The 57,671-nt window shown below is 61.8% G+C and carries 58 protein-coding genes and 1 tRNA gene (2 of these 59 running past the window's edge); 28 read left to right on the forward strand and 31 right to left on the reverse strand.

What is annotated here, in order from left to right; genetic code table 11:
* The 4 genes from AAFP29_RS16130 to AAFP29_RS16145 all read left to right on the forward strand — a co-directional run.
* Window positions 1-635, forward strand: the 3' portion of a protein-coding gene (locus AAFP29_RS16130) for a methionine ABC transporter ATP-binding protein (protein WP_419218407.1). 376 nt of this gene lie to the left of the window's left edge; 635 of the gene's 1,011 nt are visible here — the last part of the coding sequence; the start codon falls outside the window, past its left edge; it ends in the stop codon at window positions 633-635.
* Window positions 632-1,357 (forward strand): methionine ABC transporter permease, encoded by a 726-nt coding sequence (locus AAFP29_RS16135; protein WP_419218408.1) that lies wholly within the window; start codon window positions 632-634, stop codon window positions 1,355-1,357. Before AAFP29_RS16130 ends, AAFP29_RS16135 begins: the two co-directional genes overlap by 4 nt.
* A gap of 51 nt (window positions 1,358-1,408) precedes the next feature.
* Window positions 1,409-2,326 (forward strand): MetQ/NlpA family ABC transporter substrate-binding protein, encoded by a 918-nt coding sequence (locus AAFP29_RS16140; protein WP_419218409.1) that lies wholly within the window; start codon window positions 1,409-1,411, stop codon window positions 2,324-2,326.
* Window positions 2,327-2,489: 163 nt separating this feature from the next.
* Window positions 2,490-3,824: a YibE/F family protein gene (locus AAFP29_RS16145; protein WP_419218755.1), complete on the forward strand. Its 1,335-nt coding sequence runs from the start codon at window positions 2,490-2,492 to the stop codon at window positions 3,822-3,824.
* Here AAFP29_RS16145 and AAFP29_RS16150 read toward each other — a convergent pair.
* Together AAFP29_RS16150 and AAFP29_RS16155 are read right to left on the reverse strand one after the other, a co-directional pair.
* Window positions 3,754-4,653 carry a hypothetical protein gene (locus AAFP29_RS16150; protein ID WP_419218410.1) on the reverse strand — a complete coding sequence of 300 codons (900 nt, stop codon included), beginning with the start codon at window positions 4,651-4,653 and terminating at the stop codon, window positions 3,754-3,756. The genes AAFP29_RS16145 and AAFP29_RS16150 overlap by 71 nt on opposite strands.
* Window positions 4,654-4,827: 174 nt before the next feature.
* On the reverse strand, window positions 4,828-5,472 hold the full coding sequence (locus AAFP29_RS16155) for an N-acetylmuramoyl-L-alanine amidase (RefSeq protein WP_419218411.1): 645 nt from the start codon (window positions 5,470-5,472) through the stop codon (window positions 4,828-4,830).
* Between the two features lie 10 nt (window positions 5,473-5,482).
* Here AAFP29_RS16155 and AAFP29_RS16160 point away from each other — a divergent pair, with 10 nt between their 5' ends.
* The gene (locus AAFP29_RS16160; RefSeq protein ID WP_419218412.1) at window positions 5,483-5,713 is read left to right on the forward strand and encodes a hypothetical protein; all 231 of its coding nucleotides are present in this window, start codon (window positions 5,483-5,485) and stop codon (window positions 5,711-5,713) included.
* Between the two features lie 14 nt (window positions 5,714-5,727).
* Here AAFP29_RS16160 and AAFP29_RS16165 read toward each other — a convergent pair whose 3' ends face one another.
* The 3 genes from AAFP29_RS16165 to AAFP29_RS16175 all read right to left on the reverse strand — a co-directional run bounded on the left by AAFP29_RS16165 (window position 5,728) and on the right by AAFP29_RS16175 (window position 8,956).
* Window positions 5,728-6,627: a hypothetical protein gene (locus AAFP29_RS16165; RefSeq protein ID WP_419218413.1), complete on the reverse strand. Its 900-nt coding sequence runs from the start codon at window positions 6,625-6,627 to the stop codon at window positions 5,728-5,730.
* 30 nt (window positions 6,628-6,657) lie between these two features.
* On the reverse strand, window positions 6,658-8,238 hold the full coding sequence (locus AAFP29_RS16170; protein WP_419218414.1) for a protein kinase domain-containing protein: 1,581 nt from the start codon (window positions 8,236-8,238) through the stop codon (window positions 6,658-6,660).
* Window positions 8,239-8,323: 85 nt separating this feature from the next.
* The gene (locus tag AAFP29_RS16175; RefSeq protein ID WP_419218756.1) at window positions 8,324-8,956 is read right to left on the reverse strand and encodes a TetR family transcriptional regulator; all 633 of its coding nucleotides are present in this window, start codon (window positions 8,954-8,956) and stop codon (window positions 8,324-8,326) included.
* Window positions 8,957-9,150: 194 nt separating this feature from the next.
* Between AAFP29_RS16175 and AAFP29_RS16180 the strand changes: the two genes are divergently transcribed.
* The 4 genes from AAFP29_RS16180 to AAFP29_RS16195 all read left to right on the forward strand — a co-directional run bounded on the left by AAFP29_RS16180 (window position 9,151) and on the right by AAFP29_RS16195 (window position 12,469).
* A complete protein-coding gene (locus tag AAFP29_RS16180; RefSeq protein ID WP_419218416.1) occupies window positions 9,151-10,251 on the forward strand; it encodes a ferredoxin reductase in 1,101 nt (366 codons plus the stop codon).
* A gap of 5 nt (window positions 10,252-10,256) precedes the next feature.
* Window positions 10,257-11,438, forward strand: coding sequence for a fatty acid desaturase family protein (locus AAFP29_RS16185; RefSeq protein ID WP_419218417.1), 1,182 nt, complete (start codon window positions 10,257-10,259; stop codon window positions 11,436-11,438).
* Between the two features lie 91 nt (window positions 11,439-11,529).
* A complete protein-coding gene (locus AAFP29_RS16190) occupies window positions 11,530-11,871 on the forward strand; it encodes a hypothetical protein (protein ID WP_419218418.1) in 342 nt (113 codons plus the stop codon).
* Between the two features lie 91 nt (window positions 11,872-11,962).
* Window positions 11,963-12,469: a DUF4395 domain-containing protein gene (locus tag AAFP29_RS16195; RefSeq protein WP_419218419.1), complete on the forward strand. Its 507-nt coding sequence runs from the start codon at window positions 11,963-11,965 to the stop codon at window positions 12,467-12,469.
* 37 nt (window positions 12,470-12,506) lie between these two features.
* On the opposite strand, the gene AAFP29_RS16200 is transcribed toward AAFP29_RS16195, so the two are convergent.
* The 5 genes from AAFP29_RS16200 to AAFP29_RS16220 all read right to left on the reverse strand — a co-directional run bounded on the left by AAFP29_RS16200 (window position 12,507) and on the right by AAFP29_RS16220 (window position 16,872).
* Entirely contained in the window at window positions 12,507-13,475 is a 969-nt protein-coding gene (locus AAFP29_RS16200; protein WP_419218420.1) for an exopolyphosphatase, read from the reverse strand.
* A complete protein-coding gene (locus tag AAFP29_RS16205; RefSeq protein WP_419218421.1) occupies window positions 13,472-13,990 on the reverse strand; it encodes a DUF501 domain-containing protein in 519 nt (172 codons plus the stop codon). Before AAFP29_RS16205 ends, AAFP29_RS16200 begins: the two co-directional genes overlap by 4 nt.
* A gap of 32 nt (window positions 13,991-14,022) precedes the next feature.
* Entirely contained in the window at window positions 14,023-14,715 is a 693-nt protein-coding gene (locus tag AAFP29_RS16210; protein WP_419218422.1) for an FtsB family cell division protein, read from the reverse strand.
* Between the two features lie 13 nt (window positions 14,716-14,728).
* Complete coding sequence (eno, locus tag AAFP29_RS16215; RefSeq protein WP_419218757.1) at window positions 14,729-16,015, reverse strand: phosphopyruvate hydratase; 1,287 nt, start codon at window positions 16,013-16,015, stop codon at window positions 14,729-14,731.
* Window positions 16,016-16,110: 95 nt separating this feature from the next.
* Window positions 16,111-16,872, reverse strand: coding sequence for a lytic transglycosylase domain-containing protein (locus tag AAFP29_RS16220; protein ID WP_419218758.1), 762 nt, complete (start codon window positions 16,870-16,872; stop codon window positions 16,111-16,113).
* A gap of 193 nt (window positions 16,873-17,065) precedes the next feature.
* Here AAFP29_RS16220 and efeU point away from each other — a divergent pair, with 193 nt between their 5' ends.
* Genes efeU through efeB form a run of 3 tightly spaced genes read left to right on the forward strand, consistent with a single transcriptional unit; the run spans window position 17,066 to window position 20,569 of the window.
* Window positions 17,066-18,025, forward strand: a complete 960-nt coding sequence (gene efeU, locus AAFP29_RS16225) for an iron uptake transporter permease EfeU (RefSeq protein ID WP_419218423.1) — start codon at window positions 17,066-17,068, stop codon at window positions 18,023-18,025.
* Entirely contained in the window at window positions 18,022-19,230 is a 1,209-nt protein-coding gene (gene efeO / locus AAFP29_RS16230; protein WP_419218424.1) for an iron uptake system protein EfeO, read from the forward strand. The genes efeU and efeO overlap by 4 nt, the downstream gene beginning before the upstream one ends.
* 28 nt (window positions 19,231-19,258) lie before the next feature.
* The gene (gene efeB, locus AAFP29_RS16235) at window positions 19,259-20,569 is read left to right on the forward strand and encodes an iron uptake transporter deferrochelatase/peroxidase subunit (RefSeq protein WP_419218425.1); all 1,311 of its coding nucleotides are present in this window, start codon (window positions 19,259-19,261) and stop codon (window positions 20,567-20,569) included.
* A 28-nt stretch (window positions 20,570-20,597) separates the two neighbouring features.
* Here efeB and AAFP29_RS16240 read toward each other — a convergent pair whose 3' ends face one another.
* Both AAFP29_RS16240 and mfd read right to left on the reverse strand, forming a co-directional pair.
* Window positions 20,598-21,920, reverse strand: a complete 1,323-nt coding sequence (locus tag AAFP29_RS16240; RefSeq protein WP_419218426.1) for a MazG family protein — start codon at window positions 21,918-21,920, stop codon at window positions 20,598-20,600.
* A gap of 125 nt (window positions 21,921-22,045) precedes the next feature.
* Window positions 22,046-25,750 (reverse strand): transcription-repair coupling factor, encoded by a 3,705-nt coding sequence (gene mfd / locus AAFP29_RS16245; RefSeq protein WP_419218427.1) that lies wholly within the window; start codon window positions 25,748-25,750, stop codon window positions 22,046-22,048.
* Window positions 25,751-25,843: 93 nt separating this feature from the next.
* Between mfd and AAFP29_RS16250 the strand changes: the two genes are divergently transcribed.
* A complete protein-coding gene (locus tag AAFP29_RS16250; protein WP_419218428.1) occupies window positions 25,844-26,365 on the forward strand; it encodes an N-acetyltransferase family protein in 522 nt (173 codons plus the stop codon).
* Between the two features lie 42 nt (window positions 26,366-26,407).
* Window positions 26,408-27,190 (forward strand): dioxygenase, encoded by a 783-nt coding sequence (locus AAFP29_RS16255; protein WP_419218429.1) that lies wholly within the window; start codon window positions 26,408-26,410, stop codon window positions 27,188-27,190.
* Window positions 27,191-27,198: 8 nt separating this feature from the next.
* On the opposite strand, the gene AAFP29_RS16260 is transcribed toward AAFP29_RS16255, so the two are convergent.
* Together AAFP29_RS16260 and AAFP29_RS16265 are read right to left on the reverse strand one after the other, a co-directional pair.
* Window positions 27,199-27,939, reverse strand: a complete 741-nt coding sequence (locus AAFP29_RS16260) for a TetR family transcriptional regulator (protein ID WP_419218430.1) — start codon at window positions 27,937-27,939, stop codon at window positions 27,199-27,201.
* 41 nt (window positions 27,940-27,980) lie between these two features.
* Window positions 27,981-28,553 (reverse strand): hypothetical protein, encoded by a 573-nt coding sequence (locus AAFP29_RS16265; protein WP_419218432.1) that lies wholly within the window; start codon window positions 28,551-28,553, stop codon window positions 27,981-27,983.
* A gap of 149 nt (window positions 28,554-28,702) precedes the next feature.
* Here AAFP29_RS16265 and AAFP29_RS16270 point away from each other — a divergent pair, with 149 nt between their 5' ends.
* Window positions 28,703-29,119, forward strand: coding sequence for a nuclear transport factor 2 family protein (locus AAFP29_RS16270; RefSeq protein ID WP_419218433.1), 417 nt, complete (start codon window positions 28,703-28,705; stop codon window positions 29,117-29,119).
* 5 nt (window positions 29,120-29,124) lie between these two features.
* Here the strand turns inward: AAFP29_RS16270 and AAFP29_RS16275 are convergent, their stop codons facing one another.
* Complete coding sequence (locus AAFP29_RS16275) at window positions 29,125-29,316, reverse strand: hypothetical protein (protein WP_419218434.1); 192 nt, start codon at window positions 29,314-29,316, stop codon at window positions 29,125-29,127.
* On the reverse strand, window positions 29,316-30,452 hold the full coding sequence (locus AAFP29_RS16280; RefSeq protein ID WP_419218435.1) for an LLM class flavin-dependent oxidoreductase: 1,137 nt from the start codon (window positions 30,450-30,452) through the stop codon (window positions 29,316-29,318). The genes AAFP29_RS16275 and AAFP29_RS16280 overlap by 1 nt, the downstream gene beginning before the upstream one ends.
* Window positions 30,453-30,645: 193 nt before the next feature.
* Between AAFP29_RS16280 and AAFP29_RS16285 the strand changes: the two genes are divergently transcribed.
* The 4 genes from AAFP29_RS16285 to AAFP29_RS16300 all read left to right on the forward strand — a co-directional run bounded on the left by AAFP29_RS16285 (window position 30,646) and on the right by AAFP29_RS16300 (window position 36,390).
* Window positions 30,646-31,833, forward strand: coding sequence for an LLM class flavin-dependent oxidoreductase (locus tag AAFP29_RS16285; RefSeq protein WP_419218436.1), 1,188 nt, complete (start codon window positions 30,646-30,648; stop codon window positions 31,831-31,833).
* Complete coding sequence (locus AAFP29_RS16290) at window positions 31,830-33,164, forward strand: NtaA/DmoA family FMN-dependent monooxygenase (RefSeq protein ID WP_419218437.1); 1,335 nt, start codon at window positions 31,830-31,832, stop codon at window positions 33,162-33,164. Before AAFP29_RS16285 ends, AAFP29_RS16290 begins: the two co-directional genes overlap by 4 nt.
* Before the next feature lie 209 nt (window positions 33,165-33,373).
* On the forward strand, window positions 33,374-34,936 hold the full coding sequence (locus tag AAFP29_RS16295; protein WP_419218438.1) for a flavin-containing monooxygenase: 1,563 nt from the start codon (window positions 33,374-33,376) through the stop codon (window positions 34,934-34,936).
* Between the two features lie 29 nt (window positions 34,937-34,965).
* The gene (locus AAFP29_RS16300) at window positions 34,966-36,390 is read left to right on the forward strand and encodes an ABC1 kinase family protein (protein WP_419218439.1); all 1,425 of its coding nucleotides are present in this window, start codon (window positions 34,966-34,968) and stop codon (window positions 36,388-36,390) included.
* Between the two features lie 16 nt (window positions 36,391-36,406).
* Here AAFP29_RS16300 and AAFP29_RS16305 read toward each other — a convergent pair whose 3' ends face one another.
* From AAFP29_RS16305 to AAFP29_RS16350, 10 genes are all read right to left on the reverse strand, one after another.
* A complete protein-coding gene (locus AAFP29_RS16305) occupies window positions 36,407-36,754 on the reverse strand; it encodes a hypothetical protein (RefSeq protein ID WP_419218441.1) in 348 nt (115 codons plus the stop codon).
* A 77-nt stretch (window positions 36,755-36,831) separates the two neighbouring features.
* Entirely contained in the window at window positions 36,832-37,674 is an 843-nt protein-coding gene (locus AAFP29_RS16310; protein ID WP_419218442.1) for an MlaE family ABC transporter permease, read from the reverse strand.
* A gap of 2 nt (window positions 37,675-37,676) precedes the next feature.
* Window positions 37,677-38,393 carry a hypothetical protein gene (locus tag AAFP29_RS16315; RefSeq protein WP_419218443.1) on the reverse strand — a complete coding sequence of 239 codons (717 nt, stop codon included), beginning with the start codon at window positions 38,391-38,393 and terminating at the stop codon, window positions 37,677-37,679.
* Window positions 38,394-38,417: 24 nt separating this feature from the next.
* On the reverse strand, window positions 38,418-39,386 hold the full coding sequence (locus AAFP29_RS16320) for an MlaD family protein (protein ID WP_419218444.1): 969 nt from the start codon (window positions 39,384-39,386) through the stop codon (window positions 38,418-38,420).
* Window positions 39,386-40,441 (reverse strand): MlaD family protein, encoded by a 1,056-nt coding sequence (locus AAFP29_RS16325; protein ID WP_419218445.1) that lies wholly within the window; start codon window positions 40,439-40,441, stop codon window positions 39,386-39,388. The genes AAFP29_RS16320 and AAFP29_RS16325 overlap by 1 nt, the downstream gene beginning before the upstream one ends.
* A complete protein-coding gene (locus tag AAFP29_RS16330) occupies window positions 40,438-41,466 on the reverse strand; it encodes an MlaD family protein (protein ID WP_419218446.1) in 1,029 nt (342 codons plus the stop codon). Before AAFP29_RS16330 ends, AAFP29_RS16325 begins: the two co-directional genes overlap by 4 nt.
* Window positions 41,467-41,554: 88 nt before the next feature.
* A complete protein-coding gene (locus AAFP29_RS16335) occupies window positions 41,555-42,607 on the reverse strand; it encodes an MCE family protein (protein WP_419218447.1) in 1,053 nt (350 codons plus the stop codon).
* The gene (locus AAFP29_RS16340; RefSeq protein WP_419218448.1) at window positions 42,595-43,617 is read right to left on the reverse strand and encodes an MlaD family protein; all 1,023 of its coding nucleotides are present in this window, start codon (window positions 43,615-43,617) and stop codon (window positions 42,595-42,597) included. The genes AAFP29_RS16335 and AAFP29_RS16340 overlap by 13 nt, the downstream gene beginning before the upstream one ends.
* Window positions 43,614-44,654: an MlaD family protein gene (locus AAFP29_RS16345; RefSeq protein WP_419218449.1), complete on the reverse strand. Its 1,041-nt coding sequence runs from the start codon at window positions 44,652-44,654 to the stop codon at window positions 43,614-43,616. The genes AAFP29_RS16340 and AAFP29_RS16345 overlap by 4 nt, the downstream gene beginning before the upstream one ends.
* A gap of 5 nt (window positions 44,655-44,659) precedes the next feature.
* Window positions 44,660-45,517, reverse strand: a complete 858-nt coding sequence (locus AAFP29_RS16350) for an MlaE family ABC transporter permease (RefSeq protein ID WP_419218450.1) — start codon at window positions 45,515-45,517, stop codon at window positions 44,660-44,662.
* Window positions 45,518-45,848: 331 nt separating this feature from the next.
* Here AAFP29_RS16350 and AAFP29_RS16355 point away from each other — a divergent pair, with 331 nt between their 5' ends.
* Window positions 45,849-46,487, forward strand: a complete 639-nt coding sequence (locus AAFP29_RS16355) for a TetR/AcrR family transcriptional regulator (protein WP_419218451.1) — start codon at window positions 45,849-45,851, stop codon at window positions 46,485-46,487.
* 16 nt (window positions 46,488-46,503) lie between these two features.
* Here AAFP29_RS16355 and murJ read toward each other — a convergent pair whose 3' ends face one another.
* Window positions 46,504-48,105 (reverse strand): murein biosynthesis integral membrane protein MurJ, encoded by a 1,602-nt coding sequence (gene murJ / locus AAFP29_RS16360; protein WP_419218452.1) that lies wholly within the window; start codon window positions 48,103-48,105, stop codon window positions 46,504-46,506.
* Window positions 48,106-48,215: 110 nt separating this feature from the next.
* Between murJ and AAFP29_RS16365 the strand changes: the two genes are divergently transcribed.
* Window positions 48,216-48,986 carry a potassium channel family protein gene (locus AAFP29_RS16365; RefSeq protein WP_419218453.1) on the forward strand — a complete coding sequence of 257 codons (771 nt, stop codon included), beginning with the start codon at window positions 48,216-48,218 and terminating at the stop codon, window positions 48,984-48,986.
* Between the two features lie 24 nt (window positions 48,987-49,010).
* Here AAFP29_RS16365 and AAFP29_RS16370 read toward each other — a convergent pair.
* Window positions 49,011-49,082 (reverse strand) — tRNA-Gln (locus tag AAFP29_RS16370).
* Window positions 49,083-49,348: 266 nt separating this feature from the next.
* Between AAFP29_RS16370 and AAFP29_RS16375 the strand changes: the two genes are divergently transcribed.
* Window positions 49,349-50,761, forward strand: a complete 1,413-nt coding sequence (locus tag AAFP29_RS16375) for a DUF222 domain-containing protein (RefSeq protein WP_419218454.1) — start codon at window positions 49,349-49,351, stop codon at window positions 50,759-50,761.
* 65 nt (window positions 50,762-50,826) lie between these two features.
* Here the strand turns inward: AAFP29_RS16375 and AAFP29_RS16380 are convergent, their stop codons facing one another.
* Complete coding sequence (locus tag AAFP29_RS16380) at window positions 50,827-51,582, reverse strand: SDR family oxidoreductase (protein ID WP_419218455.1); 756 nt, start codon at window positions 51,580-51,582, stop codon at window positions 50,827-50,829.
* Between the two features lie 209 nt (window positions 51,583-51,791).
* Here AAFP29_RS16380 and glmU point away from each other — a divergent pair, with 209 nt between their 5' ends.
* Window positions 51,792-53,276 carry a bifunctional UDP-N-acetylglucosamine diphosphorylase/glucosamine-1-phosphate N-acetyltransferase GlmU gene (gene glmU, locus AAFP29_RS16385; protein WP_419218456.1) on the forward strand — a complete coding sequence of 495 codons (1,485 nt, stop codon included), beginning with the start codon at window positions 51,792-51,794 and terminating at the stop codon, window positions 53,274-53,276.
* Between the two features lie 43 nt (window positions 53,277-53,319).
* Window positions 53,320-54,297, forward strand: a complete 978-nt coding sequence (locus AAFP29_RS16390) for a ribose-phosphate diphosphokinase (RefSeq protein ID WP_419218457.1) — start codon at window positions 53,320-53,322, stop codon at window positions 54,295-54,297.
* 49 nt (window positions 54,298-54,346) lie between these two features.
* Here the strand turns inward: AAFP29_RS16390 and AAFP29_RS16395 are convergent, their stop codons facing one another.
* A complete protein-coding gene (locus AAFP29_RS16395; protein ID WP_419218458.1) occupies window positions 54,347-54,907 on the reverse strand; it encodes a hypothetical protein in 561 nt (186 codons plus the stop codon).
* 41 nt (window positions 54,908-54,948) lie between these two features.
* Between AAFP29_RS16395 and arsC the strand changes: the two genes are divergently transcribed.
* Entirely contained in the window at window positions 54,949-55,290 is a 342-nt protein-coding gene (gene arsC, locus AAFP29_RS16400; RefSeq protein WP_419218459.1) for an arsenate reductase (glutaredoxin), read from the forward strand.
* 70 nt (window positions 55,291-55,360) lie between these two features.
* Here the strand turns inward: arsC and AAFP29_RS16405 are convergent, their stop codons facing one another.
* Window positions 55,361-55,789, reverse strand: coding sequence for a limonene-1,2-epoxide hydrolase family protein (locus AAFP29_RS16405; RefSeq protein WP_419218460.1), 429 nt, complete (start codon window positions 55,787-55,789; stop codon window positions 55,361-55,363).
* Between the two features lie 216 nt (window positions 55,790-56,005).
* Here AAFP29_RS16405 and AAFP29_RS16410 point away from each other — a divergent pair, with 216 nt between their 5' ends.
* The 3 genes in view from AAFP29_RS16410 to AAFP29_RS16420 are tightly spaced (at most 41 nt apart) and all read left to right on the forward strand, a layout consistent with a single transcriptional unit that may run on beyond the window.
* Window positions 56,006-56,623, forward strand: coding sequence for a 50S ribosomal protein L25/general stress protein Ctc (locus AAFP29_RS16410; RefSeq protein ID WP_419218461.1), 618 nt, complete (start codon window positions 56,006-56,008; stop codon window positions 56,621-56,623).
* A gap of 21 nt (window positions 56,624-56,644) precedes the next feature.
* Window positions 56,645-57,211, forward strand: coding sequence for an aminoacyl-tRNA hydrolase (gene pth, locus AAFP29_RS16415; RefSeq protein WP_419218462.1), 567 nt, complete (start codon window positions 56,645-56,647; stop codon window positions 57,209-57,211).
* Between the two features lie 41 nt (window positions 57,212-57,252).
* On the forward strand, window positions 57,253-57,671 hold the beginning of the coding sequence (locus AAFP29_RS16420; protein ID WP_419218463.1) for a beta-ketoacyl-ACP synthase 3. 640 nt of this gene lie beyond the right edge of the window; 419 of the gene's 1,059 nt are visible here — the first part of the coding sequence; its start codon is at window positions 57,253-57,255; its stop codon lies off the right edge, out of view.

The following is a 57,671-nucleotide window of genomic DNA, read 5'->3' on the forward strand; positions in this document are numbered from 1 at the left end:
TCGAGCGCGTCGGATTGGGCGACAAGGCCGACCTCTATCCGCATCAATTGTCCGGCGGACAACGTCAACGGGTCGGCATCGCACGGGCATTGGCGCTGAAACCGTCTGTTCTGTTGAGCGACGAGGCAACCTCCGGGCTCGATCACGCGGCGACCGATAGTTACCTCTCGCTCCTCGCCGAACTGCGAACCGAACTCGACCTCGCGGTGGTCTTCATTACCCACGAAATGGAAACGATTGTGAAGATCGCCGATCGCGTCGGGCGGCTCGACCATGGCACGCTGATCGAGCAAGGTGACCTCGTCGATATTGCCCTGGACGCGCAGTCTGCCCTTGGTGCGCAACTCCGTTCGCCCGGGCGGGCCACCGTAGCCGCACAGAACACCGTTGCAGTCTCGGTGACCTACGCGTCGCCGGTCGTGCCTGCTGACTGGATCAGCCGTCTGTCGGCCGAATTGTCAACTCCGATCGCGATTCTCGGTGCCAATGTGAAATCCGTGAACGGAGTTGCCGTCGGGGATATTACCGTCGGCGTCGCGGCCGACCGCGCGGCCGACTTCGCGAGATCGGCGAAATCCCTTGGGTTAGAACCACAGTCGGAACCATCGACCACACTGACAAAGGTATCCGCATGAGCATCCCGACACCCGTCGCCGCACCGGAGATTCTCGCGGTGTCGGTGCCCGTCAACGAGATACCCGACCTCCTGATACCAGCCTTCTTCGACACGGTGATCATGGTCGGCATCGTGATGGCGTTGGTACTGGTTGTCGGACTTCCGCTCGGCGCTCTTGTTCACAACTTGGCTCCCGGCGGACTCTTCGAGAACCGCACCTTGCACACTCCGCTGTCTTGGGTGATCAGTATCGGACGTTCGCTGCCATTCTTGGTGCTGATGACCGCCATAATCCCGTTCACCAGGCTGTTGACCGGCACCAATATCGGCATCGCCGCGGCGGTAGTCCCAATGTCCATCGCCGGCATCGCGTTCTTTACGCGAATCGTCGAGAACTCGTTGCGGTCAGTACCGACCGAGGTGATCGATGTCGCGAAGGCATCGGGCGGTTCGCCCTATCAAGTCATCACCGCAGCCCAGATTCCCGAGGCGTTGCCGAATATCATCGGCGGACTCACCATTAACACCATCGCGATGATCGAGTACTCGACGATCGCAGGCACCATCGGTGCCGGCGGACTCGGCTACATCGCCGTCACCTACGGCTATCAGCGCTTCGATCACGGAGTGATGATCGCGACGATCATCGCGCTCGTGATTACCGTCGCGGCGATTCAGGTCGCGGGCGATGCGCTGGTCCGCCGACTCACCCCGCAGCGTCCGGCTTTCGCGCGACGCTGAGCCAATCACCCGCCCGCCACCTCTGTCATTTCAACATCAAGGAGCACCGTCATGTCCACCACAACTGATTCCGACCGGGATACCGGTGATTCGGCACCGGCAAGCGGCATCGAACTGAAGTCCAGGCGCCGATGGCCCATCATCGCCGGGATCGCCGTCGTCGCCATCGTCGTAGCCGCACTGATCGGATGGCGAATATCTGGTTCAGATAGCCAGTCCCCCAACGAGATTGCCGGATCGACGCTCACCATTGTGACCGCCGAGGGTAACGCGGCCGAGCAGGCTCTGGTCAATTTCATCGCCAAAGATGTAGCACCTCGACACGGAATCAAGATCGCGTTCAAGGGCCTTGCCGATTCGACGACGCTCAACCGCGCGGTTAGCGATGGCGAAGTCGCCGGCACCGTGTATCAGCACAAACTGTGGCTATCGCAGGTCCTCGCCGCGAATCCAGACTTCAAAGAGGTCGCGGCGACCCCCGTGTTCCGCTGGGGCTTCGGCATCTGGTCGGACAAGTACCAGAGTGTCGCCCAACTCCCCACTGGCGCAACCGTTTCGCTCTACTCCGATCCGGCAAACGAAGCTCAGGGGCTGTGGCTTCTCGAGCGCGCCGGTCTAATCACACTCAAACCCGGCGTCGATCGATGGAAAGCCACCCAGGACGATATCGCCAGCAATCCCCGCAACCTGAAGTTCCGGCTGCTCGACTTCGCCGCGCAGTCGCGGGCACTACCCGACCTCGACGCAGCCGTCGGATACACCGAGTACTACCTCGCCGCCAACATCGACATCGCCAAGCAGATCTTCGCGCCGCCGGCACCCGACGAGTTCGCCGGTCAACTGACAATCGGCACGAAGTGGCAGGACACCGACAATATTCGCAAACTCGTTGCGGCATTCAAGGATCCGGCGGTCCAAAACTTCCTGCGGACTGATCCATCGGTGCGGAACATCCTGCTACCGCTCTAGGTCCCTGGTTCGCCTGCGGCGCGCGGCTAGGCTGACAGGCGTGACTCAATCAGGTTCTGGCCGGCACCGCGCGCCAGCCGACCCAGCCGAGCAGTCCGCTGCGGAGTCGGCTGGCGCCCCCGCATCTGCTGCGGATCGGTCATCTCATCCGCACAGCCACGGGCTGGGATCGGGCCCCGCACCGCTGTCCGGCGCGGCCCGTATGACGGTGATCGTCATCCTCGGACTTATCGCGGTAGCGGTCGCCGCCGGGCTGGCGGTGTTATGGCCGTCGTCGGCAGATCATCCGATCCCCATGCAGTTCCGCTCGGCTGACGGCGGACCGATCCGTACCGTCAACGGGACCGTAATTACACAAACCCGCGCCGCCTGCCAAAACCAGCTCGTCGGTGTCGCCATCGACGCGGACTCGATTCCCGTCACCTCGACGGCCGATGGTCCGTGTATCGACTCAACGGTTCGCCTCGACACCGGGGACGACGCGGGGAAACTGGTGCTGATCCAAGTCCCGACCAATAAGGCACAGTCGGGAACCGGTCCGGACACCCCAAAGCCCAATCCGGCGACGGCGGACGAACCTCAGCCCGGCCAACCGACCCTGCGTATCGACGATTCGATTCGGCTCAGTGCGAGCCCCGGCTACGACGGAACGTCACGGTACAACTTCTACGATTTCGCGCGCGGGCGGTCAATCCTGGTGTGGGCCATACTATTTGTCCTAGCGATCGTCCTGGTGGCCGCGTGGCGCGGGCTTCGCTCGGTTATCGGACTAGCCTTCGCTTTTGCCGTCCTTGGCGTGTTCACCCTGCCGGCCATTCTCGCCGGCAATTCTCCAGTCGCTGTCGCGGTCGTGTCCTCGGCGCTGATCCTGTTCGTCGTCCTCTATTTGGCGCACGGCATCAGCATGCGTACGAGTTCAGCACTATTGGGCACGCTGGTCTCGCTCGGGCTGGCCGGGTTGCTGAGCTGGCTGGCGATCAAGACAACGAGTATCACCGGCCTGTCTGGCGATCAGACGATGAGTATCCAGCTGTATCAGGGCACCATCTCGGTGTCGGGGCTACTTCTCGCCGGTTTCATCATCGGCACCCTCGGCGTGCTCAACGACGTCACCATCACCCAGGCGTCGGCCGCCTTCGAACTTGCTGGGGCCGGCGAACACTCACGTATCGCGACCTTTCGCGCGGCGATGCGGATCGGGCGCGATCACATCGCCAGTACCGTATACACCCTGGTATTCGCCTATGCCGGTAGTGCATTGCCGCTGCTGTTGCTTTTTTCCGTTGCGTCACAACCATTCGGCTCGCTGCTGACCACCGATCAGGTCGCCATCGAATTGGTCAGGGCGTTTGTCGGAGGCATCGCTATCGCGTTGTCGGTGCCGCTGACCACCGCGATAGCTGTTGCGCTGGTGCGACTTCCGGCTGCTACACCGGCGGGCACTGACCGAATGGCAGGGACGCCATATTCTTCGACAGCCAGCCACCAATCTGAGTGAGCATCCGTTTGCCGTCGTCGAACGACCCACTACGCGGAATCGCCGCCATCGATACGGCAACCTGCCCGCGAGTGGTGTTGATCAATGCGATCTGACGCACGATATAGCCCTGCCGGGTATCACTCACCGGCCCCCAGCCACCCTTGACGGCAGTGGTCGCCCCCTGCGAGCGCCCTACCTTGGCGACCCCCCACTGTTGGTTGGGCGCAACCGAACTCATCAGTCGGACAATATGTTCGGCACCCGACATACAGGGCAGGTGGGCTCCGAACCTGGCCTGATCGATCAGCGCCCACTGCGTATAGCCGGGGTAGGACTTCGGCAGATCCAGTTCGGACGAGACCCGGGTCACCGCATCATGGCCTTCACGCAGAATCCCGGTAACCGCATCGACCGCCTGCCTGCTGCCACCCAGCGATCCCCAGAGATCCGACGCCGCGTCGTTGTCCGACAACATGATCGCTTTGGCCTCCGCACCGGCGACCGCGACACCGTTGCGGCGTTGCGACGCGAGCGATACCGGGACTTTGAAGGTCGACCACGCACGGCCCGCCTTGAGCGGGCCGAACGACAGTCCGTTGTCTCCCCCGACGGGCACCAGGGCCACGCCGATCTGACCGGCTGTCGGCTTGCGCTTGGCCATCGTCTTTCGAAGCGAGGAGAAGCTCGACGTTAGCTTCTGCTGCGCTGTCGGGGGCAACCTCAGCGCGGGAAAGATCTGTTCCAACGATGGTAGGAGCGGCCTCGCCGACGCCACTGACCCGCCAGCGAAGACGATGCTGATCACAACGAGTACGACGATCGCCGCCGTCCGAAAGTTCTTAGCCACAACTGCCCCTTTAGTCACACAAGTAACAGGAGCCTATGTTGACGGCTCGGCGTCGGCCAGGTCCCGACGCCAACCGCAATGGTCGCGTGAGCGGGGCGTTATCGATCCGGTGCATTCATAGCGCGGAATTCGGTCAATATCCATATATCGCCGGGACCCATTGCCGATGCCAGATCAGCACCGACGGGGCAGCGCCTGCTGAACACCCGCAGCGATCCCCTTCGCATATGCGCGTAAGGCGGTCGGCTCCACCGCTATCGAACCTCCGGTGGTGCCGGAACTGAATTCGTTATATACCCACGGGGTGCTCTGAGCAATCAGCGAAATGATCGGGATATTTCCCGACCACAGTGGCGCACGACCGCTGAAATCGTTGTCCTGCACTGTGACCGGATGCCACTCCGAGCGGCTGCGGGCCGCCGCGACCTTCGTCGCATATCGTTGACTGGCCGCGGCCGTCCGCTCGGCACGGAAAGTCACGCGCACGGTGGCACCGTCGACACCAGAACCTTCCCGGAACAGCCCCACCCGCTGCGCGAATACCGCGTTGACCCCCGGGCTGGTGTGAATGCTGATCCCTATCTGCGCGCCGACAGCCTCCGCGCGATCTACCCGCTGGCGATAGCTGACGTTCTCGTTCGGCGAACGTTTCAGCAGGACAACCCGGTAGCCCCGTGCGCGCAGGATCTCAGCCACCTGACTCGCAACAGAGAAGGCATCACCGTCTTCGGCACCATTGGGATAATCAATCTGCGCCGCACCGGTTTTCGGATCGAAGGATTCGATACGCACCGGGTTGTGACCGGGATCCAGCGCCACAATCGGGGAAGTGCACTTGACGGCGTGCGAGGCGACCAGCGACGATTCGACCGACTTTCGGCTCTCCTGGGCAACCGCGTCGGCGGTCCTGGGCAAAGTTGACCTCTCGGGACCCGACGGCGAGGCGCACGCGCACAACGCCGATAACACCACGCACACGGCCAGTAGTGCCCAATTCGGGGGCATCCGCCTAGCTGATGACGAAGTCATCAGCATTCTCGCAGCCTTTGCGCTTCGGTAGCGGTGGGCCGATGACTATCGCGCGCATACGCCGCGCGGAAGTCGCTCGACCTTGGTATTCAACCACCGCGCAACCTGATTGAGCGCCGACGTACCGCTTTCCAACGAACCGCCCGCGGCCACCGTAGTCATGGCGACGGCAGTTTTGGAACCGTCGGCAAACGTGAGTACCCCGATTTGCCTGACCACATATCCCGACGTCGGACTCGGTCCCCAGCCGCCCTTGACCGCCGTCGCTTTCGGGGCGGCCATGATCTCAACGCCCCACCGCTGATTGCCCGCGACACCGCCCATATACCCGAGTACGCGTTTCGCATCGGGCAGGCAGGGAAGACTTGCGGCGAAGGTCGCGGCATCGGGCGTCGGCCACGGCGTTTGACCGAAAACTGTGAAACCTGCGAGGAGCCGCTGGCTCGGCACTTGCGCGCCTGATCCCGCTTGACGCAATACGGTCATCACCGATTTCGACGCCTGCACGCCGCCTCCGAGCGACGACCACAGCTCCTCGGCAGACGCATTGTCGGACTGCGTGATCGCCGCGGCAGTGGCAGTCATCGAACCGTGCTCTCGTTCCGCCGCGATCGCGAGGGGCACCTTGATCGTCGACCAGGCGACCTGGGTGGGCAACGTACCCAGATCAATTCGCTGCGACGCCGACGTGCCAACCCCGACGATCGAGACTGATACCGGCTGAGACAGACTGCGCGACAACGCTTTCCATCCTCTACGCAACTCGGCGGCACCCGCGACCGGACGAGTAGGCACCGACACCCCACTCGATGTCGTCGAACTCGGCGGTGCCACTACCGTTTCGGTTACCGTTGTGGGCCCGCCATCGGAGGCTTGGCCACACGCACTCACCGCCACAACTGCACATGCCAGCGTGACCGCACCGTTCAACCACCTGTTGGCCACCGCACCTCGCCCCTCACTTGTTGTGAACACTCAGTAGATGACCACGACGGCGTTATTTCCACCGCGACACGCCACAACGTCGCCCTCCGGTGTGCAATCCATCAGGTAGCTCATGCCGGTGGTCGGACTGTAGGCGGTGATTTGTCTGGCCTGTCCTTTCGTACCAGTCCGCAAATACTCATCGCGCACCGCGAATGCGAACGCGCAACTGGTCACGTCGGTACCAATACCGACCGTCGTGTCACACTGCGTCGACAGCGGCGCAGGCAAGGTCGGCGTCTGCGAGGCCGTGTCCTGCATCGACGTCACTGTTTGCGTCACCGTCGAATCGTCCGAGACGGAAGCACCATCATTTCGGGAGGACAGTACGAAGAAGATGGCGCCACCCAACACGATCAATAAGACCAGCGCGATTGCCGCGAGAATCGGCACAACTGAGCGCCGGGGCGGATACGGCGTGGGGTACGCCGGCGCGGTCCCATACGTACCCGGCATGCTGACCGGCTGCGGGAAATAGGCGGGCTGGGGTTGCGACACATAACCCGGATGCGGTCCGGAGACGAATCCCGATGCTGGTGCCGACCGATCGCCCGGACCCAGCGGCACCGGACCGGACGGCCGTATAACAGTCGGCGAATACGCCGGCACCCGATGCTGAGTTTCGTCGTAGGCGCCTGGGGCTGCCGATTCGACGACCTCGGTGACAGTCCCAGCTGCGGGAATCAGCGGATCGTCGGGTTTGCGCAGGGAAATTGTCTTCTCCGACGCCGCGAAGCCATCAGTGTCGAAGCCGATCGCGGCGCGGGCGGCCGCTGCGAATTCCGCTGCCGAGGCATACCGCTGTTCGGGACTCTTCGCCAGACCGCGGGCGATAACAGGCTCCAACGCCGCGGGCAACTGCTCGTTAAGAGACCGCAGCGTTGGCGTCGGGTCGAGTACGGCGGCCTTGATCGCTTTCGACACCGTGGCGGCGGGGTGCGGAACTTGGCCAGTGAGGCATTCGAAGAGAACCGCAGCCAAGGCGTAGATATCGCTGGCCGGGGACGCTGCCTCGTTGTCGAACTGCTCAGGTGCCATATAGGCGAACGAGCCGATCGTCGACCCGGCCTGCGTCAGATGTGTCGACGAATCAGCTTGTGCGATACCGAAATCCACGAGGTAGGCGAAGTCGTTGTCGGTGACGAGGATGTTCTCCGGCTTGACGTCGCGGTGCACCAAGCCATCGGCATGTGCGGCATCAAGGGCCTGTGCGATCTGCACGACGATTGCCACCGCCCGATCCGGCGGCAACGCGCCGGTATCGGTGAGGACCCGACGTAGATCCGGCCCGGCGACCAGCCGCATGTCGAGGTAGAGCACGCCGTCCAGGTCACCGAAATCATGGATGGGGATGATATGCGGCTCGCCGAGGCGCGCGACCGCGCGCGATTCACGGCGGAACCGCTCCTGATAGATCTGATCGTCAACGAGGGACGGATTGAGGAGTTTGAGCCCTACTTCGCGATCCTTGTCGATGTCGTAGGCACGATAGACCTCCCCCATGCCGCCACGACCGAGGAGTTCGTCGAGACGGTATGGGCCGAACTGAGTGCCGACACGGCTTTCGGACATGAGGTGAAGTCTATGCGGGCGCGGTTCGAGTCGCGGGCATCCTGCACTGTTCGGCGGACGAGGAGGGGGTCTCAACCGCCGCAGATCAGCTGCTACGCCACTGCGTCATTCCCAGAAACACCATTACCAACTGCCGCTCGGTGCGGATCACGATCTCGCGTTCGGCCGCCGCACCGCGATAGTCGCCGTCGAGCAGGTCAGCCACCGCGGTCATCATGATGGTGACGATGAGTTCGGCTGCCAGTTCCAGATCCTCCGGAGACCACGCGGCAAGGGAGGGCAGACGGGACAGATCGATCGCGAGTTCCTTTGCGAACAGCCGCAATTCCATATCTATGGCCCGGCGCACTTCAACCACACCGCCGTGCCGCTCGCGGATCAGGAACCGGAACTGGGATTCGTTGTTGCGGACATGCTCCAGCAGGATGGCCAGCGAGTTCTTGGCCGTCGGCATCGCTTGACGGGCGGCGAGATCACGACGTCCCTCGCGCAAGGCTCGACGCAGTACCCGCATCGAATCCTCGACCAGGGTGACGCCCAGATCCTCCATCGAGGCGAAATGCCGATAGAACGCTGTCGGCACTATTCCGGCACCACGAGCGACTTCACGCAGACTGAGGCCGCCGAAACTCCGCTCGTCGACCAGCGCCATCGTCGTATCCAATAGGGCCTGGCGCGTGCGTTCCTTCTTTTCCGCGCGACTCTCCGAGTCGGCCACACCGCTCGAGCCACTCGGCCGCGCACGGCGCGTAGTACGCGCGTTCTCCGATCGACTCACAGTTCTCCAGCTTAGAGCGTGCCGACCGTCACACGAACTTTCGCTTGACGGGCACCGCCAATCATATGTCACACTTGTTTGTGTACAGATGTACACTCAAACTTCGCAGCCCACCCAGGAACGGATACCAGCCAATGAGTCTGAGACTTCCCTCCGCACCGCGTTCCGGCTTTCTGGCCGGAATCATCGAGGCAGCCCTCGCCCCGCATCCGGTCGATCGGTACCTCGAGTTGATTGATCCGATGATGACGTGGCGCGACATGCGTGCCAAAGTAGTCGGCATCGAGCGTCGCACCGATCGCACAGTTACCCTCACCCTGCAGCCAACCCATCAGTGGAGCGGCCACCAGGCAGGTCAGTTTATCCAGCTCAGCACCGTAATCGATGGTGTGCGTCAGAGCCGCTGCTTCTCGCCGGCCAACGCCGCCGATGCCGGGGCCGGACCGATCGAACTGACTGTCACCGCCCACCCCGACGGCTTCGTGTCGCAGCACTTGCGCGAACACACCGCGATCGGTGACGTACTGGGTCTATCGGCCGCCGACGGCGACTTCACGCTGCCCGACGACCTCGGCGCGAACGCGGTCTTCATCAGCGGCGGCAGCGGCATTACACCCGTACTCTCAATGATGCGTACACTCATCGCGAACGGGTACACCGGAACCATTACATTCGTGCACTATGCGCGGACCCCCGACGACGTGCCATACGGCGTCGAACTCGAAACCTTCGCCACCGCGTACGACAACCTCGACCTCCGAGTGCGGTACACCGACGTTCCCGGCGGCGAGTTCTTCTCGCCCGCACATCTCGACGACATCGCCGGACTTGAGGCGGACGGCGACGCGCAGATCTTCCTCTGCGGCCCCGCGCCGCTGATGGACGACGTGAAGGCGTATTGCGCGGACCGCGACATAGCTGATCGCCTCCATTTCGAGGCTTTTACCCTGTCCACCCCGACCGTCGATCCCAACGAGCCGATCACCGGCGAATTGACGTTCAGCCGGTCGGTGACCAGCGCCGCGAATGACGGTCGCACCATTCTCGAGCAGGCCGAGTCCGCCGGCCTATCCCCGGAGAGCGGATGCCGCATGGGTATCTGCTTCTCCTGCACCGCAATAAAGAAATCCGGCTGCACCCGCAACGTGCTGACCGGCGAAACCGACATCGAAGCCGACCAGCACATTCAACTGTGCATCAACCAGCCGGTCGGCGACGTAGAAATCGAGGTGTAAGAACAATGGCTATCCAAATCAGCGACTTTTACCGCGCCGCACAAGCGAAGAGTTCCACCAAATCCGACACCATCAACGTCGACCTCAGCTATGAGCAGGTTGAGCAGCTCGGGCGTGATCTCGATGCCCTGCGGGCTCGCGTCGTCGCCGATCTCGGCGACTCCGATCGTGAATACATCTACTCAATCATCAAGGCGCAGCGCGGATTCGAAGTCGCCGGGCGTGCTCTGATGTACCTCGGATTCTTCCCGCCGGCTTGGCTCGCGGCCGTCGGCGCGTTGAGCGTCTCGAAGATTCTCGACAATATGGAGATCGGCCACAACGTCATGCACGGCCAGTACGACTGGATGCGTGAAGACACCTACAACTCACGCGAGTTCGAGTGGGACACCGTGTGCCCGGCCGACCAGTGGCGTCACAGCCACAACTACATGCACCACACATTCACGAATGTGCTCGGCGAGGACCGCGACATCGGCTACGGCATCTTGCGGATGGACCGCGACCAGAAGTGGAACCCCTACTACCTGGGCAACCTCTTCTACGCGACCGCGCTGATGGCGTTCTTCGAATGGGGCGTCATGCTCCACGACCTTGAGGTCGAGCGCATCGTCGCAGGCGAGCGTAAATGGTCCGATGTCAAGGGCCTGGTGAAGGGCATGTGGCGTAAGGCCAGCAGGCAGGTCTTGAAGGATTACGTTGTGTTCCCGGTCCTGTCCGGCCCAATGTTCATCACCACCCTCGCGGGCAATGTCACCGCGAACTTCGTTCGCAACCTGTGGACTTACTCGATCATCTTCTGCGGCCACTTCCCCAGCGGTGCACAGACTTTCACCGCCGAAGAGTGCGTGAATGAGACCAAGGGCCAGTGGTACCTGCGACAGATGCTCGGATCGGCGAATATCGAAGGCAGCGAGCTGTTCCACATCATGAGCGGCAACCTGTCGCATCAGATCGAACATCACCTGTTCCCCGACGTCCCCGCTAACCGCTACCCGGAGATGTCTGCCGAGGTACGCGAGATCTGCGAACGTTACGGATTGCCGTACAACACCGGCAACCTACGCAGCCAGCTCGGTTCGACCTGGAAGAAGATCGCCAAGCTGTCGCTGCCGAACTCGTGGACCCGCGACGACAACAACATCGTCGTCAACATCGAGCGCGCGCCGGCGAAGATCGCGGGTTAACTCTGCGCTACTCGCTCCGTCCCCTACCCGCCGCGGCCATCCGCGGCGGGTAGGGTCGGCTGCTATACGAGATCGTCGAGAAAGGTTGGTCATGGGCGACGAATTGGAACGCAAACTCGAGCGCAATAAGGACATCGCCCAGGAGGTCGTTGAGACCACCGCCCACCGGGTCGGACGGATCGCGACGATCATCACCAGCGCGGTAGCCGAAGTTGCTCGTGAGATCGGCGACCTGGTCACCGACGGATTCGAGATGCGGGACGCCGCGCGTCGGGCGAAGGCCGACAGTGAGCGACGATTGTCCGCCGACGATATCGACGATTCCGACGACATCGAGGATCCCGAAGACGATCAGCAAGCACTGCCATCAGGGGAGACAGATCGAGATCTCGACATTATCGACGCCGAGGTCGATACCGACGAGACCAAATAGTCGGCTTTGAACCCGCGCTGAGCGCAATTATTGGCGCCACGTACCCCTTGCTCTAGCCTCGGAGGACAAGTGCTCGCATGGAGGTCAACAAGTGTCAGTACGTGAGGCATTCGCCTTTCCCAACCCGGTCAACGATTACGCGGCGCGTTCGACGGCCGGTCTGGTCGTCGTGCTGGCAGTCGTGACCATCGCGGTCAATCAGTGGTGGCTGTACGCCCTACTCGCTATCGGCTTCGCACTTCGCGTGGCCGGCGGCCCGAAATACTCCCCCTTCGGTCGGCTAGCCGTGCACGTCATCGTGCCGAAGATCTGGAAAAAGGAAAAGCTGGTTCCCGGCCCACCGAAGCGATTCGCGCAGACCATCGGTCTCGCCCTGTCCACGGTGGCATTGGTGCTGAGCCTTCTCGGCTTCGGGCTCGCCGCGCAGATCGCGATCGCATTCCTCATCGTCGCGGCCACCTTGGAGTCGGTATTCGGCTTCTGCCTCGGCTGCACGATCTTCGGCTTCCTGCAACGTGCGGGTGTCATCCCGGACACCGTGTGCGAGGCATGCAACAACATCTGGGCACGCGATACGACGTCGGCTAACGCAGCCTGACCGTTACCGCCTGCCGAACAGACGCGCGGATCGAGCGTTAAGCCAGCAGGCCCAGCGCTATGCCGTCCAGGATGTCATGCTCGGATACCACCAGGCTGTCGATGCCGGCGCCTTCGGCCAGCAGCGCGGCCAGTTCCACGGTCACCAATGAGCCGCCGCCGATGACGTCGACGCGACCGGGATGCATCGGACCCAACGTGGCCCGCTCGGCCCTTGTCATCCCGATCAGTGACCGGCACACCTGATCCAGACGGTTGAATCCTATGCGCGACAAGTGAATTCGCTCGGCGTCGTATTCTTCGAGTCCCAGGCCCAGTGCGGCCAGGGTCGTCATAGTGCCGGCCACGCCGACCCAGGTGACAGTCTGATCGATTGGCACGGCGGCGAGTGCGGGTCCGAGCCGTTCGGTGATGAATTCGCGGCCAGCGACGATCTCACCGTCAGTCGGCGGATCAGAATGTAAGCAGCGCTCAGTCAGTCGGACACAGCCGATATTCGCCGAATACGCGGCATCGACGACAGCATCGGAATGCGGCCCGGCACCATGTCCGAGCACTAGTTCCGTTGAGCCGCCGCCCAAGTCGGTGACCAGGAACGGTCCGTCGGCGGGATCCAACTCGCCGACGGCGCCAAGGAAGGAGAGGCGGGCTTCCTCATCGCCGGTGATGACTTCGGCGACCGCACCGGACACTACCTGTCCGAGCAGTTCGGCGGTCATCGCGAAGAATTCATCGCGGTTGGCCGCATCTCGCGTCGCCGATGTCGCGACCATCCGTACTCGTTGTACCCCAAGGGTTTTCATCGTCTTGACATAGTCGGCCAACGCCACAGCGGTGCGCTCGATCGCCTCGGCGGCGAACAGCCCGGTGGCATCGACGCCCTGCCCCAGCCGCACCACCCGCATCTCACGATGGATATCGACCAGCCCCGGCCCGTCGGTCGCCGGGTCCGCCACGAGCAGCCGGATCGAGTTCGTGCCACAGTCGACCGCCGCGACGCGAGTCACTCGCTGGCTCGCGCGGTCGGCAACTGCGGCCAATCAGCGGGGATCGCGGTGCCACGCAACCCATTCGCCGCAGCCAATGAGACGGCTTCATCACCGAGCGGATTGACTCCCGGCCCTTTCGCCAGGGAATGAGCGATGAGCACGTGCAGACATTTCACCCGATCGGGCATTCCCCCACCGGAGAAGTCGGTGCCGAGGGACTCAATCGCGTTACGCTCGGCGAGGAAGCTCTCGTGGGCACGCCGATACCCTTGTGCCAGTTCCGGATCGGTCGCGAGTCGATCCGTCATGTCACGCATCACCCCCGCCGACTCGAGCCTGCTCGCCTCAGCGGTGAGGCGCGGATCGGTGAGGTAATACAGCGTCGGGAAGGGAGTACCGTCGGGCAACCGAGGGGTCGTCTTGACGACCGCCGGGCGACCATCCGGCGTGTGATAGCTGACCTCGATGACTCCGCGCGGCTCTCTACCAAGTTGCGCCGCAACAGCTTTCAGATCTTCGTCGGAAACACTCACAAATCCACTACCCGTTGGTTGAACTTCAAGAATTATTTCGCGGCTGCCGGAGTGGCAACCGAATCCCACAGGTTTCCATACCAGGGATTGCGCGCCTTCGCGGCCGCGCGATCTTCTTCTGCCTTTCGCTGCGCCTGCCCCGGGAATGTCAACACCAGGACCGTCTCACCGGGGCGGGCGTACTGCAGACGAGCTCGTGCCTTCGCCTCGGTGTACGCCGGGTCACCCTGCTCGTTGACTTTCTGCTGATAGTCGGCGACTTCTTTGTGCAACTGCGCATTTGACTCGCGCAACTGGTCAAATTCCGACTGCTGCGAGAAGTAGGTGCGCATCGGCATCGCGAGGGTCAAGATCACGAAGGCCAGTACAACCGCCATGATCACCGCGTGCCTCGGATTGACTCCGCGCATCCGATGCAACGCATTTTGCGTGAACCCCGGACGCGGAGTGTTGGTGCGAGCGCCGCGAGCAGAGCGCACCCGAGCCGCTGGTGCGGCCTCCTCGACCTCGATGTCGTCAGCATTGGACGGCATATCGACATCGGCATCAATGTCCTGGGCCACTTGGTCGTTCGGTTCGACGGCGTCGTCGTCCGTTATCGGGTTGGGTCCAGTGTCACCAGACGTCCGACGGAGACCACCGGGGCGGGTCGATCGAATGCGATCGACCCGGCCGCGACGACTCCGACGGGAGCCGTCGCCGCGCTCACCCGGTCGTTCAGCCATACCTTCTAGCTAATCACGAACCAACGGCGAAGCGTGGGAAGGCAAGGTCGCCGGCATAGCGTGCCGCATCGCCAAGCCCCTCTTCGATCCGCAGCAACTGGTTGTACTTGGCGACGCGCTCGCTACGAGCCGGAGCACCGGACTTGATCTGACCGCTGCTACACGCGACAGCCAAATCAGCGATGGTGGTGTCCTCGGTCTCGCCCGAACGGTGACTCATCATCGACTTGTAGCCATTGTTATGCGCGAGCGATACGGCGTCGAGAGTCTCGGTCAACGTGCCGATCTGATTGACCTTGACCAGCAACGCATTTGCGGCGCCTTCGCTGATGCCGCGTTCGAGACGCTCGGGGTTGGTGACGAACAGGTCGTCACCGACGAGTTGTACCTTGTCGCCGATAGCCTCGGTCAGTGCGACCCAGCCTTCCCAGTCGTCTTCCGACAGCGGGTCTTCGATGGAGACCAGCGGGAAGTCGGCGACCAGTTTCTCGTAGAACGGAATCATGTCAGCCGCGCTGCGGGTCTCGCCCTCGAATGCATAACCAGTGCCCTCGGTGTAGAACTCGGTCGCCGCGACATCGAGAGCCAGGGCGATATCCGACCCCATTGTGAAACCGGCTTTGCCGATGGCTTCTTCGATGATCTTCAGCGCCTCGCTGGTGCCGGCCACGTTGGGGGCGAAGCCACCTTCGTCGCCGAGTCCGGTCGACAGGCCCTTGGACTTGAGCACCGACTTGAGCGAGTGGTACACCTCAGCACCCCAGCGCAGCGACTCCTTGAAGGTCGAAGCGCCGATCGGGGCGATCATGAATTCCTGCACGTCGACACCCGAATCCGCATGGGCGCCACCGTTGATGATGTTCATCATCGGCACCGGCAGAATGTGTGCGTTGGGTCCGCCGATGTAGCGGAACAGCGGCAGGCCAGCGGATTCCGCAGCTCCCTTCGCCACCGCGAGCGAGACGCCGAGCAGCGCGTTGGCGCCCAGGCGCGACTTGGCCGGAGTGCCGTCGAGGTCGAGGAGGACCTGGTCGACAACTCGCTGGTCGTCGGCGTCGATACTGATGATTGCCGGCGCGATCTCGTCGAGGACCGCCTCGACAGCTTTGGTCACACCCTTACCGAGGTAACGGGCGTCACCGTCGCGAAGCTCGACGGCCTCATGCTCACCGGTCGATGCGCCGGAGGGCACGGCCGCGCGACTGAATGTGCCGTCGTCGAGCACGACCTCGACCTCGACGGTCGGGTTACCTCGGGAGTCGAGAATCTCTCGTGCGCCAACCTGTTCGATAATTGCCACGGCCACAGCCCCAATCATTTGGTCTAGGTCGGCGACTCCAGGGCGCGCCGCCTACATCAGTCGGTGAGAATTACGTCTCTGAGCCTACTGGTCGGCTAGTAGTTCACGCCGATCGAGTAGGCGTTGGCCCGATCCCGCACTTCGAGCAGATAGCTGCGCGAGTTGTTGTAGGTGAGAACCGCCTTTTCCCAGCCCCGCGCCTCGGTCATGTCGCCGCCGGCCGAAACGCACAGATACCTTGCCGCCGACAACGCCGCGTCGTCGAGATTGTCTGGATCGGCCTTGCCGTCGCCGTTGGCGTCCACCCCGTATCGCGTCCACGTCTCGGGCAGAAATTGAAACGGTCCCATCGCGCGCACATAATTGGGCTGGTCGGCGGTTCCCGGGTCGTCGGCGTCGACGATACGCATATTGCCGTTGGTGCCGTCGAGTTCGGGGCCACGAATCTTCGGCGAGGTATCCCCATTGGCGGCGATGCTGCTGCCGCGATGCTTGCCATGTTTGCTCTCCGTGCCTGCGATCCCAGCGATCGTGGTCCACGCGATTCCGCATTCAGGATGCTGTTGACGCTGGATCTCGGCGGCGTTGCCATAGGACTCCAGCGCGATCCGCGGGATCCCCGACTCGCTGAGCGAGTCCGCCCACGCGCCCAGCTTCGACGCTGTTCGGCCAGGTGCGTTGATATCGATATAGGGAACGGCTTTGCCCGGCCCCGGCGGAATGCCCTGCGGAATGTCGGGCCGGTTGACCGACGGAATGTCCAGGCATCCGGTCGCCAGGACCGCGGTCAGCGCGAACGCCGCCGACAGACCCACTCGACGCCGCGACGACGATTTTCCGCACTGCACCACTTGTATTTCCTCACAAACATCAGACCGGATTCACAATCTACCGTGTGTAACTTCCACGAATGCCGTTCGGTTCCTGCCAAAACGGACAATCCGCTCAGCATTCAACGATCTGACCAGACGCGTTGTAATCTCGCTTGGTTAGCCTTGCCGAAGCAGAGTGACTGCGACGCGCTGGCGCTGCTGGATCGAAGGAAGATTGATGGAAACGCTGGCTGCGGCAACTAGCCCGACGGTATTCGCGCAGATGTTCGGAAGTGCGCTGATCGGAGTCCGCGAAGGACTCGAAACCGGAATCGTCGTGATGATCTTGATCGCGTTCCTCGTCAAGTCGGGTCGCCGCGATGCACTCAAATGGGTATGGCTCGGCGTCGGACTCGCACTGGCAATGGTGATCGCCACGTTCGCCATCATCCACTTCGGCACCTCGACGATTGACGGCCTGACCGCTGAACTCATCGCCGGACTCGCTTCCCTGGTCGCGGTAGTCATTGTGACCTTCATGGTGTTGTGGATGGGTAAGGCGTCGTCACATATCTCGGCGGACCTCAAAGAGGGCATGTCCAAGGCACTAGTCGCCGGAACACCCGCGGTCCTGGCACTGTCCTTCCTCGCCGTCGGGCGAGAGGGTTTCGAGACCGCGCTGCTGATGGTCGGTTACGCCGAGAGCGTCTCCGGCGGACTGTGGCCGTTACTTGGGTTGCTCATCGGCGTGGTCATCGCGGTTGGGCTGACTATCGCCCTCTACTTCGGCGCTGTGCGGATCAACTTCGCGAAGTTCTTCCGGTACACCGGCATCTTCCTGATTTTCGTCGCCGCTGGCATTCTCGGCTACGGCGTGCGCGCTCTGCAGACCTACGGCTGGCTCCCCGGTATCAACAATGCCGCCTTCGACTGGTCGAACTGGTACGACCTCTCGTCCTGGTACGGCACATTGTTGGGCGGCATTTTCAATATTCGTCCCAATCCGACCTGGCTTCAGCTCGTCGCCTGGGCGGCCTATCTGGTCGTCGTACTGACGTTGTTCTTGCTGCGCACCAAACCGTCCACGCCGAAAGCCGGCGCTTCCCCGCGCGGATCGATTCCCGCACAACCGAATTCATTATCAGCGCCGACGCCGACCGTCGATGCTGCCAAGGGAAAGGAAACCCCAACACCGTGAAACACACACTCAAGACGACGGTCGCCGTCGGAGCGATTGCCATCGGAGCTCCGCTCGCGCTGGCCGGCTGTACGTCGAAAACCGACTCAACCGATGCCATCGCAGTGACGTCGACGAACGATGCCTGCGACCTGTCGACCTCCGACGCCCAGACCGGCGAGGTCAACTTCAAAATCACCAACTCAGGCTCTAAAGTCACCGAGTTCTACGTCTACGGAAACAACAGTCGCGTACTCGGCGAGGTCGAGAACATCGGGCCTGGCCTGTCGGGAAATCTCAAGGTCGAAATCACCGACCCGGGCACCTACCAGGTCGCGTGCAAACCGGGCATGGTCGGCCTCGGTGTTCGCCAAGAGATCAAGGTGACCGGCGAGAAGAAGGAAAAGTCCGAAGTCCCGGCTGACGTCAATGCCGCCAAGGCGCGTTACCTGGATTATGTACGCGGCCAGACCGCCGCGCTCAGTTCGCAGGTCGCCACCTTCGTGAACAACGTCAAGAGCAACAACCTCGACGCCGCGCGGGACCAGTTCGGGCAGGTGCGCACGTCATACGAGCGCATCGAGCCGGTCGCCGAATCCTTCCAGGACCTCGACCCCAAAATCGACATGCGCTGGGATGACACCGCCGACGGCAAGGAGCCGTTCAGCGGCTTCCACCGGATCGAACGCTTCCTGTGGCCACCGCAGCCAGCCGAGATCGGCGACGCGGAAGGCCAGATCGCACCGGCAGACGCTGCCAACGCCAAGACCGCCGACACTCCGGCCGCGATCGCCAAGGTGGCCGATCAGCTGCTGACCGACGTCAACTCGCTGAAGACCGAGGTCGACAAGAAGGATTTCGTCTTCGAGACACAATCGTTTGTTCAAGGCCCCAAGGCCCTGATCGACGAGGTCGCGGCGACTAAAGTCAATGGTGAGGAAGACCGCTATTCGCATACGGACCTGTGGGATTTCGCAGCCAATGTCGAAGGCTCACAACAGCTGATCGGTGAACTACAGCCGATCATCGAAGCAAAGAACAAAACCCTGATGAACCAGATCACCGCCGCGTTCACCGCGGTCTCCAACAGTATCGACAAGTACCGCGAGGGCGACGGCTACGTTTCCTACGACAAGGTGACCGCCGAACAGCGCAAGGCCCTCTCGAATCAGATCGACGCTCTCTCGGCGGTTCTGTCGCAGGTGCCCGGCGTGGTGTTGGGCTGATCGCGGTTACGAAGGAAGTTATTTGATCATGGTTGACACACCGACTCCCGACGAGTCCGGGCGATCCGGCCCGAAACTCTCTCGGCGCACATTGCTGGGTGCGACGGGAGTCGGTGTGGTTGCCGCCGCGGCCGGTGGTGCGGCGATTGGCCGCGCCACCGCCGCGCAGGAGCCGGCACCGACGGACGTGGTGCCATTTCGTGGCGACCGCCAGGCTGGCATCATCACCGCAGCCCAGGACCGGCTGCACTTTTGCGCCTTCGACGTCGTCACCGACGACAAAGCGGCGCTGGTGGCATTGCTCAAGCGATGGACCATTGCCGCTGAGCGAATGACCGCGGGCCAGGAGACCACCCCGGACGGTGCGACCGGCCTGGGTGATTTCACCCCTCCAGCAGATACCGGTGAGGCACTTGGCCTTTCATCGTCGAAGCTCACGCTCACAATCGGCTTCGGGCCGGGGCTGTTCGGCCCGACACCGGCCTTCCCTACTGCTCGCGACCGGTTTGGCATCGCCGACCGGCGACCGGCGGCTTTGAGTCAACTCCCCGCGTTTCCCGCCGAACGTCTTGATCCGGCGAAGAGCTTCGGCGACATCTGCGTACAAGCCTGCGCCGACGACCCACAAGTCGCGGTGCATGCCATCCGCAACTTGGCCCGGATGGGCTTCGGTGTGGTATCGGTTCGGTGGTCTCAGCTGGGTTTCGGTCGCACCTCGTCGACGACGAAATCTCAAGACACTCCGCGAAACATGTTCGGGTTCAAGGACGGAACCAACAATGTGCGCGCCGAGGACACCGACCTTCTCGACAACTGGGTGTGGGTGGAAAAAGACGACAACCCCGGCGCGGCACAGTGGATGACCGGCGGCACCTATCTGGTGGCCCGCCGCATCCGGATGGACATCGAGCCGTGGGATCGCGCGAATCTCCTTGAGCAGGAACAGATCATCGGACGGATGAAAGGAAGCGGTGCTCCACTCGGCCAGGAAAAAGAGTTCGACACACCGGATTTCAACATCACGTCCAAGGGATCACCACTCATCCCGCTCACCGCTCATGTCCGGCTCGCCCATCCCAACCAGAACGGCGGCGTTCGCCTCTTGCGTCGCGGCTACAATTTCACCGACGGCTCTGACGGTTTCGGTCACCTCGATGCGGGACTGTTCTTTCTGGCGTTCTGCCGCGACGTCGGGAAACAATTCGTACCGATGCAGAACACGCTGTCGACTCAGGACGCCCTGACCGAATACCTGATTCCCAACGGTGCCGCCGTATTCGCCATCCCACCTGGCCTCCGCGACGGCGAATGGTGGGGACAGCAGCTATTCGAGGGATAGCCCGAGGATGGTGCGCGCTAGCGGACCCTCAGTCTTCTCGCGGTGAGCGAGGCACCACATTCGGCGCGTCAGGTGCACGGGTCTGGGTGTCATTGCCCTCGGCACCCGCCTCTGCCGTCGTCTCGTCGATCGATTCCGAACCGTAGTAGTCGTCAAGGCTGACATCGTCGTCGGCGGCGGCGAGATCTGTTTGCGCCGTGACACTTTCCTCGCTCGCGGACTCTTCGAACACATCGGCAGCGGGGATGGAACCGTCGTCTCGGGCCGACTCCTCGGATAATGCTTCCGAGGCGGCCGGTGACGACGCATCTTCTGGAAGCGGGTCTTCGGTCGGCGTCAGTTCGGGAGTCGCGGCTTCGGAAGTCGCAGCCGGACTATCCGATGATGCAGGCAGTGCGCTCGACTGCGGCACCTCGTCCCCATCCGAATCCTCCTGCGCCACATAGCCGTCCGCGACACCCAGATGTTCCAGCCAGTCCTGAGGCGTGCTCAACACCACGCCGGCGGCCTGGGCCGAAGCCTCGGCGGCATATACCCGATCCATCAGATCCAACACGCGCTGACGAGTGATGTCCTCAGTGCTCCGGCCACCAACATCGACTGTCACCGATAGCAATTCGTGATCAACCTCAGGTTTGGGGAATCCCGCCGCGGCCAACCGCTCGAGGACCTTCTGCGCCAGCGCCAATGCAGGCGCGGTAGTGGCGATACCGTCGAGAATCGACCCACGGGCCTTCTCCGCGGCCTTGCGTTCTTCCCACTCGCGGATCTGGGTCTCCAGATCGCTGTGTTCACCGGACAAAATACCCGGCGTACGGTGGGACACCTTGGCCACGAAAGACCTTGCGACATCGTCGATATCGAAAGGCGCGGTCGGATCATCGGCGGCGATCCGGGAGTGGAAGAGAACCTGCAGCAACAGATCACCGAGTTCTTCGCGCAGATCGTCCTGGGTGCCGACGTCGATAGCGTCGAGAAGTTCGTAGACCTCCTCGAGCAGATACCGCCGCAACGAATCATGAGTCTGCTGCGATTCCCACGGACCGTTGCGGCGCAGGGTGTCCATCAAGGCGACAGCCTCGATCAGGGAGTCGCCGGAGTGCCGCTGCACAGCGATTACCACTTCACCCCGCTCGGTGCGCGCCCGAACCAACGGATGGGTGCGGTCGGTACTGATCAACACCGTTAGCGGATCACCATCGTCATGGACCGGCGCGGCAGTCGCGTTTTGCAGCGCCCACAGCGTTGTCGGATGAACGTCCTCGGTCACCAGCACCGGCCCTACGACGAATTTCATCGCAGCCAGCGGCAGAACCTCGGGACGTAACGGATCAAGCAGGATCACCGTCATGTCGACGTCTACCTCCGACTTCTAGACTTCATGCGAGGAGCAATTACTTTTCGATCTCAAACAATAGTCTCATCCTGAGGTGGACGGTGCGCGTTGCACCCGCCCGGTCGCCCTGGCCGGCGCCCCTAGATCGTGTCAATCGGCTTAATCTGCTTGAGAAATGTGATCAGATACTCGATCAATTCCTCATCGCGCAGGCGCGGCGACCCAACACCACCGGTACGCGGAATCGGCAGCGTAACAACCGACGTCGTCGCACGATAACCGGCTGACGAATACAGCCGTTTGAGGCGGACCTGCTCGGAATCGAGAAGCGACATCGGCGAAATCTTGATCTGCGTGCCAGCCCCACCGATCTCAGCAATTCCCCGCTCGCGAGCACGCAGCCGCAAACCCGCGATGGCGGCGAGGCGTCGAGTCTCGACCGGCGGCTCACCATATCGATCGGCGAGTTCGGTGAGAACTGCGGTGATGTCGTCGTCGGTCGCCGCGGCAGCAAGTTTGCGATAGCCCTCCAACCGCAGACGGTCGGAATCGACGTATTCGACCGGAATATGCGCGTCGACAGGAAGATCGATCCGAACCTCGAAGGTTTCGGTCGACTCGACCGTCTTTCCATCCGCGGCAGCTCGATACGCTTCGACTGCCTCGCCGACCAGACGTACGTAAAGGTCGAAGCCCACCCCCGCGACATGCCCGGACTGCTCGGCGCCCAGTACATTTCCCGCGCCGCGCAATTCCAGATCCTTCAGCGCGACAGCCATCCCGGCACCCAGCTCGTTGTTCTGCGCGATAGTGGCCAGCCGGTCGTAGGCCGTTTCGGTCAGCGGTTTCTCCGGACTGTAGAGCAGGTATGCGTACCCACGTTCGCGACTGCGTCCCACCCGACCGCGTAACTGATGCAGCTGGGATAGCCCGAAATTCTCGGCACGGTCGACGATGAGGGTGTTGGCATTGGAGATGTCGAGCCCGGTCTCGATGATGGTCGTGCAGACCAGTACGTCGTATTCACGGTTCCAGAACCCGTTGACGGTACGTTCTAGCTGGTCCTCCCCCATCTGCCCGTGCGCGACGACAACCCTGGCCTCGGGCACCATCGACGAGATTTCCCGAGCCATCTTGTCGATACTCGACACTCGATTGTGCACGAAGAACACCTGGCCGTCACGCAATAGTTCTCGTCGGATCGCGGCCGCGACCTGCTTGCCGCTGTACCCGCCGACATAGGTCAGTACGGGATGCCGCTCCTCGGGAGGAGTGAGGATGGTCGACATTTCCCGAATGCCCGCCATCGACATCTCCAGCGTGCGCGGGATGGGCGTCGCCGACATCGTCAACACGTCGACGTGGGTGCGCAACGACTTAATGTGCTCTTTGTGTTCGACGCCGAATCGCTGCTCTTCGTCGACGATGACCAGGCCGAGATCCTTCCAGGACACCCCCGTCTGCAGCAGGCGATGGGTGCCGATCACGATGTCGACCTCGCCAGTCCGCATCGCCTCGATGGTCGCGCGCGATTCGGCCGCGTCGGTGAAGCGTGAAAGCCCTTTGATCCGCACCGGGAAGCCGGCCATGCGTTCAGCGAATGTCTGCAAATGTTGTTGCGCCAGAATGGTCGTCGGCACCAACACGGTGACCTGCTTGCCATCCTGTACCGCTTTGAAAGCCGCGCGCACGGCGATCTCAGTCTTGCCGTAACCCACATCGCCGACGATGACCCGGTCCATCGGCACCGGTCGCTCCATGTCGGATTTCACCTCGGAGATCACCGTCAGTTGGTCCACCGTCTCGGTGAAGTCGAAGGCGTCCTCCATCTCCCGCTGCCAAGGAGTATCGATGCTGAACGCGAAACCAGGAGCGGCGTGTCGGGCGGCATACAGCTGCACCAACTCCCCCGCGATCTCGCGAACAGCCTTGCGCGCCTTACGTTTTGTGTTCTGCCAATCCGATCCGCCGAGTTTCGACAAGGAAGGCTGCTCGCCGCCGACGTAGCGACTCAACTGATCGAGCGCGTCCATCGGCACGTACAACCGGTCGCCGGGCTGACCACGTTTACTCGCCGCGTATTCGATGACCAGATACTCACGGCGGGCACCGGAAATGGTGCGCTCGATCATTTCGACGAATTTGCCGATGCCGTGCTGGTCGTGCACCACCATATCGCCCGAAGCCAGGGCGAGTGGATCAACCTGGTTGCGGCGCTTGGCCGGAAGCTTGCGCCCCTCTTTGGCTCCGACGGTCCTGGTACCGGTGATATCGGCCTCGGAAACGATCACCAGACCGCTCCCGGCGCCGGTCACATTCGGCCCGCTCGCTCCGCTCCCGGCGCCGGTCACATTCGGCCCGCTCGCTCCGCTCCCGGCGCCGGCCAGCACTAGGCCATGCCGCAGCGTCCCGTGATACACCCACACCGTCCCCGGCGCCGGTTCGGTTCCAGCGTCGGCGACCGCCGAGGGCACGCCCGCGTCGGCGAGGCGTTCGTGGTATCGCTGCGCGGTTCCCTTGCCCGCCACCACAATTGCCGCACGACCGTCGGTTGCCACATGCGCCCGCAGCATCGCGAACGTGGCCGCGATCTCCGCCTCGTCGCCACGCGGCGCGGGACCGGGCGCGAGGTCGATAGCCAACTCGTCATCGTCGCCAGCCGATAGTGGACTGATCGTCCACCACGACCGTCCCGCCTCTAAGGTCGCGGCCTCAACCTCGTCCATGGCGCGATATGCACTGGCCTGCAAGTCAATTCCGACGCCGCTACCCGACGACAGCGGCGCCTGCGCACCGAGCGCCGCCGCGGACCACGCCGCCTCGAGGAATTCCGCACCCGTCTTGGACAGGTCCGCGGCCCGAGTCCGGATCTTCTCCGGATCGAGCAGAACCACCCGCGTGCCACTCGGCACAATCTCGGTCAGCAACTCCATCTGCCCGTCGACCAACGCCGGGATAAGTGCTTCCATCCCTTCAACCGGAATGCCTTCGGAGATCTTGGTGAACATCTCCGCGAGTGCTGGATCGTCGGCATGTTCGCTCGCCAGATCACCGGCCCGAACCCGTACCGCCTCGGTGAGGATGAGTTCTCGACACGGGAAGATCTGGACAGCCGCGACGTCGATCTCTTCCTGGGTACGCTGATCGGCCACTGAGAATGCCCGCAAATCGGTGATCTCGTCACCCCAGAACTCCACGCGCACAGGGAATTCCGCCGTCGTCGGAAATACGTCGAGGATACCGCCGCGGACCGCGAACTCGCCGCGCCGACCCACCATGTCGACACGTTCGTAGGCCATCGCTACCAGATCGGTGATGAGGTCGTCGAAGTCAACCTCGCCCCCCTCAGCAAGGGTCACCGTTCGCAACGTCCCGAGACCGGGTGCCATCGGCTGCACCAGGGAACGAACCGTGGTCACGATGACCCGCAAGCCATTCGCAGCCGGATCGGCCAGGCGATGCAATACCTGCAAACGCTGCCCGACGGTGTCTGCACTCGGCGACATACGCTCATGCGGCAACGTTTCCCAAGACGGGAATTGCGCCACCGCCGCCGGGTCGTCCAGCATTTCGGAGAGTTCGGCGGTGAGGTCGTCGGCTTCTCGACCATTGGCCGAGACCACCAACAACGGAGCATCGTCGATACCGTCGATCGCAGCTACGACGAAGGGGCGAGCGGCGTCGGGAGCGGTAATCGTCAGAAGGGTCGACTCATGCCGTGCGGCGACCGCCGCGAATGCGGGGTACGCGCGGGCGATGCGAGATAGTCCGGAAAGGGCAGGGCGCGGCGACGGCGAATCAGCAGACGGCGAATCAGCGGACGAGGAATCAAGCGGTGGGACCACTCGGAGCATTCTATGCTCCGACACCGACAACCAAATATTCGCCGTGAACCCATCGATGTGGCTACCGGCGTCGGTGTTCTAATGTCTGAGTCCATGACCGCATCGATTTCCCCCTCCGTCGCGATTCGCCCGGCTGTCGTCGACGATCTGGCGGCTATTCGGGAAATCTATCGACACTATGTCGAGAACACCGTCGCCACCTTCGACTACGAGACACCGTCGCTCGATGACTGGCGAGCGAAGCTGGCGGCGATCACCGAAGCCGGGCGTCCGTTCTTGGTAGCCGACAGTGTCGACGACGGTGTCGTCGGCTTCGCCTACCTGGGAGAATTCCGCGCGAAAGCCGCATACGCTAAGACGACCGAGGACACCATCTACGTACGTCAGGGCCTCGGCGGCCGCGGACTGGGCAGCTCCTTGCTAAGCGCCGTCGTCGAGCAGGCAGATCCGGACAACGTCACGCAGATCGTGGCTGTTATCGCAGCGGAGAGCGGCGACGGTTCGATCGCCCTGCACCGGCGATACGGCTTCGCCGAGGTGGGGAGGCTAGCCAAGGTCGGCCGAAAGTTCGACCGCTGGATCGACGTCGTATACCTACAACGCGAAATCAACTGACCACACGGGAATGCGAACGGCCCGTGATACGTTTTGGTAACCATGACAACCAATTTGTCTCCAGCCCTGTTTCTCTCGCATGGCGCTCCGCCGTTGATCGATAGCGAGCTGTGGGTATCTCAGTTGCGCGCGCTGGCGGACGATCTGCCGCGCCCGACCGCGATCCTCGTCGTATCGGCGCATTGGGAAGAAGCGCCGCTGACCATCGGCTCAACCGACCCGACCGTCGCACTGACCTACGACTTCTGGGGATTCCCGCAGCGCTACTACCAAACCACCTACTGGTCCCCCGGCGCCGTCGACCTTGCCGCGCGTATCGAGGCGCTGATGCCCTACGGCGAGCCGGTAGCCCATGATCAGACTCGACGCCTCGACCACGGCGCCTATGTGCCACTGACCGTGATGTATCCCGACGCCGACGTTCCGGTCTTGCAGATTTCGCTACCAACCCTCGATCCGCTGCGACTACTCGAATTGGGCAATCGCCTCGCCCCGCTGCGCGCCGAGGGTGTCTTGATCATCGGATCTGGATTCACCACACACGGTTTGCCGTTTCTCACCGACCCACGCCCCGACGCCACGCCGCCGGCCTGGTCGGCGGAATTCGACACCTGGGCGCACGAGCGATTCGCCGCGGGCGATGTGGAATCTCTGTTAGATTTCCGCCACCGCGCACCGGGCATGCCATACGCACACCCGACGATCGAGCATTTCGCGCCACTGTTCGTAACGCTCGGCGCCAGTGGCAATCCCGAGCAAAAACCCGAACAAGTCATCGATGGCTTCTGGATGGGATTGGCCAAACGCAGCCTGGTGTTGAGTTAGCGGATCGACTAGTTGCCGGCGTCGTCGTCCCCGTCACTCGAAACCCGTTGGCGCAGTTGCGGATGCACGGTTGCCGGCGTCGCCTCGTGATAATCGGCGTCGACCAGGACCGGCTCGGGCTCTAGTCGAGTCAAGCCGTTCCAGCACAGATTCACCAGATGCGCCGCGACAACTTCCTTGGGCGGTTCCCGGACGTCGAGCCACCACTGTGCCGTCACCGAAACCATCCCGACTAGCGCCTGCGCATAGAGCGGTGCGAGGTTCGGGTCGAATCCGCGGCGTTCAAAGTCGCCGGCGAGAATATGTTCCACCTGGCTGATCGCGTCGTTGAGAAGGCTGGAGAATGTCGCGGTCTCGCTATTGGATGTCCGGTCGCCGCGAACCAAAATGCGGAACCCGTCGGTGCGTTCCTCCATATAGGTGAGTAAGGCCAATGCGACCTGCTGGACGCGATAGCGAGATCGATTGTCCGACAACGATGATGTGACCATCGACAGCAGAGTCTCCATCTCGCGGTCGACGACCACGGCGTAGAGGCCCTCTTTCCCGCCGAAATGCTCGTACACGATCGGCTTGGATACGCCTGCCCGCTGGGCGACTTCCTCGATCGACGTACCTTCGTATCCACGCTCGGCGAACAACCCGCGCGCGACTTCGATGAGCTGGGCCCGACGCTGGGGGCCGGTCATCCGGGATCGCGGGGCGCTGCGTGCTTTATCGGACTTATCGGTCGGCCGAGTAACTGCCATACGGGGAGTTTATCCGCCGACCGCTTCGCGACGCGGAGCCGCTACGCCGTGGGGGCGGCGGGCGTCGGCGCCTGGGTTGGTTCGGTTGTTTGTTGCTGACCGGGCGCTTGTTGCTGGCCCGGCGCTTGCTGTTGACCGGGCGCCTGCCGTTGACCGGGCATCTGCTGCTGGCCCGAACCGCCGCGTTGCCAGTTGCCGGGGCCGCCGGGGAACCCGCCCGGCCCCTGCTGACCGTGGCCAAAACCGGGCCCGCGGCCCGGACCAAACTCGTCCCCGCCCCGATCAAACTTGTGGTGGTGGTGATGTCCGTGATGACGGTCGATGCTGCCAATGGCCGCGATCCCAGCTCCGAACCCAAGTCCGAAGATCAACAACACACCGATGACGTAGACCAACACTCGCAGCGCGGGGGTGGTCGACCAGGTCTTCGCGATCCCGATGCGTGTCGGCGTCTGTGTCTGCGCCGGAGCGGTTGTCGACGTTACGGCCGTCGACTCGGTGGGTGTATCGGTCGAATCGGTGATCGGGCTCGTCGGCGTCTCGTCGGGCTTACCCGCCGCCGTCGCATCCCCATCATTCGGCGTCGTGTCCGGGTTCGACTTATCGTCACTCATCTATCGCTCATTTCCTGTATTGACCACGTAAGTTGTCCGCGAGTATATGCACCTAAACTGGCATATAAGACCGATCATCGTGTGAATCTGCTGTGAGATCTAGGATCGGTTATCGCCCCATGTCAGCGCATAGATGTCAGACTCAACGCGTGACTCTTTCACTGAGAGATATCTCAGATCGCCTGGAGATACAGGACGCTCTCACCGCGTACTCGACAGCTGTCGACGGCGGTCGATTCGACGACCTGCGTACGGTGTTCACCACAGACGCCCACATCGACTACTCCGCAACCGGCGGAATCACCGGAACACTCGACGAATGCATCGCCTGGTTGGGCGAGGTACTGCCGGCATTCAGCGCCTACTGCCACTTCCTCGGGAATGTGGACATCCGCATCGACGGCGGTACGGCGACCTCGCGGACGCTGTGCCTCAATCCCATGCAAACACCGGACAGTTCGGCCTTTCTACTCGGCATCTACTACGACGACGACTGGGCACGCACAGTCGACGGCTGGCGGATCACCACGCGAACGTTAGTCACCAAGTTCCACAAGCAGCTATAGCCGCTCTATTCGCCCGAACGCGAACGAGCCGGATAGCCCTCCCCGTCGTGTGGGAGCCAGCCAGGATCGGCGCAGTGTGACGCCATTGCCGACGGTGCCTCCGGATGGGTACACGCGGCGAGAGCCAGCGTCCGAGGCGACAAGTCGAGATGCCCTCGGATCAGGGCGACCACCGCCGCAAGGGAGCGTGCCGCCATCAGCTCAATCCCCATTCCCGCGCCAGCAGTTCATGAGAACTCAGCCGGTGATCGAAGTCGTGAGTGACGCTGGTGATCACGAGTTCGTCGGCACCGGTGACCCGCGCCAGCGTTCGGAGGCGGTCGGCGACGACATCCGGCGCGCCGACGAACTGGGTGCGAGTCCGGTCGAGGACCAATTTCTGCTTCTCGTCGTCAAGCGGATCAGCGGTGTCCGGATCGAGGTACGGTGCCGCCCCCGCACCGCTACGAATACTGTGAACCCAATGACCATAAGTCGACGCGCGATGCTGGGCAGTCTGATCATCCTGCGCTACAACAACATCCGCCGATACAACCAGGTACGGCCGCGACAATGCCGCCGACGGGACGAAAGCCGAGCGATAGGCTTCGACTGCCTCTAATACCGTCGCGGGGCTCACGTGGTAGTTCGCCACGAACGGCAGCCCACGTGCACCGGCCACCTGGGCGCTCTGTCCCTTACTGCTGCCGAAGATCCACACCTGAACATCTGCGCCCGCCCCGGGGACCGCCTCCAGCGTCACATCGTCAACTGCGAACGATCCACCCAACAGCGACTGAATGTCATCCACAGCGTCGGCGAAGTCCGGCGGTTGCGCTCCGGCGAATTGCGCTGCGTCGAAGCCTGCCGCCAACCGCGGTGCGATGTACAGTTTTTCGACCGGGAACGGCTCTGGAATCAGCAGTCCGTCGACAATTTGGTCGGGTTGCGGTTCGCCGCGCGAGGTCGTAGCGGCATCCCGGGCACCCACCGAACGGGTGAAATCCGTCCGACGCTGCGCCGAGCGACCCAATCCGAGATCGAGCCGCCCCGGATGGAGAGCATCAATGGTGCCAAACGCCTCGACCACCGACGAAGGCGTATGCAAGCCGATCTGGATGGCAGCCGAACCTACCCGGATGCGCTCGGTCGCGGCGGCGACGAGAGCGATCAGCGTCGTCGTCGAAGAACTGGCGACTGCCACGAAATGATGTTCGGCTAGCCAGAAGCGCTTGTAGCCCAACGATTCCACCTGCTTGGCTAGCTGAACACTGCGCTTGATCGAGGTAGTTGCGTCGGAGCCGTCGATGATCGGTGCCAGGTCCAACACCGACAACGGAATATCGCCTGGCATCGGTCCTCCTGGTGGCCTCGCTGAGATGAGGGCATGGCTACCCACCCAGTTAGCGCTACGCGGCGCAGCACTGCCAGGTTTGCGGTCAGCGTGATCAGAACGGCTCAACCGGGATTTGCCACGGTGGCGAGCGGGTTATTCGAATCGAAAGGGCTAATCGCCGAGACTCACTCACTGCTGCGCGGAGGATGCCATGTCCGATCGACCCGACCAGATCCATTTGGCGGTTGCCCTGGACGGCGCGGGCGCGCACCCTGGTGCCTGGCGGGCCGACAATGCGCGGGCAGATGAACTGCTGACGGCCCGATACTGGGCGGACGTAGTCGGGCAGGCAGAGGCCGGACTTCTCGACTTCATCACCCTCGACGATTCATTCCTCTTGCGGAATTCCGATGTCGGGACCATCCGGACCGATCGGGTTGCCGGCCGGCTCGACTCGACGCTGATCGCCGCACGGGTAGCGCCGTTGACCAGGCGTATCGGGCTCATCCCCACCGCACAGGTGACGCACACCGAACCATTTCATTTGGCGAAAGCCATTGCCACGCTGGACTATGTGAGCGACGGCCGGGCGGGGATCGGATTGTCGACGTCACTCGACGCCGACGAGGCCGCTCTATTCGGACGTCGGCGAGCGAGCGAGCTGAGCGCCGAAGCCGCCGCCGATGAGGCCGCCGAATATGCGAATGTTATTCGGCTGCTGTGGGATTCATGGGAAGACGACGCGGAGATCCGAGACATCTCGACCGGCCGCTTCGTCGACCGCGAGAAGTTGCACTACACCGATTTCGTCGGCGAACATTTCTCGGTGCGCGGACCGTCGATCACTCCTCGCCCGCCCCAGGGACAGCCCCTCATCGCCATCGCGGTGGACGATGACAGGTCCGCGGAGTTGGCCGGCCAGGTGGCGGACGTGGGATTCATCGCACCAGCCACCAGCGCCGAAGCCGCGAACAGAGCGGCCGATCTGGACCGGTTCCACGACGCCGCAGGACGTTCCGACGAAGATCGGGTACACGTCTTCGTCGACCTCACTGTGGTCCTCGGCGACTCGACAAGTCACGCCATCCACCGCAAACATCAGTTAGATGAGCTCGACGGGATCGAATACTCCAGCGCAACAAGTCTTTTCGTGGGCTCTACGGATGAGTTGGCAGATGCTATCGCTGACTGGCACTCAGTCGGCGGCGTGAGTGGCGTGCGACTGCATCCGGCGACTCACGCCTTCGATCTCCCCAGAATCGCGGCCCAAGTGGTGCCGGAGTTGCAGCGCCGCAAGCTATTCCGAACCGCCTACGAGGAGACGACCCTACGAAGTCACCTCGGATTGACACGCCCGGAGAATACTTTCGCGTCGCGACAGAAAGTGCCATTCGCATGACAAAGCAGGTTCATCTGGCCGCCCATTTTCCAGGGGTCAACAACACGACGGTGTGGAGCGATCCCGCCGCGGGCAGTCATATCGAGTTCAGTTCCTTTGTGCACCTTGCCCAGACGGCGGAACGAGGTCTGTTCGACTTCTTCTTCCTCGCCGAAGGGTTACGACTGCGGGAACAGAACGGGCAGATCTATGATCTCGACGTCGTCGGGCGCCCCGATACCTTCACGGTTCTCTCAGCAATCGCCGCAGTGACAACACACCTCGGCTTAACCGGCACCATCAACTCGACATTCAACGAACCCTACGAAGTGGCAAGGCAATTCGCATCGCTGGATCACCTCTCCGACGGTCGGTCGGCGTGGAATGTCGTAACGTCATGGGACGAGTTCACCGGCGAGAACTTCCGCCGGGGTGGGTACCTCCCGCAAGACCAACGGTATGCGCGGGCCAAGCAATTCCTCGATGTCGCGACGAAATTATGGGATTCGTGGAATGCCGACGACGTACTGGCCGACGTCGCGTCGGGACACTATCTGGCACGACCCGACGTCGGGTCATTTGTACATCGCGATTCCCAGTTCGACATCCGGGGCCAATTCAACGTGCCACGACCGCCGCAGGGACGGCCGGTGATCTTCCAGGCCGGCGACTCCGACGATGGCCGGGAATTCGCCGCTGCCAAGGCCGATGCGATCTTCTCTCGGCATGCGAAATACGCCGAGGGACGCGAGTTCTACGCCGACGTGAAGCGCCGCCTGCCAGCCTACGGACGACGTCGGGAGGATCTCCTGGTACTGCCGGCGGCGACATTCGTGTTGGGCGATACCGACGCCGACGCCGCCGAAATCGCACGCGAGGTCCGGCTGCAACAAGTGAGTGGACAGACCGCGATCAAGTTTCTGGAGCAACTGTGGAATCGGGATCTATCCGATCACGACCCCGATGGTCCACTGCCACAGGTCGATCCGGTCCCCGGAGAGAATACCGTCGCCAAGGGGCGGGCCAGCGTGCGAATACATCGCGATCCCCGCGACGTCGCGCGGGAATGGCGGGAACTGGCCTCGTCGCGCAAACTCACCACCCGCGAGCTGATCGTCGAGGTGACCGGACGGCAGTCGTTCATCGGCTCACCCGCGACGGTCGCGGGCGCGATCAATGACTTCGTTCAGGCCGATGTCGCGGATGGGTTCATTCTCGTCCCGCACATCACGCCGGGCGGGCTGGACCGATTCGTCGAAGACGTGGTGCCACTGCTCCAAGAACTCGGTGTCTACCGGACGGAGTATCCGGGGCAGACTCTTCGCGAGAACCTGGGCTTGGCACGGGTGTAACCCGGCTCCGCCTGGCATTTGGGCGCTCATATCTGCGCCGACACCGCCCCCGAGGGAACATGCACCCCAGCAGACCCAGCCTCGCAGACTCCATCCAGCATCCTGGTTCGAATAGATTGACGCGCTATTCAGATATGGATACTATCCAGGAAAGCCGGGAGCCTCGCTACGCCGAGGCCGCGTCTCGCTCACCGTCAGGAAGTCACCAAATGATCACCCCAGACCATGAAGTAGTCATCATTGGCGCAGGGTTCGGCGGTATCGGTGCCGGTATCGAACTCGACCGCGCGGGCATTTCCGACTACGTCATCATCGACAAGAACGACGGCATCGGCGGTACCTGGTGGGCGAATACGTATCCCGGTGTGGCCGTTGATATTCCGTCGATCTACTACAGTTTCTCCTACGCACCGCCGAAGAAATGGAGTCGGGTGTTCGCGCCGGGCGCGGAAGTTCAGCAGTACGCTGAACACGTCGTCGACAGGTTCGGATTGCGCGATCGGATCCGCCTCGGCGTCGGCGCGGTAGCTGGCAACTGGGACGAGGACAACCACCTCTGGCATATCCAGCTCACCGACGGCGACACACTCACCTGCCGGTACGCGATCGGCGCCGTCGGCGCACTCGAACAACCTCAGATGCCCGATATACCCGGCATCGAAAAATACGCCGGCAAAGTGGTGCACACCTCACGCTGGGACCACGACTTCGACTATTCGAGCAAACGCGTCGCGGTTATCGGTACCGGTGCCACGGCCTTGCAGCTGATCCCAGAACTGTCCGACGTGGCCGCGCATCTGTCGGTATTCCAGCGCACACCGATTTGGGTCGCGCCTAAACCGGACGCGCGCATACCGGCCGCGGTTGCCGGCACGCTCTTGCGGGTCCCAGTCATTCGACGATCGATTCGCGCGGCGGTCACCGTCGGGATCGACTTCGGCATCACCGGCATCGGCGTGTTCCACAACCGAGTGCCATTCCTCGTTTCCGGGCTGGCCAAGGGCGGGGCACTCGGATACCGGACATGGCTGCGCGGCGAACCGGAACTCGCGAAGAAACTGACACCGACCTATGCGCCGGGCTGCAAACGGCCGTCAGTCTCCAACCGTTATTTGAAGACCTTCACCCTCCCCCACGTCGACCTGGTCACTTCCCCGATCACCGAGATCACCGAAACCGGCATTCGCACCGCCGATGGCCGGAATCATGAAATCGATGTGCTGGTCTGCGCCACCGGATTCAAGGTGATGGCCAAGGGCGCGACTCCCCCGTTCCCATTGGAGGGGGTCGACGGTCTCGATCTCAATCAGTTCTGGGATGAACATCGATTCCAGGCCTACCAGGGCGTATCGGTGCCCAAATTCCCCAATTCATTTCTCATCACCGGCCCTTACGGGTTCGCGGCCGGTTCCTATATCGCGATGATCGAATGCACTAGCCGCCATGCGGCGCGTGCCATCGCCGAATCCCGACGTCGCGGTGCGACTCGCGTCGAGATCCGTCAGGAACCGCATGACGCCTACTACCGTAAGTATCTGGCGCGGGCACAAAAGACGATGTGGCTCTCGGAAGCGTGCGAAGGATCCAACACCTACTACGTCAATTACCAGGGCGATCCCGCCGCGATCCGGCCGAGTACGCATATCGAAATGTGGTGGGGCAATAAGCATTTCCCACTAGACGACTACAGTTACACAACGCTGGCCGACGCCGACGACGACCCGGCGAGAGCAACAGCCCAACACGCCACGGAGGTCACTGGCGTGTCGTGAGTCCCGGCCCCGGCAGGAGAGGAAGTGCTATGTCGAAGGAGTCGACACCTCCCCCGCCAAGAAGTTCCCGAATGGCGAGTGGCCGAATGCGGCGCGGGGCGACTCTCGGAAGACTCGCCGCCCGGCAAGCCGCCCGCGGCGCAGGAACGCGACTATCAATGATCGGGCGATCGGACGAAGCACGCGCAATACTCGCTCAGCGATCAACTCTGCGCGCCGCCGAGCAGCTGGTGGCAGTCCTGGGCAACCTCAAGGGTGCCGCGATGAAGGCCGGCCAGATGTTCGCGCTCATCGACCTGGATCTGCTCCCGGAATCGCATCGAGCGGATTTCCAGGCGAAGTTGGCTGCGCTGTTCGACAGCGCACCACAAGTCGCCTTCGATGAGATGCGTGAAGTGATCGAATCCGACCTCGGGCCGCTCGCTTCCGCGTTCGCGGAATTCGACACCAATCCGATCGGCGCAGCCTCGATCGGCCAGGTGTACCGCGCCCGGTTGCACGACGGCCGAAGAGTCGCGGTAAAGGTCAAGTATCCTGGGGTCGACCGTGCGGTTCGGTCCGATATGCGCAACCTCGCCCTGTTCGGCAAGCTGTTCACAACTCAGTGGCCGACGATAAAAAACGGTGCACTGGTCGAAGAATTCACCTCCAATCTCGAACGAGAACTCGACTATGTCGGAGAAAGTCGTACCCAGCGGGCGGTGGCACGCGAATTCGTCGGCCATCCGCATATCGTCATACCCGATGTCGTCGAGGAGATGTGTACCGACCATGTTCTGGTCTCCGAGTTATTCGACGGAGAATCCTTCGAGTCACTGCGTCAGCTCCCACCGGAAGCGCGTAATCACTATGGAGAATTGATCTATCGCTTCTATGTGGGTTCGCTGTTCGAGCGAAACGAATTCTGCGGCGACCCGCATCCGGGCAATATTCTCATCGGCGGCGACGGAAAGATTTGCTTTCTGGATTTCGGTTTATACCATCGGATGACACCCGATCGCGTCGAAGAAGAACGTCAAATGCTTCGCGCGGCGGCCAGCGGGGATTCCGGAAAAATTCGGCGTCTGATGGTCGCGGCGGGGGTCTTCGACGAGTCCGCACCGGTAACCGCGAATGAGTGCCTTTCCTACATCTGGGGTGCCGCGGAATGGCATCTGGCCGACGAGGAGATCGCCATCGACCCAACCTTGGCCACCGGAACGGTATTGCTCGCACTCGACCCCCGCTCACGCGAACACCAGAACATTCGGCGACAGAATCTTCCACCCGAGCATATGTTCTCGCGCCGCACAGACTTCCTGACCTTCGGAGTGCTGGGCCAACTGAGGGTCTCGAACAATTGGCATCGAATAGCGCGAGAATGGCTATTCAACGAACTACCCGCCACGGATATCGGAAACGATATCGCGCTTTGGCGCGAGTCACGATCAACGAAGTCCGAGCCGGTCGACTGACTGCGCGACCTACTCGTCAGACCTCTTTGATATTGCCGACGGTTGGATTGCCGGCTGGCGCGGGCCTGAGCGCTGACCAGGCATTACTCGCAAGGTATGTCCCGTAGACGCCAAGAGCGACACATCCGGCCATGCGGGTCTGCCGGAACGCGATGGCGGAACCGATTGCGGTCTCCGCTGCACCGTTGACCTTGACCGACCGTTCCGGATCTTCGGGAAAGGCCACCGCGGTAACCGTACGAAACAGTCCCGGAGTAGTGAAATGCGCGACTCCGGTTCCAGCGATGCTAAGCCCCGCCAATCGGAATGCGACATCGGCTGATCGTCCGGCAACCTTCACCAAAGCCCCTACCGCGTGTGCCATACTCTCTCTCCTTCTCTTGATGTTTAGAAACTTGGTTGACTATTTCTCCGATAGTGATATCGGCTATCTTGGTGCGGTCACCCTAGCTGCAATGGGAAATAGATGGTGTAGATGAGCGTCAACACCATATTGACCACGATGATGGCGACTGTCGAGATCACAACAGTCGCGTTCACACCGTCGGCGACACCGCGAGGACCGCCACGCGCCTCCAACCCTCGTTGACATCCGATAACCGCGATCATGAAGCCAAAGATGATGGCTTTGACCATCGCCATCAGCAGATCCCGGATCGATGCGAATGCGCCGAAGGATTGCCAGTAACTTCCCGGACCGACGCCCTGCAGGGTGACCGAAAGGTAAAAAGCTGAGATCACGCCAACCAGGACAATGAAGAGGGCCAGCAACGGCGCCACCACGACTGCCGCGATTATGCGTGGCACCACAAGTCGTTGTATCGGGTCAATGCCCATGACTCGAAGCGCATCAATTTCCTCGCGCACACTGCGCGCACCGAGATCAGCCGCGATCGCCGACGCACCGGCTCCACCGAGGAGCATTCCCGATGCCAGCGGAGCCGCCTGCTGAATTACCGCGAAACCCGACCCGGCACCCAACAGCGATTGAGCACCGAGTTGGTTGATGATATTGCCGATCTGCACGGTGACGATCACACCGAACGGGATAGCCATCAGGAAGGCGGGAATGGCGGTCACGCTGATCATGTACCACGCCTGCAGGACCGCCTCGCGCATCTTTACCCGCCACCGAAAGACATCGACGATGAACATCGCCGCCGCGGTCACACCGAGACTGAATGTCCGTCCCAGTGTTTCCACCGGCCCCAACGCATTGTCGCGCAGATTATCCCGCAGTACGGCCTTGGTCGACGGACCGCGCGTCATCGTTGCCGAGACCATCCTCAACCTCCTGCCGGCGTCGACGGCGCTGCGGGCGCGGGCGACGACGTGGATGGTGTCGGTGTGGCGGGTGTCGGGTTGGCACCGCCGAGCGCCTGCGGAATCGCCGACGTGGGATCGCCGACCGAGGTGATCATCCAGTCCTTCGATCGATCCAGGGTCAGCGTGTAGGTCGCAGTCGTGTTGCCGCCATTCGGCGTCTGAACGGTTTTCGTATTCACATCCACGACGGCTTGAACACGGAAAACATTTCCAGCGACGTTGACGGTCTTCGCCACGATCACATTCGCCGACGTCTGCATTCGAAGAGGTGTCAATACCTGCTCCATCGTCTGACCGATGAGGTCGTACTGCTTCTGCAGGTCGGGGCTGACGCCCTTCTTCATATTGGCGATCCACGGGGTGAGGTCGCGATAGTCCAACGTCGCAGCATTGACCGCGTATTGCCCGGCGATATCCTCGGCCCGCGCACGGTCCGCGACGCTCGTACGCAGGTCGTTCAAGTCGTTTCGGGCTGTCACATCGCGATAGATGAAAACTCCGAGCGCGACGACCAGTGCCAGGATCAGCGCGGCGACGACGATCGTACGTACCGACAACGAGACCTGGCGAGGCGTACGCGCCACCGGCCGTGCCGATGGCCGGGGGGTTGACCGTTTGACGGTATCGCTCTTAGAAAGGTCTACCTCGGCAGGTTCGGTCGGCGTTTCGTCAGGCATCGAAATCATCTCCTCGTGTCATCGTCATTTCGGTGGCACCGTCACTACCAGCCGCGCGGCTTTCCCCGATCCGAACATCTGCAATGCGGTCGACAGCAGTTCGCTGACGTTCACTTGCGGCAGTGTTTGATTCAGGGCGGTGGCGATCGGCATGAGTGGTCCGATCGCGTCCATCGTCGGTGGCATTATCTTCGCCAGATACGCATTGATCCGGATCAGAAAGGGATTGAGAGTTTGTTCAAGCGTCCGGTGCAGGTCAGTCACGTTGATGAGGCGCTCCACCTTCCGCAATGCGATGGTGTAATGATCCAGGGCGACACCCAGGCCACTGCCAAACTGTGGAAGTGTGGACATCAGCCAGCCAAGGTCGCCGGAGTATCGCTGGGTGTTGATGAACATCGTGCGCAACTGCGGTGATCGCGACAGCAATACGCCGGCAATCAGTCGACTGCCGTCGCTGATCTGTCCCCACGCCTGATCGGTACCTTCTAACGCCTGCCATGCCGTATGCAGCAGCGATGCCATCGGGTCCGCCGCGATCACCGACGTCAAGTTGGTTATGAGATCGAAGATCGCCGGTATCGATTCGGGTTGCCGTATCCGCTCGGCCGCGATGCGATCCCCGTCCTTCAAATAGGCGCTGGTGGCCGCTGCCGACTTAAAATTTATATAGGGCTCGCCGAGCGCTGACTGCATACTTATCTCGACATCGGTATCGCGTGAAATCCGCTGATCCCGCGGGTATCGCAATATCAGTGTCGCACCAGTTGGCGTGACGCGAACGTCGCTCACCTCGCCGGTGCGGACACCGTCGATGAAAACCCCTGTCCCACGCAAGACAAGGTCAGTGTTGCGGACATCCATCGAAACGGTGGAATACTCTTGGACCGGATTCCATCGGTAGACCTGACTGGCAAGGTAGACACCGCAGACCAATATCACAATCGCGAAGGTCGCGATATTGATCGAGAATTCTTTTTTCACCGACATCATCACGGCACCATCCCGATTGTGCGGAATGCTTTAACCATCTGTCCTGCGAGTTCGGTATTGCTCACGCCGTTGTCAATCGACAACTTCCGAATATTGAGGCGTGGCGCGTTTTTGAAGAACGGGATGAGTTTGTCATTGAACAGATTGAATAGTGCTGTCGCGTTGGCGGGCTGCCCGTGGTAATTCGGCCAGCCTGGTATCAGCAGCGGTTTGACCACCGTGTTGACCACGCTCGACAAACCATCAAACAGCGGGGCCGCCGGAACTAGCGGAGTCAGACCGCGATCGAGCGTCGCGAACAATCGGATAATCCACAATCCGAGCATCGCGCCTCGGACTTGCATTACGCCCGGCGCGCTCATAAACGTTTCCAACATCGGACGACGCTTGTCCAACTCCGTGGTAATCCCGACAACTGAGTTCAACATAGCGGTCAGATCCGCAGTATTGGAGGCGTAGGCATTCAGCGTTTCCACCAGAGGCGCCATGACCCGCGTCACCTCAGCCGGTCTATCCGGGAATTGCGAGTTCACCTTTTCGAAGGTGTTGCCCAACTGCGGCAGACTGCCGCTGCCGAGGAAATTCGCCAGACTCACCATCAGATCTTCGACCTGCACGGGCGGCTTGACGTGGTCTTTCGTTAGTTTCTGGCCCGATGCTAGCCGTTTCGACCAGGCGTTGGCTGGATTGGAGATCGCTACATATGTGTCACCCAGCAACGTGTCCTGCCGCAACTCGACCTGCGCATCGGCACCGATGACGTAACCCCTGTCGATGGAGAGCTCCACTACTGCGATTGAGCCGCTGGAGCGAATCGAATCGACAACGCCGGCGCGAATTCCGTTGATTGTTACTTTGGAGGAGACCGGCAGATTGACCACGGTGGTGAATTCGACGGTGAGCGGCCAACCGTCCCGGACTGACTGCGGAGTCGGGAGCCGTTCGGGGCTAAACGCGCTCGAACAACCGGAGGCCGCGAACAGTGTTATCGCGACGAGTACGATTGCGGCAGCTCGACGAAGAATCTGGGTAGGCAACACGACATGCCGGTTCATCGTGCGGCTCCAGTCAACAGCAACGCCATCCGGACGGCGTCGACCTCCATACCGTCCGGCCCGGAAACGTGGCACTGGCCGGGGAAAATCCGATTGATGTTCTGGCAGGTCAGTGCCGGGTTCTTGGCCGGGATCCGCGTCTTGGGCGGCGTGTATCGGATACGCACACCGAGTGATTTCTGATCGAACGACACATTGAAAGCTCTGATCAACACCGGAACTATGCCGAGAAGATCACCGAAGTTGCGCATTCCCGCGCCGATCAGGCGCGCGATCGGCACGACTGCGTCGAGGACTGGCCAAGCGAACTGCGAGTATCTGGTGATCAAACTCCGCAGCACGATCAGAATATCGGGAGCCGAATCCGCTATGCCAGTCGCGCCGTCGATCAACGGCACTATCGTGCTGCCGAGTAACGGCGAAATCGTCGTGAATAAGTCTCTGAACATGCCCCAATTCGTCGATAGTCCAGTCGTCATCGCGCTAACGTTGTCGATCACCGTCGCTAGGTCAGCCAAGCCACCGGTGATCGGCGTATTCGGTGCTATCGCGAGTTGTTTGATCACCGCGTTGAGTACCGGTCCAGTCCCGGCCAGGCCGCCGCTGATATTTCGGACACTCGACATCACTGCGGCGAGTTGTTCGGGTCCGGCGTCCACGGTGAGCTGTTTACCCACGGTTGCCAGGCTTTCCAGAGATTTGCTGATCGATACCGGAGTACTCGTCGACTCGATGCCGATACATTGCCCCGGCGTCAGCCGGGCACCGCTCGTGTAGTCACCGAGTAATGCGAGCTGCCGGACTGCGATGATCGACGGGGATACCGATGCGGCCCGAACGTCTGCGGGCAATATCTGGTCACTGTCGATACTGAAGGTCACGCGCGCGGAACCAGTGCCGGACTCGACATCGGTGACGGTGCCGACTCCGACGCCGCGCCGCGTGACCGTATTTCCCTCAAATATTCCGACCGCATCGTTCATCTGAGCGCAGTACGTGGTGCGCGAGTTAATCGCTCGAGGCATCAGTAAGAATGCGACGCCGAGCGATACCACTAGAATTGTCGAGCCAACCGACACCAGCCACGGTGATCCCACGATCCGTCGCAACACGTCAGCACCCCGCCCCGGCCATCGGAACACAGAAGTCCGACGACAGCACTAGATTTCCTTGATCAATCTTAATTGAGCCGTCCGGCGCTACCATTCCTTCAAGCTTTTTAATCAGGTCACGACCCTGATTGATCATCGGAGTTATACGCGTAAGCAGCGGCCCGAACTCGCGCCCAATCGAATCGATCTGACGAACCAGCGGGTCGATGTCGTCGCGGTAGGCGAGGAACACCCCGCGCAGTTTGGCCAGAATTCCGTTCAATCCGAAAACCGCGGCGTTCAGGCGGCGCCCGAAGTCGTCGTACTCGGTGATGAAGAGGCTGAGGTTACGAACAGTAGCGGTAAGAACGTCACCATTGGCATTGACCGTTTTGGAGTATTCAGCGGCCAGATTCAGCATGGCACCGAATTCGTCCTGCCGTTTGTTCAAATTGGTCAGCATTGATGACACCGCGGTCAGGTTCTTACGAAGCGATCCCGGATTCGACGCGAATCCGTCGTTAAGTTGTACCAGAGTTTTGCGGAGCGGTGTCGCGTCAATTTTGCTGATCTTCGGTTGGGCCACCTGGAAGACCTCGGTCAACGAATACGGGACAGATGTTCGGGCCGCCGGGATCGCCTTGTCACCCAACGGTTCTTCGCCGACGGAAGTTATGTCGATGTAGGTCCCGCCAACGATGGTCAGCATCTTGACATCAGCCGAGGACTCGCTGCCGACGAAGGTGTTCCGATCCACAGACATCGTGACTTCGACATGGTCACCGGCAAGTTTCACGCTCGACACCGCACCTACTGGAATCCCGGCAATCCGCACATTGTCGCCAGTTCGGATCTGTCCTGCCTCGGCGAAATTCGCTTTCACTGTCTCTTTCCCCGGCGTGAATACGTAGAGGCCGGCGGCGATCAGGCCCAACACGGCCAGCACAACCACCGCCGTGATCCCCCACGCCGCGTCTATTCGTTTACGTTGAGCCGCGGTCCGCGCCGGCGGATCGACGAGTCGCATCAGAATTGTCTGCGGTATGCCAAGCAGGCGACGACCTAACGTTTGCATAGTGTCACCTGGGTATCCCGAACAAAGATCGCGATGTTGGCCGGTAGTGCCGCTCGGCCCCGCGAGCAGCTGACAGCGGTTGGCTGAGTCCCGGCCGTCGGCAAAATGCCGTTGAGTGCCGAGAGTATTCCCGGCGTAAGCGCCAGAATTCCCACCACCGATTTCGCGAATGGCATTATCTGTCCGATTATCGCGTCCAGATCCGGGGTGCGATTGTCGCGGAGACCAACAGAGCCTAGAAACCGGTCGACACTGATCAGTGTCTCGCCGGAGAAGTCGGCGATATGGCGGAGTTCGGGCAGACGTTCTGCGAGCACTGTGGCTAGATCCGCGAGGTAGCCGACGATCGGTGTCACTACCCCGGAACGACCGGAGAGCGACACCGACAATCGGCGCAGATTGTCGACCAGAACATCGATGACAGCAGACCGATCGTCGACGACGCTGAGCACTCTGTTCAACGAGCCGAGCACCCGACCGAAACCGGAACCGTCGCCCTCTACTAGCGCGAGCATGCTCTGCGAAAAGTGATTGATGTCCTCGGGACTCATCACCGCGAAGATCGGTGCGAGACCGTGAAATATCTCGGTGATGTCGAATGAGGGAATCGTCGATGCGAGGCCGAATGTCGAGCCAGCTGCGAGAGGATGGCCCGCTGAGGATTTCTGCTGCAGATCGAGGTAGCGGATGCCGGTGAGGTTCAAGTACCGGATCGCCACTTTGGAATCTTGGTACAGATGCTGATCTTCCGCAGCGGAAAAGGTCACGAGCGCCAGACTTGTGCCATCGCGACGGATCGGCTCGACCGAGGTGACCTTGCCGACTCGAACACCGAGCGAGCGGACGTCATTTCCGACTCTAAGCCCTGAGACATTACTGAATTCGGCCCGATAGGTATTGGAATCGCCTTCGGTCGGTCGACTAATCGCGTTGGCGATGAAGACTCCGCCACCAACTGCGACGAGCGCGAAGATTATCAAGTAGATACTCGATCGGAGCAACGTAGTCACCCGCGACCTCCAGTGGACAGCGATTCCAGTGCCGCGGTGACACCGGGAATTCCCTTGAGTACAACGTCGACGTTGAGCACCGGCGTGCCCCCCGGCCCGGTTGGCAATGCGCCGCGGATCCGCTCGATGAGCATCGCGATCTCCAGCCCGTTGCGGTGTGAATCCGGGAAGGTTCGCTGGATCCTTGTCACAATTTGCTTGAGCGGCGGAACAAGCGGCATAGCCTGGCCGAGATTCTCCCCGAGCAGGTCATCGATCTGGGGAATAGTTACCGCTCCAGCGAGTGCGAGTGCACGGTTCGCGTTGTCAACGTACCCCGGCTGTTTCGGCCCTTGCCAATCCATCAATCGCTGCAGACCAGGGAGCAAACCGGTCACAGTCGTATTCAATTCGCGCAGCACACCCGCCAACTGCGGCATGGTCGCAGCGGTTGACAACTTCTGGGTATCGGCGATATCCGTCGCGAGGCGACCGACCGTACCGATAACGGGCAGCAGCCCCAATGTCGCCTTATTGGCCGTCGCGAGAATATCGCTGACATACGGGCTGAAGGCCTGCGTATTCAGATCACTCAGACTTCGCAGCAATGTTGTCAGGGTGGAGTCGACTGGTGTGTCCGGATAGAAGTCAGCATTGTTCGAGAGCGGTTCACCGCCGGGCTGCGTAGTCAACACCACGGCGCTGATCCCGAACAGATTCTTCGGCGCATAGGAAACTTGGAGCGCTGTGGTGACCACATCCGGCCGGTCACGATATCCGGGTGCGAGAGTCAGTTGGACGACAAACCGATTGCCGTCGGCGCGGACCGACGACACCGAACCGATCTCATCTCCATTCAGAACGACACTGGTCCCGGTATCAATACCGCCCGCGACCGTGTCGGTGTGCATCGAGATGTGCATGGCATCGTCGGGCAGCGCTGCCGCGACGAGTACCGCCGAAGTAGCGACAATCACGGTGACGGCAACAGCTACCACCGCCCTGATCGCAAATGTACGAGGAGCGGCGGACATACCCGGCGTTCGAAAGTCTGGCATGTCAATCAACCCCGGAAAACGAACGGTGAGTTGATACCCCAGAATGCCACCGTGAGGATCAAGTCGAGGCCGACCACCGCGACAAGACTGGCACGAATCGCGCGACCCGATGCGACGCCGACTCCCTCGGGCCCACCGGCGGCGAAGAAGCCTTTGTAGCAGTGGATGATGATGACCGCGACAACAAAGATCACTACTTTCGCGGTTGCATAGGCGAGGTCAGGAAAGTTCACGAACTGCTGAAAATAGTGCTGGTAGGCCCCAGCGGATTCCCCTCGCACGCGAACGACTATCGCACTACTGATGTAACTGGCGATGATGGCGATCAGAAAGGTCGGGATTGTCGTCAAAATGCCGGCGACGACGCGCGTCGACACCACGAATGAAATCGAATGCACGCCGACGACCTCGAGTGCGTCGATTTCCTCACTGATCCGCATTGAGCCGATCTCCGCTGTCATGCGGCAGCCCGCTTGTACCGCGAACCCGAGGGCAGCTAGTAGCGGGGCGAATTCGCGGGTGATGGCGAACGAGGACACTGAACCGGCGACCGATCCCAGGCCAAGCATATTCAGCGTCCCGTGCGCGATGATCGCGACGGTTGCACCTGCCGCGAGGCCGAGGACCGCCATGACCAGGGCAGTTCCGCCGCCGACGATGACGGCGCCGCGGCCCCACGTCAGATCGGTCACGGTGCGGACCGTCTGCCCCCTGAATCGCCATATCGCCTGCGGTGCGTATCGAAAGCTGAGGTACACGAATGAGAGAAAGTGCCCGAGATACGCGAACGCCCTCTCGGTACCTCGCCACCCGCGACTTAACCACGCGAACCCGCGTGGGGCGTATCCAGCAGGTACACCCAATTGTCTTCACACCTCCTCGAGTCCCCGACATCGGAACCCGAGCCGTTGAGCACAATTCGCAGAACACTACTATCCGCGTAGCAGCATCATATGAGATGGATTGGAAGTGATGCAAGTTACATCGATCACGGCAGTGTGATGCTCAACGCCTAAGTGGAGCAACGTCGCTCGCCGAACCGACGTGACAAGGAGCCGACAAAAGGCCCGATCAACGTCATCTGTGCCCGGTTCATCCTCGCCGCGATGACCGAGCGAACACACGGTAGCATTCACGTACTGTCACTATGCGACTGTTTGTGGCACCGCTAGATTCAGCACCGGAGGAGGTTCGGTGGCACGTCGAAAAGTGTTGACTCGTGCCGAGAGTCAGGCACTCACACGCGAGTCTCTGGTCGATGCGGCGGAGTCACTACTTCTTGCCAACGGATACCACGCAACGTCGATCGCCGCGATCGCGAACGAGGCTGGCCGTACGATCGGCGCGGTCTACAGCAACTATTCCAGCAAGGAAGAACTCTGTCTCGAAGTGCTCCGCCGACGCACCTCCGACGAGATCACCCACGCGCTGATTGCTCTTGCCGCCGCCGACGACGACGTCGATGCGCGATTTGAGGCCGTTTCGGTCTGGTGGCGCCAGTTGTCGAGTGACACGCCATTGCTCTTGCTGGCCGCCGAGTATGGGCTGACAGTCCTCCGCGATCCCGACCAGCGCTTGAAAACCGTCGAGTTGGTCAACAACACATTCGGCTCAGTGCGAATCCTGGTGGAAGACCATTTGCCTCCCGAAGCAGCCCAAGCGAGTTTCGCAACCCTTGACCGGGCCGCGCGCGCCATTACCGCGACCAGCACCGGTCTCGCGGTGATGCGGGTGATGGGCACCGTCGACGAAGACGAATCCGCAGGTATGTTGGTCGACACCATGCGGATGTGGATGAATCGCATAGTCGACGAGACCAAGCAAGCCGTGTGACGTCGAGGTCGGGCGGCTATCGCCGGATGGCCGATCGGCACACATCCATTACTCGCGAAATCTCCGGAACACGAATAATCCGCAGCAAGTACGTGAAGACTGCGACACCTACTGTCGCTCCCGCGCTTGCCAGCAGGATTCGCCCCGCGAATCCCGTTGTATCGAAAGAGAATTGACAGATTCCCATCATCACCGCGACCGCGGTGAGAGCCGCAACAGCCGTCACCGTCCCCGATCGCGCCGCCGCCTCGGCGACCCGACGGAAACCCAACAGACCGTAACGCCGGCGCAGAGCGAAGTGACCGGCGAGCGCACCCACCACATAGGACAGTGAACCGCTGACGCAGAGCAGGACTGCCGTTGGAACTGCAGGAATCACGGCGACGCCAATGAAGATCACCAGAATCTTCACCGCCACCATCAGCACGTTGATCAGCGCCGGAGTGCGTGTTTCGTCAGCGCAATAGCACACACGCAATTGGAGCATGACGATAGCGAGGGCGGGCAAGCCAAATGCGCTGGCCGCCACCGCTTGTCCGATCAGACTCGCGTCTGTCGCATCGACCCGGCCACCGAAGACCAATACGGACGCGGTCGGCGCCAGGACCGCGAGTGCACCCGCGATCGGGATCAATAGCGCCAGGAGGTACCGCCCGCCGAGACGTAGTTCGGCGCGAATATGGCCAAGGCGACCGAGCGACACAGCGTTTGCTAGACGCGGTGTGAGCACCGTCAGGATGGACACCGCGACGACACCGTAGGGAAGCGCGATCAGCAGGTCGGCATATGTATAGGTCGACACACTCGCACGGTCGAAGGCAACGTGCGTGACCACTACAACCCCGATTTGAGAGGCGATCACGTACACGATCACCCAGCCGGCCAATCTGGCTCCGGTCCGGATCGGCCGCATCGTATAAGGCAGCACACGAACGCGCCATCGCCATCGAAACCCGGTGCGCCGCAAGATGACCAGGCACCACCCCGCCTGCCCAACAATGCCAACGGTGGTCCCCGCGCCCAGAACCAGTACTTGCATCGGCGAAATGGACGACGGCGAGAGCACAGTCGGGCCGGGCAGCGCGACAAAGATCCCCACCGTGACAATGACGATCAGGTTGTTCGCCAGCGGTGCCCACGACGGCGCACCGAAACTGGCCCTAACGTTGAGAACAGCTGTCACCAAGGCAGCTATCGCGTAGAAGAAGACTTGGGGCAGAAAGCAATACGCCCACAATCGCGTCAAATCACGCTGTGCGCCCGCCCCGACGAAGAAGTCGGCCAGCCACGGAGCGACGGCCACCATCGCAGCAGTGACGAGAAGGGCCACGACGACCGACACGTTCAGAAATCGCTGAACAAACTCGTCGTCGATGGCGCGACTTCGTAGCCGGGAACGAGCGAGGATCGGAACCACGACACTGGACAGCACACCGCCGAGCAACAGCGAGTAAACCATGTTCGGAAACACATTCGCACCGTTGTAGGCATCGGCGACGGCACCAACACCGAGAACTGCGGCAAGTAGGACGGTACGAAGGAATCCGGTTGCACGCGACATCAGCGTCGCGATGGCCACCTGTCCACCCGAGGCAGCCAAGCCGGTGCGAGCAATCACTTCGCGAGTGTGGCAGTCGAAACTGATGGGAGGTTAAGCCACGAAGCGGCGTTGGGCGAGATTCCCAGTTCAAGGCACTCGGCCGCCCTCGCTCCGAGTATTTTCGACTGATGAATTACACGTCATCGGGTTTTGATCGGTGGTTACGTCTCTTTGAATGGCCACTCTTCGGGGCAGCAGTCATCTTCCTGATCGCGTACGCCGCACCGATCATAGAACCTGACCTTACAACAGAGCTCCGAGAAGCCTGCTCAACAATCACCATCGTTGTTTGGGCGCTTTTCATAGTCGACTACATCACCCGATTGGCCCTTGCATCCGACCGCTGGTTATTCGTCCGCAAGAACCTATTCGACCTCTTCGTCCTCACCTTGCCGATGCTGCGACCGCTACGGGTCCTGCGATTGCTGGCCGTACTGTCGATCTTGAACCGGGCCGGGTCGCGCTCGCTACGCGGCCGTGTCGTCGTCTACGCCGCGGCCGGGGCGGTCACGGTGCTTGTCATCGCGTCGCTCGCCATCACCGACACCGAACGCGGACAACCGAATTCGAATATCACCGGCGTCGGCGACGGCTTGTGGTGGGCGATCACGACGATGACGACCGTCGGGTATGGCGACCGATATCCAACAACAGTCACCGGTCGATGTGTTGCGGTGACACTCATGATTGCCGGCATCGCCCTGCTCGGCGTGGTCACGGGTATGTTCGCATCCTGGCTCGTCGAAGCGATCGAAGACAGCGAAGCGGCGCAAGACGAAACAACCTCCGCGATCGCCGACTTGACTGCTGAGATACGCCGACTCCGCGTCGAGCTAGCGGAGATTAAGAGCCCTGAACCCCCAGTAGCCCCCGAGGCGATGGTCGCGGAGCCGAACTGACTCCCACCATCGGGTAAACCGCTGCTCCGCCACCAGGACTCGAACCTAGAATGCCTGAACCAAAATCAGGAGTGTTGCCGATTACACCATGGCGGATTACTGCGCAGATGATTGTGCCACACGCCGACCGTCGAACGCATACCAACTTCCAGTGAGGCTTCGCGTCGCAAAATTGGCTATCGAATCATGTTCCCAGTCAGGTATTTTAGTGTATAATCGAATATATCTTCGATCCAGGAGGGATGATGGAATCGACGTCGAAAGAGTCGGTGGGGGCATCGAACCTCCCTGAGTCGCCACTTGAGTTGGCCCGGCTCCTTGAATCGGTCACGAACCGATTATCTACCGTGTGTCTGACAGAAATGGCCGACGAAGCCAGCGTCGAGTTACTCAAAACCGTCGAGCGGGCACGCAATAAGAGCGTCATCGTGTCGGCGCGGACTGCGTTAGAAGTGTCCGACCGCGGCGCCTTTCGGGCCGAGGGCTATTTCACCATCTACCCATTCTTGAGCCAGGGACTGCGACTTGGGACCACTGAAACGCGACGCCGGATGACTCAGATGCGGTCGTTGGCTTCGATGACCAGCGCACAAGGTGAATGGCTCGACCCGAAGCTGCCGGGCACCGCAGCCGCAGTCGCCGACGGCGCGATCACTGCCGACCACGTATCGGTGATCGCAGCGGTCATGACGAAAATCCCCAGTGCGATCGCACCCGACGTCGTCACCCGCGCGGAAACAATCCTGGCCGACGCCGCGCGCGAACTGACCCCGCACGACACCGCTCGAACCGGGGATCGCATCGTCGCGCACCTCGATCCCGACGGGCAAGCAACCGACGACACAGACCGCAAACGCCGTCGCGGACTCAGCCTCACCCCGCAAGACACCCAGTTGATGTCGAACCTACGTGCCACCCTCACTCCCGAACTGCGCGCCAAATTCGAAGCCATCTTGACCCGATGGGCCGCCCCCGGCATGAATAACCCCGACGACCCGAACTCGCCAACCGGAGCCGACGACACTAATTCCGACCAACTCGACACCGCCCGCGACCGCGACCTACGTTCGCAAGGTCAACGCAACCACGACGCACTCGTCGCGTTATGCGACTTCGTCATCGGCAACAACGGTCTCGGCCATCCGGATCGACTGCCGGCCGAAATCGTCGTCACCACCACTTTGAGTGAACTCGCCGCCCATGCTGGCTTCGCGTTCACCGCGACCGGTACTCATCTGCCAATTGTCGATCTGCTAAATCTGGCCGCTGACGCAAATTCGCACCTCGCAGTGTTCAAGGACCACACCAGCGAAGTCCTCTACCTCGCCCGCGGCAAGCGTTTCGCCAGCAAAGCCCAACGACTCGCGTTGTTCGCCCGCGACCGTGGCTGCACCGCCCCCGGCTGCGATGTTCCCTTCAGCCGGACCGAAGCTCACCACATGCCCGACTGGGCTGACGGCGGGGCCACCGACATCGACCATCTCGGCGCCGCCTGCGGCAAACACAACCGCAGCGTCGGGCGCCGCCCGGGACAGTGGGAGACCACCGTGACCGATGCCGGACGCGTCGGTTGGCGTCCCACTGGCACCAACCATTCGCTGCACGTCAACACCGTTCATCACGCCTACCTCAACGTCACCAGACCGCCAGACAGACCTCCCGAGCCGCCAGGCAACTATCGTCACTCGATCATCGAAGCGCACCTAACCGTCGCCGACGTAGCACGCTCCCAACATTCGGATCTCTTTTTCGGCAGACAGTTGGTGCGACACTAGATCGACAAATGGGGCCTGGCCGTGCGTACACACGGCCAGGCCCCATCGAGTCGTGAGACTGGCGTTTAGTCCTTCGGACCGCCAGCTACGTAAACAACCTGGCCCGACACGAAGCCCGCACCCTCACTCGCGAAGAACGAAGCGGTATGCGCGATATCCTCCGGCGCGCCAACACGATTCACTGGAATCTGTGCAGCGCTGAACTTCTTGAACTCCTCGAATTCGACGCCCATCCGAGCTGCGGTCGCCGCAGTCATCTCGGTCTCAATGAATCCCGGCGCGATCGCATTCGCGGTCACCCCGAACTTGCCCAGCTCGATGGCAAGGGTCTTAGTGAATCCCTGCATACCGGCCTTGGCGGCCGAGTAGTTCGCCTGGCCGCGGTTACCCAACGCCGACGTCGACGAGAGGTTGACGATACGACCCCAGCCGGCGTCGACCATATGCTTCTGACACGCCTTGCTCATCAAAAACGCACCGCGCAGGTGCACTCCCATGACCGCGTCCCAATCATCGACGCTCATCTTGAACAGCATGTTGTCGCGGATGATGCCCGCATTGTTGATCAGGACAGTCGGCCCGCCGAGTTCGGCGGCGACCTTCTCCACCGCTGCTGCGACCGACGCTTCGTCCGATACGTCGGCACCGACAGCGATGGCCTTACCACCCGCATCAGTGATCGCGGCGACCGTGTCAGCGCACGACTCAGCACTCAGGTCCAGTACGGCGACGGCCAGACCATCCGCGGATAGACGCTTGGCGACAGCCGCGCCGATTCCTCGCGCGGCACCGGTAACGATGGCAACTTTCTGTGCGGTCATCTCGTTCAAATCCTCATTTCGACTTTGGTCACGATGAATGATTGGGTTCCCAGTCGTTCTTAGCACTCGCTCAGATCACCATGTATCGGCAGGTCGGGTTACTCGCGAGTTGGGTTGTACCGAGTGACCTGCGTAGGATCGCCACCGGCGCATGTGTCCACAAGACACACGCCAGCCAGCGCAACCACAACTTTCCGCGGAGGTCATTGATGACGACGGGGCAGGGCAACCACCACGACCGCTCCACACCATCGGCAACCGCGGTGATCGTGCTCGCCGCAGGCGCGGGCACCCGGATGAAATCGAAGACGCCCAAGATCCTGCATGAAATCGCAGGTCGCTCCCTGGTGGGACATTCACTACACGGCGCAAACGGCATCGCACCCGCACATCTCGTCGCAGTGGTCAGTCACGAACGCGATCGCGTCACCGCTGCTATCGCTGACATCGCCGGCGAACTCGGCCGCGACGTCCTCATCGCCGACCAAGACCTCCCGCGCGGCACCGGCGACGCCGCACGCGTCGGATTGACCGCGCTCCCCGACGACTTCGACGGCACCGTACTCGTCACCGTCGCCGACGCCCCGCTCCTCGACGGCCCGACGCTTACCTCGCTCCTCGACGCGCACACCACCGCTCCGACTGCCGCGGTCACCCTGACCAGCTTCACCGCCGACGACCCGACCGGATATGGCCGCATCGTCCGCGACGATGACACCTCGGATGTACAAGCGATCGTCGAACACAAAGACGCCACCGAACTCCAGCGGGCGATCACCGAGGTCAACGCCGGTATCTACGCCTTCGACGCCGCCATGCTGCGCGATGCGCTCACCCAGATTTCCACCGATAACGTGCAGGGCGAGTACTACCTCACCGACGTCGTCGAGATCGCCCGGAAAGCGAACCGCCCCGTCCGTGCGTTCAGCGTCTCCGATCCGGCCGTCGTAGCAGGCTGCAACGACCGCGCCCAACTCGCCGAACTCGGCGCCGAACTCAACCGCCGCATTATCCGACGCCATCAGCTCGCGGGAGTAACGGTCGTCGACCCGACGTCCACCTGGATCGACATCGACGTCACCATCGCCGAAGACGTCCGCATCGAACCCGGCACCCAACTGCACGGCGAGACGATCATCGCGACCGACGCGATAGTCGGCCCCGACAGCACCCTGACTGACGTGACGGTCGGTGAAGGCGCATCGGTCATCCGCACCCACGGCAATTCCGCGATCATCGGCGACGGCGCAACGGTCGGCCCATTCGCCTACCTCCGGCCGGGGACCCACCTGGGAACGGGCGGTAAGATCGGCGCGTTCGTCGAGACGAAGAACGCGCAGATCGGGGCTTCGACCAAGATTCCGCACCTGACCTACGTTGGGGACGCGGTGATCGGCGAGCACAGCAACGTCGGAGCGTCGAGTGTCTTCGTCAACTACGACGGCGTGAACAAGCATCAAACCGTGATCGGTTCGCATTGCAGAACCGGTTCGGACAATATGTTCGTCGCTCCGGTCACCATCGGCGATGGTGCGTACACCGGCGCGGGAACCGTTGTCCGGCAAGATGTCCCACCGGGCGCTTTGGCGGTCTCAGGTGGGCCACAACGCAATATCGAGAATTGGGTTACTCGCAAACGACCCGACACCGCAGCCGCGGCCGCAGCCAAAGCCGCCCAGCAAGACCAGAACTGAACCGCATGACGTCTCAGCCCGCTCGACACCAGATTGAGGAAAGATGACCTGGACCACCGACAACCAGAAGAACCTGATGCTGTTCTCTGGCCGCGCCCATCCCGAGTTGGCCGACGCCGTCGCCGACGAACTCGGCGTCAAGGTCACCCCGCAAACCGCGCGTGACTTCGCCAACGGCGAGATCTTCGTCCGGTTCGAGGAGTCGGTTCGCGGCTCGGATGCCTTCGTACTGCAGAGCCATCCCGCCCCACTGAACAAGTGGCTAATGGAACAGCTCATCATGATCGACGCGCTCAAACGCGGGTCGGCCAAGCGCATCACAGCGATCCTCCCGTTCTACCCCTACGCGCGCCAGGACAAGAAGCACCGCGGCCGTGAGCCCATCTCGGCCCGCCTCGTCGCCGACCTGCTCAAAACCGCTGGCGCCGACCGCATCATCACCGTCGACCTGCACACCGACCAGATTCAGGGCTTCTTCGACGGTCCGGTCGACCATATGCACGCACAGGGCCAACTCGCCGACTACGTCCGTGAGCACTACGGCACCGACAACATCTGTGTGGTCTCCCCCGACTCCGGTCGCGTCCGCGTCGCCGAGAAATGGGCCGATGCCCTCAACGGCGCACCGCTGGCCTTCATCCACAAGACACGCGACCCGCTGGTCCCCAATCAGGTCAAATCCAACCGCGTCGTCGGCGACGTCGAAGGCCTCACCTGCGTCCTGATCGACGACATGATCGACACCGGCGGCACCATCGCCGGCGCCGTGAAGGTCCTCAAGGATGCCGGTGCCGGCGAGGTCATCATCGCTACCACGCACGGCGTATTCTCCGACCCGGCTGCCGAGCGTCTCGCCAACAGTGGTGCGAAGGAAGTCATCGCGACCGACACGCTGCCGATTCCGACTGAGAAGCGCTTCGCCAACCTGACTGTCCTCACCATCGCGCCACTGCTTGCGCAGACCATCCGCGAAGTGTTCGAAAATGGTTCGGTCACAAGCCTTTTCGATGGCAGCGCGTAGCTCGTAAGTACCGGAACGGCCCGCACCGGTTCGGTGCGGGCCGTTTTGTCTATGCGGCTCGACGTCGCCGGACGAGCACAACGCCGACGATTCCAACTGTCAGCAGCGCCAGCGCGCCGATACTGGTAAGCGCAATTATCTTGCCATTCGATGCTGGAATATCCGGAGGCTCACGGACCTGCGACTCTGACAGCGCGTCAAAGCGGTCGCCCGCCAAGGCGACAGTGGCTTCGGGATCGAGATTGCCGCAAAGGCTAGCTGTCCATTTGGGCTGGCCGCTGCCAACGCCGCTATCGGTCAGGACGATGACACGTTGGCGCCCGATGGGCATATCGACTCCGCAGGCTGAACTCGAAGCCGCACTCTCCACGGTAATTCGCTGAGCGACAGCACGTTTGAAACTGTGGGCGATTTCGACAGTGAAGTAGGCGTTGTAGTCCGGCCCCTCGACGCGTGCCACCGGCGTACCGACGACAATCGCATCGGCATGCCGAACGGCATCCTCGGGAGCGCTTGAGACGCAACTACACGCACATGCGCGGCCTTCTCCCGTAACAATTCCGACGAACACAACAAGCAGTGCCCCGAGTAGCGCCACCCACCTCAACATCCTCCGACCGTACCCGTCGGCCGCAAGTAAGATCACCGATCGTGGACGCAACCATCTATCACAACCCCCGCTGCTCAACCTCGCGCAAAACTCTCGACCACCTGCGCGCCGCGGGCGTCGAGCCGACCGTCGTGAAATACCTCGATGAGGGCTGGACTCGCGATCAGTTGGTTCAGCTATTCGCCGACGCCGGGCTGACCGCGTCGCAAGCGGCCCGAAAGCGCGAACCGCTCTACAAGGAACTCAATCTCGCCGAAGCGTCGGAGGACAAGATCCTGGACGCGATGGTGGCCAATCCGGTGCTTGTGGAGCGCCCATTTGTGGTCACCGCAAAGGGCGCCCGGCTCGCTCGGCCCATCGAGAACGTCGACGAGGTGCTGTAGCCCGGCGGAAATCTGTCCCCTGACGAAGGCAGACGCCAGATAGACCTCTGGCAGCGCGAAGGGACCTTTCTCAGCGGTTCAGCGGCGGCAGAGTCTTCGGCAGGACCAGCGCGACGACGCCGCGCACCAACGCTTTGGTGCCGTCGAAGACATCGAAGTAGTCCCGCCACACCACGATTCGACCCTCGCGAACCTCGAACCGACCGCAGACCCAGAATTGCAGGCGCAATCGGCCGATCGTGAGTTCGTCGATCCGCTCGGTCAGGACGACATTGTCGTGCGCAGCGGCGTTGAGCATCCGATAGTCGAAATGCAGCCAGCTCGTGTTCAGGTTGCGCATCACCGCTGAGAAGCGCTTCTTGCCGCGCACCGTGGGAAACCCGACGTTGGTGTAGACGATGTCGTCGTCGATAGCGCCCAGCGCGTCATTGACGTCGAGGCCGGCGAGACGATCCAGGAAATGTTCGGTGACTAGTTCGAGCGGTGCGATTGATGTCATGCGCCTCACGGTATCCCGTTCTCGCCGAGGCAACACGAATTGCCCGCACACCCACTGATCGACTATTCTGACCAGCGTTGTCTCGGCGAGGGTGAACCACCAGGTCACCGTTATCGGCGCGGCTCAGTATTCGGTATGCGCCGTCAGCGCGTACGTCGACTGATCTGTCTCCCTCACCGCGGACCGAACCGCCAGCCATTACGAGGAGAAGACATCATGGCAACCGCCCCCCAGCTCGCAGTCACCACGCGTACCGAAACCGGTAAGGGCGCCGCACGTCGCGCACGTCGCGCCGGCAACGTCCCCGCCGTCCTGTACGGCCACGGCACCACGCCTGAGCACCTGTACCTCCCAAACAACGACTTCGCGGCGATCCTGCGTAACAGCGGCACCAACGTCGTTATCGAGCTGTCGATCGAAGGTCGTAGCCAGCTGGCACTCACCAAGCAGATCGACATCCACCCGATCCGCAACTTCATCCAGCACGCCGACCTTCTGATCGTCAAGCGCGGCGAGAAGATCACCATCGAGATCCCGGTCGTCATCGAAGGCGAATCTCTCAGCGGCACCTTGGTCACCCAGGACGCCAGCTACATCGAGATCGAGGCCGACGCACTGTCGATCCCTGAGCAGATCACCGTGTCGGTCGAGGGTGCCGGTGCTGGCACCTCGATCCACGCCTCCGAACTCACCCTACCCGAGGGCGTGTCGCTGGTCGCCGACCCGGAGACCCTGATCGTCGCCGTCAACGAGGCTCAGGCCGCCGACGAAGGCGACACCGACGAGGAAGCCGCCTCGGACGAGGCAGCTACCGAGGGCGACGCGGCGGAATAGTCGGCCAACTCTCACCATTCGATGAAACTGATTGTCGGACTTGGCAATCCAGGTTCACGCTACGAACGGACCAGGCATAACGTCGGCGCGATGGTCGCCGACAGCCTGGTCCGTTCGGCTGCGCAGAACTATAAGGTGCACAAGCGTTCCGGTGCCGATGTCGCCACGGTGAGCATCGCCGGACAATCGGTTCTGGTCGCACGCAATCGCACCTTCATGAACGAAGCGGGCAATCAGATCGGCCCACTGGCCAAGTTCTATTCGATCGCGCCAGCCGATGTCGTCGTGGTCCACGACGAACTCGATATCGACTTCGGCCTAGTGCGTCTCAAACAGGGTGGCGGCGAAGGTGGGCATAACGGTTTGCGCTCGATATCGACCGTCCTCGGCACCCGCGACTATCAACGCGTGCGGCTCGGTATCGGACGTCCCCCCGGACGCCAGGATCCAGCCGACTTCGTGTTGAAACCGTTCCCTCCGGCGGCACAAGCCGAGGTCGAGCTGCTGATCACGAATGGCCGCGACGCCGCTGAACTATTGGTGACGCAAACTCTCAACGACGCTCAGAACACCGTGCACGCCTGGTAGACAGGCCGCCCCGAGCCCCTTTAGACACCGAGGATCACCACATGCCACTTGCTACCACCGTCGGACACACAAACGTCGCCATGCTGGGTATCGGCGCCTACCGACCGAAGCGACTGGTTTCCAACGATGAGGTCTGCGAGGTCCTCGACTCCACCGACGAGTGGATCTTCGAACGCAGCGGTATCCGTAACCGCAGGTGGATCAGCGGCGACGAGTCCGCCCGCACGATGGCAGTCGCGGCAGCCGAGCGTGCCATCGCCAACTCGGGAGTCGATCGCCAACACATCGGCGCACTGATCCTCGCAACGGGTAGCTGGAAGACCAAGATTCCACATGGCGCTCCGGTCGTCGCGTACGACCTCGGCATCAACGGTATCCCCGCCTACGACATCGCCGCGGGCTGCGGCGGCTTCGGCTATGGACTGGGCATCGCCGCCGACACCGTCCGATCAGGCAGCGC

The sequence above is a fragment of the Gordonia sp. CPCC 205333 genome (assembly GCF_048537885.1).
Taxonomy (GTDB): Bacteria; Actinomycetota; Actinomycetes; order Mycobacteriales; family Mycobacteriaceae; genus Gordonia.

Coding starts and splice junctions, on each gene's coding strand:
- efeU (WP_419218423.1), top strand. CDS start 17,066: ATGGAAACGCTGGCTGCGGCAACTAGCCCGACGGTATTCGCGCAGATG.
- AAFP29_RS16330 (WP_419218446.1), bottom strand. CDS start 41,466: ATGCCTCGAGCGATTAACTCGCGCACCACGTACTGCGCTCAGATGAAC.
- AAFP29_RS16295 (WP_419218438.1), top strand. CDS start 33,374: ATGATCACCCCAGACCATGAAGTAGTCATCATTGGCGCAGGGTTCGGC.
- AAFP29_RS16390 (WP_419218457.1), top strand. CDS start 53,320: ATGACCTGGACCACCGACAACCAGAAGAACCTGATGCTGTTCTCTGGC.
- AAFP29_RS16310 (WP_419218442.1), bottom strand. CDS start 37,674: ATGGTCTCGGCAACGATGACGCGCGGTCCGTCGACCAAGGCCGTACTG.
- AAFP29_RS16135 (WP_419218408.1), top strand. CDS start 632: ATGAGCATCCCGACACCCGTCGCCGCACCGGAGATTCTCGCGGTGTCG.
- efeB (WP_419218425.1), top strand. CDS start 19,259: ATGGTTGACACACCGACTCCCGACGAGTCCGGGCGATCCGGCCCGAAA.
- AAFP29_RS16275 (WP_419218434.1), bottom strand. CDS start 29,316: ATGGCGGCACGCTCCCTTGCGGCGGTGGTCGCCCTGATCCGAGGGCAT.
- AAFP29_RS16255 (WP_419218429.1), top strand. CDS start 26,408: ATGACAACCAATTTGTCTCCAGCCCTGTTTCTCTCGCATGGCGCTCCG.
- AAFP29_RS16365 (WP_419218453.1), top strand. CDS start 48,216: ATGAATTACACGTCATCGGGTTTTGATCGGTGGTTACGTCTCTTTGAA.
- AAFP29_RS16320 (WP_419218444.1), bottom strand. CDS start 39,386: ATGATGTCGGTGAAAAAAGAATTCTCGATCAATATCGCGACCTTCGCG.
- AAFP29_RS16345 (WP_419218449.1), bottom strand. CDS start 44,654: ATGCCAGACTTTCGAACGCCGGGTATGTCCGCCGCTCCTCGTACATTT.
- AAFP29_RS16180 (WP_419218416.1), top strand. CDS start 9,151: ATGAGTCTGAGACTTCCCTCCGCACCGCGTTCCGGCTTTCTGGCCGGA.
- AAFP29_RS16190 (WP_419218418.1), top strand. CDS start 11,530: ATGGGCGACGAATTGGAACGCAAACTCGAGCGCAATAAGGACATCGCC.
- AAFP29_RS16285 (WP_419218436.1), top strand. CDS start 30,646: ATGTCCGATCGACCCGACCAGATCCATTTGGCGGTTGCCCTGGACGGC.
- AAFP29_RS16300 (WP_419218439.1), top strand. CDS start 34,966: ATGTCGAAGGAGTCGACACCTCCCCCGCCAAGAAGTTCCCGAATGGCG.
- AAFP29_RS16410 (WP_419218461.1), top strand. CDS start 56,006: ATGGCAACCGCCCCCCAGCTCGCAGTCACCACGCGTACCGAAACCGGT.
- AAFP29_RS16375 (WP_419218454.1), top strand. CDS start 49,349: ATGGCCGACGAAGCCAGCGTCGAGTTACTCAAAACCGTCGAGCGGGCA.
- AAFP29_RS16250 (WP_419218428.1), top strand. CDS start 25,844: ATGACCGCATCGATTTCCCCCTCCGTCGCGATTCGCCCGGCTGTCGTC.
- AAFP29_RS16280 (WP_419218435.1), bottom strand. CDS start 30,452: ATGCCAGGCGATATTCCGTTGTCGGTGTTGGACCTGGCACCGATCATC.
- AAFP29_RS16335 (WP_419218447.1), bottom strand. CDS start 42,607: ATGCAAACGTTAGGTCGTCGCCTGCTTGGCATACCGCAGACAATTCTG.
- AAFP29_RS16405 (WP_419218460.1), bottom strand. CDS start 55,789: ATGACATCAATCGCACCGCTCGAACTAGTCACCGAACATTTCCTGGAT.
- AAFP29_RS16265 (WP_419218432.1), bottom strand. CDS start 28,553: ATGAGTGACGATAAGTCGAACCCGGACACGACGCCGAATGATGGGGAT.
- glmU (WP_419218456.1), top strand. CDS start 51,792: ATGACGACGGGGCAGGGCAACCACCACGACCGCTCCACACCATCGGCA.
- AAFP29_RS16210 (WP_419218422.1), bottom strand. CDS start 14,715: ATGGCTGAACGACCGGGTGAGCGCGGCGACGGCTCCCGTCGGAGTCGT.
- AAFP29_RS16185 (WP_419218417.1), top strand. CDS start 10,257: ATGGCTATCCAAATCAGCGACTTTTACCGCGCCGCACAAGCGAAGAGT.
- AAFP29_RS16170 (WP_419218414.1), bottom strand. CDS start 8,238: ATGTCCGAAAGCCGTGTCGGCACTCAGTTCGGCCCATACCGTCTCGAC.
- AAFP29_RS16305 (WP_419218441.1), bottom strand. CDS start 36,754: ATGGCACACGCGGTAGGGGCTTTGGTGAAGGTTGCCGGACGATCAGCC.
- AAFP29_RS16240 (WP_419218426.1), bottom strand. CDS start 21,920: ATGACGGTGATCCTGCTTGATCCGTTACGTCCCGAGGTTCTGCCGCTG.
- AAFP29_RS16325 (WP_419218445.1), bottom strand. CDS start 40,441: ATGAACCGGCATGTCGTGTTGCCTACCCAGATTCTTCGTCGAGCTGCC.
- AAFP29_RS16380 (WP_419218455.1), bottom strand. CDS start 51,582: ATGACCGCACAGAAAGTTGCCATCGTTACCGGTGCCGCGCGAGGAATC.
- pth (WP_419218462.1), top strand. CDS start 56,645: ATGAAACTGATTGTCGGACTTGGCAATCCAGGTTCACGCTACGAACGG.
- AAFP29_RS16260 (WP_419218430.1), bottom strand. CDS start 27,939: ATGGCAGTTACTCGGCCGACCGATAAGTCCGATAAAGCACGCAGCGCC.
- AAFP29_RS16395 (WP_419218458.1), bottom strand. CDS start 54,907: ATGTTGAGGTGGGTGGCGCTACTCGGGGCACTGCTTGTTGTGTTCGTC.
- AAFP29_RS16140 (WP_419218409.1), top strand. CDS start 1,409: ATGTCCACCACAACTGATTCCGACCGGGATACCGGTGATTCGGCACCG.
- AAFP29_RS16290 (WP_419218437.1), top strand. CDS start 31,830: ATGACAAAGCAGGTTCATCTGGCCGCCCATTTTCCAGGGGTCAACAAC.
- AAFP29_RS16315 (WP_419218443.1), bottom strand. CDS start 38,393: ATGCCTGACGAAACGCCGACCGAACCTGCCGAGGTAGACCTTTCTAAG.